Genomic DNA, 57,671 nt, shown 5'->3' with positions numbered 1-57,671 from the left:
GCTCGGCGGACGCCAGCGTCTCGTTGGCCGCGATGGTGACCCGCTCGGCCTCCGCGGTGGCCTCACCGATGATCCGGCCGCCCTCGGTGCGCGCCTCGTCGAGGGCCGCGGCCGCCTCGGTGCGCAGCCGCTCCGCCTCCTCGGCGGCCTCGCCGACGGTACGGTCGTTGGCCGCGCGGGTCTCGACGGTCATCCGCTCGGTCTCGGCGGTGGCCTCGCCGATCAGCCGCGCGCCCTCGGCCCGGGCGTCCTCCAGGGTCCGGGTGGCGTCCCGCTCCGCGTCCTCGAGGGTGCGCAGGGCGGCGGTGGTGAGCCGTTCGGCCTCCGCGGCGGCCTCGCCGACGGTGGTCTCGTTGGCCGCCAGGGTCTCCTCGGTGAGCCGGTCGGCCTCCGAAGCGGCCTCGGTGACCAGCCGGTCGGCCTGCTCGGCGGCCTCGGTGCGCAGCCGGTTGGCCTCGGCGCGCGCCTCGTCGAGGGTGCCGGCGGCCTCCTCGCGCAGCGCCTCGGCGGCCAGCTCGGCCTCGGTGGCCGTCTCGGCGGCCTTCTCGGCGGCCTCCGAACGGATCCGGTTGGCGTCCTCCCGGGCGTCGGCCTTGGTGCGGGCCGCGTCGCGCTCGGCCGCGGCCAGCGCGTCGGTCGCCTCGGTGCGGACCCGCTGCGCGTACTCGGCGGTGTCGCCGCGCAGCTGCTCGGCCTCGGCGATCGCGTCCCCGACGGTCCGCTCGGCCAGCGCCTTGGCGGCGTCGGTCTCGGTGCGGGCCTCGGTCCGGATGCGCTGGGCGTCCTCGGTGGCCCGCTCGCGCTCGGCGTGCGCGTCGGAGCGGACCCGGTCCGCCTCCTCCTGTGCCTCGGCGCGGGTGCGCTCGGCCGCGTGCTCGGCGGCGCTGCGCAGCCCGGCGACCTCCTCCTCGGCGGCCTCGTGCAGGCCCGCCACCGACTCGCGCACCTCGCGCGCGGTCTGCTCGGCGGTCCCGACCAGCTCGGCGGCCCGCCGGTCCGCCTCCTCAACCAGGCGGGCGGCCTCGGCCTGCGCCTCCTCCACCCGCTTGCGGGCGGCGGCCAGCAGCTCCTCGCTCTGCTCGCGGGCCTGGGCGCGCTCGCGGCCGGCCTCCTCGCGGGCCGAGCCCAGCAGCTCCTCGGCCTCGCGGCGACGCCGGCCGGCCTCCTCCTGGGCCGCGGCCAGCGCCTCGTCGGCCTCGGCGGCGATCCGCTCGGCGGCGGCCCGGGCCTCGGCGCGCAGCCGGTCGGCGGTCTCCTGGGCCTCGGTGCGCAGCCGTTCGGCCTCGGCCTCGGCCTCGCCGGTCAGCCGGGCGGCGGCCGTCTCGGCCTCGGTGCGGAGCCGGGCCGCGTCCTCGGCGGCCTCGGTGCGCTGCTGGCCGGTCTCGGCCTCGGTCTGCGCCTGGAGGGCGCGGCTGCGCTCGGCGGCCTCGGCGCGCAGCCGCTCGGCCTCCTCGCCCGCCTCGCGGCGGATGGCCTCGGCGGCGCCCCGGGCGTCGCGCAGGGTCTCCTCGGCGGTGCCGAGCCGGCCCTCCGCCTCGGTCTGCAGCCGGGTCAGCTCGGCGTCGGCCTCGGTGCGCTTGGCGGCCAGGGCCCGCTCGGTCTCCTCGCGGCGCTCCCGGGCGGCGGCGTCGGCCTCGGCACGGACCGCCTCGGCCTGCTCGGCGGCCTCGGCGTGCAGCCGCTCGGCCTCGGCGCGGGTGCGCTCCAGGGTCTCCTCGGCCTGCTTGCGCAGGGTGGTGGCCCGCTCGATGGCCTCGGCGCGGACGCGCTCGCTCTCGGCGCTCGCCCCGCCGCGCAGTTCGTCGGCGTCGGCCTTGGCCTTGCCCAGCAGCTCCTCGGCGGTCCGGGCCGCCTCCTCGATCTGCTGCACGGCCTCGCGGCGGGCCTCGCCGCGGATCCGCTCGCCCTCGGCGACCGCCTCGGCGCGCAGCTGCTCGGCCTCGCCGCGCAGCCGGCGGGCCTCCTCCTGGAGCTCGACCGTCTTGGCCCGGTACTCCTCGGTGTCGTCCTTGGCGGCGCCCTTGAGCTGCTCGGCGGTGTCCGCGGCCTGGGCGCGCAGCCGGTCCGCCTCGGACTCGGCCTCGCGGCGGATCCGCTCGGCCTCCTCGCTCGCCGCGCGGGTGGTGGCCCGGGCGTCCTCGGAGGCCTTGTTCAGTACGTCCTCGGCGGTGCGGGCGGCCTTCGCCAGCTGCGCCGCGGTGTCCTCGGCGGCGGCGGTGCGGCCCTGCTCGGCGGCCTCCGCGGTCAGCCGCTCGGCCTGCGCCCGGGCGTCGGCCAGCGCCTGCTCGGCCTCGGCCTTCAGCGCCTCGGCCTCCTTGGTGGCCTCGCCGACCAGCCGGGCCACCTGCTCCTTGGCGGTGCGGGTGCGCTGTTCGTTGACGGACTCGGCCGAGGCCAGCGAGCGGCTGGCGTTCTCCTCGGCCTCGGTGCGCAGCTTGTCCGCCTCGGCCCGCGCCTCGCGCAGGGCCGTGTCGGCCTCCTGGACCCGGGACTCGGCCACCCGGCCGAGGTCCAGGGTCTGCTGCCGGGTCTGCTCGGCCTCGGCGCCGGCCGTGGTGCGCAGCCGCTCGGCGTGCTCGGTGGCCTCCTGGGCCTGCGCGGAGGCGGCGGTCAGCAGCCGCTCGGCCTCCTTGCGGGCGCGCAGCAGCGAGGACTCGGCCTCGGTGCGGGCGGCCTCCGCCTCGGCGGCGATCCGGCGCCGGGTCTCCTCGGCGACCCGGGCGGCCTCGGCGCGGGCGGCGTTCAGGGACTGCTCGGCCTCGGCGCGGGACTCCTCCATGAGCCGGCGGGCCTGGGACTCGGTCCGGGCGCGCAGCTGCTCGGCCCAGGCGACGTTCTCGTTGACGTGCGCCTCGACGGTCTGGCGGCGTTCGTTGAGCTCCTGGTCCAGACGCTGGCGGCGGTTGACGGCCTCGGCGTGCAGCTCGGCCTGGAGCCGGGCCTGGTGCTCGGCGTGCTCCTGGAGGATGCGCTGGGTCTGGGCCCGGGCCTCGCGCAGCTCGCGCTCGGCGTCGGTGCGCATCTGGTCGGCCTGGACCTGGGCGTTGCGCAGCAGCTGCTCGGCCTGGTAGCCGAGGTCGGCGGAGTCGTACGCGGGCCGGGAGGCCAGGCTGCGGCGCGCCTCGTGGAGCTTCGCGCGCAGCACCTCGACCTGGTAGCCCAGGTCGTCGGCATGCTGGACGGCCTTCTCGCGTTCCTTCTTCAGCCGCTCCATCTCGGCCTCGAAGCGCGAGAGATGGTCGGCCTCAGCCTGAATACTCTCCTGGCGTTCGTAGCCCCGCACAGCGCGGTCCCATCCGTCCCCTGGTCGCAAGCTCTCCGAAAGAGCACCGTCCGCCCGCTGAACGGCGCCCCCGGGGAATGGTGTCAGACTTCGCCGCCGCGCATCGGAGGCCCCGCCCCCTCGGCAAACACAGCAAACACACCAAACCCCGGCCGAGCCACCGCCACTCTACCGGCCGGGGAATCCGGCGGTCAGTGCTCCGCGTTGGGAGAGGGGTCGGAGGTGACCAGTTCGGTGAGGACGCCGTGGCAGTCCTTGGGGTGCAAGAAGGTGATCCGGGAGCCCATGGAGCCGATCCGGGGCTCGTCGTAGAGGACCCGGACGCCCTTGCCGCGGATGGCCTCGGCGTCCCCGTCGACGTCCGCGGTGCCGAAGGCGATGTGGTGGACGCCCTCGCCGTTCTTGGCCAGCCACTTCCCGACCGCCGAGTCCTCGCGGGTGGGCTCGAGGAGCTGGAGGTAGGAGGCCCCGCCGTCGGAGGTCTCGTTGATCTTGAGCATGGCCTCGCGCACTCCCTGCTCCTCGTTGACCTCGGTGTGGAACACCTCGAAGCCGTACGTGGCACGGTAGAACTCGACAGTCTTGTCGAGGTCGAAGCAGGCGATCCCGATGTGGTCGATTCTCGTCAGCATGCCTCCAGTGGAGCGGTCGACAGGGTGGTTACGCAACGTGCGCGCGATCACACCGGATGCCGGGTGACGGCACCGAGTGCCATCAGTACATTCATGTAAACCCTCGTTCACTCCTCATCCAAGGGGCCGTGCCTCATGTCCGGAACGAACAGCACTACTTCGGTGATCGTCGCTGGGGCCCGCACGCCCATGGGGCGGCTGCTGGGCTCGCTGAAGTCCTTCTCGGGTGCCGACCTCGGCGGCTTCGCGATCAAGTCCGCCCTGGAGCGGGCCGGCATCTCCGGTGACCAGGTCCAGTACGTGATCATGGGCCAGGTGCTCCAGGCCGGCGCCGGCCAGATCCCGGCCCGCCAGGCCGCCGTCAAGGCCGGCATCCCGATGAACGTCCCCGCGCTCACCATCAACAAGGTGTGCCTCTCGGGCCTGGACGCCATCGCGCTGGCCGACCAGCTGATCCGCGCCGGCGAGTTCGACATCGTCGTGGCCGGCGGCCAGGAGTCCATGACGAACGCCCCGCACCTGCTGCCGAAGTCCCGCGAGGGCTTCAAGTACGGCGCGATCGAGATGCTGGACGCGATGGCGTACGACGGCCTGACCGACGCCTTCGAGAACATCGCGATGGGTGAGTCCACCGAGAAGCACAACACCCGCCTGGGCATCGAGCGCGCCCCGCAGGACGAGTTCGCCGCGGTCTCGCACCAGCGCGCCGCCGCCGCGCAGAAGAACGGGATCTTCGAGGCCGAGATCACCCCGATCGAGATCCCGCAGCGCAAGGGCGAGCCGGTGGTCTTCGCCGTGGACGAGGGCGTCCGCCCCGACACCACCGCGGAGTCCCTGGGCAAGCTGCGCCCGGCCTTCGCCAAGGACGGCACCATCACCGCCGGCACCTCCTCGCAGATCTCCGACGGCGCGGCCGCGGTGGTCGTGATGAGCAAGGCCAAGGCGGAGGAGCTGGGCCTGGAGTGGCTGGCCGAGATCGGCGCCCACGGCAACGTCGCCGGCCCGGACAACTCCCTCCAGTCCCAGCCGTCGAACGCGATCAAGCACGCCCTCGCCAAGGAGGGCAAGGAGGTCGCCGACCTCGACCTGATCGAGATCAACGAGGCCTTCGCCGCGGTCGCCGTCCAGTCAATGAAGGACCTGGCCGTGACCCCGGAAAAGGTGAACGTCAACGGCGGTGCGATCGCCCTGGGCCACCCCATCGGCATGTCCGGCGCCCGCGTGGTGCTGCACCTGGCGCTGGAGCTCAAGCGGCGCGGCGGCGGCCTCGGCGCCGCGGCCCTCTGCGGCGGCGGCGGCCAGGGCGACGCCCTGATCATCCGCGTGCCGCAGGCCTGATCTCCGTACGAGCACCCCACCCCGAGCGCAAAGGAGCGCAGCACGTATGACGGTGGACGTCCCCCAGCTGGTGGCGCAGGCCCGGGAGGGCCGGCCGCGGGCGGTGGCCCGGCTGATCTCCCTGGTCGAGGGGGCGTCCCCGCAGCTGCGCGAGGTGATGGCCGCGCTGGCGCCGCTGACCGGGAACGCGTACGTGGTGGGCCTGACCGGCTCTCCGGGCGTGGGCAAGTCCACCTCGACCTCGGCGCTGGTGACCGCGTACCGCAAGGCCGGCAAGCGGGTCGGGGTGCTCGCCGTGGACCCGTCCTCGCCCTTCTCGGGCGGGGCGCTGCTCGGGGACCGGGTGCGGATGTCCGACCACGCCTCGGACCCGGGCGTCTACATCCGGTCCATGGCCACCCGGGGGCACCTGGGCGGCCTGGCCTGGGCCGCGCCGCAGGCTATCCGCGTCCTGGACGCGGCCGGCTGCGACGTGGTGCTGGTCGAGACGGTGGGCGTGGGGCAGTCGGAGGTGGAGATCGCCTCCCAGGCCGACACCTCGGTGGTGCTGCTGGCCCCCGGCATGGGGGACGGCATCCAGGCCGCCAAGGCCGGCATCCTCGAGATCGGCGACGTGTACGTGGTGAACAAGGCGGACCGGGACGGCGCGGACGCCACCGCCCGGGAGCTCAACCACATGCTGGGCCTGGGGGAGTCCCGGGGGCCCGGTGACTGGCGCCCGCCGATCGTCAAGACCGTGGCCGCCCGCGCGGAGGGGATCGACGAGCTGGTCGAGGCCCTGGAGAAGCACCGGGCCTGGTCGGAGGAGCACGGTCAGCTCACCGCCCGCCGGGTCGCCCGGGCCGCGCGGGAGGTGGAGACCATCGCGGTCACCGCGCTCCGCTCGCGGATCGGGGACCTGCACGGCGACCGGCGCCTGGACGCGCTGGCCGAGCGGGTGGTGGCCGGCTCCCTGGACCCGTACGCGGCCTCCGACGAGCTGCTGGCGAGCCTGACGGCCGAGGGCTGAGCCGACACGCGGAAAGGGCCGCTCCCCGAGGGGGGGAGCGGCCCTTTCCCATGCGTGGTCTACCCGCGTCGACCGACGGCGCGGGGCCGCGGTCAGGCCTTGCCGCGGACGTCCCGCAGGTGGGCGGCGACCGGTCCCAGCGACTCCCGGAGGCCGGCCAGGCCCTCCTCGGAGAGCATGTCGATGAAGTGCTCGCGCACCGAGGCGACGTGGTGCGGGGCGACCTTGCGCATGGTCTCCATGCCCTGGTCGGTGAGGACGGCGTACAGGCCCCGGCGGTCGGACTCGCAGTTGGCCCGGACGACCAGGCCGGCCGCCTCCATGCGGGTGATCTGGTGGGAGAGGCGGCTCTTGGACTGGAGGGTCGCGGTGGCGAGGTCGCTCATCCGCATCCGGTGGTCCTCCGACTCCGAGAGGTTGACCAGGATCTCGTAGTCGTTGTTGGTCAGTCCGAACGGCTGGAGATCCTTCTCCAAACGGTGCGTCAGAAGCCTGTTGACGTCCAGATAGGTACGCCAGGCGCACTGCTCGGCATCGCTCAGCCAGCGGGTGGCGGTCTCAGTCTCCATATAAGGACTCTACCTAAAAAGTTGAATTATGTACAAAAGATTCGGACCGGCGGGCGTCCCCCACGCCCGCCGTGACTGTTCGAATCCTATCGGTCACAGACCGAAGCGGCGCTGCAGGTCCCCCAGCTGACCCGGCATCCGCGGAATTCCCATCTGCCCGGCCCCGTGGCCGCCCATCGCCCCGAACGGCCCCTGCTGGTGCGGCGGGACGCCCGGCTCGGCGCCGACGGTGCCCACCGGCTGCTCCGCCATCAGCAGCTCGGTGGACTGCAGCAGGACCGTGCCGGCCCCGACGAACTCGAACTGGTGCTCCTCGCCGGAGGCCCCGCCGATGCCCGCCAGCTGCCGCAGGCCGCCCATCACGCCCGTCATGTAGCCGTGGTCGTAGTGGTGGCAGGGGGAGGGGCAGTCCGCCCAGCCCACCAGCGCCTGCGGGTCGACCTTCAGCGGCGGCTCCATGAAGACCACCGGGCCGTTCGAGGCGGCCACGAACTTGCCCGTGCCGATCAGGGTCAGGAAGCCCGGCACGATCGACTGCTTGAGCGCCAGCGAGGGCTGGTACGCGAGCAGGTTGCCCGACCGGATGGTCAGGTTGCCGTTCTCCAGGTCGTAGGAGTTCACGTCGAAGGCCCGGTCGGCCAGCAGCATCTTCCCCGAGCCCTCGGCCACGACCCAGTCGGTGGCGTGCAGGGGGGAGTGGAAGCTGGTGCGCAGCAGCCGGTCGAAGCGGCCGTTGCCGATGCCGCTGAACTCGATCTGCCCGTAGTAGGCGATCATCTTGCCCTTCTGCAGGAACCACTGGCTCCCCTTGAGCTCCACGCAGAAGGTGTAGGAGTTGACGTTGTCGTCGGACGGCAGCGTGTACGGGTCGAGGACCACGGGTCCGGTCATTAGAGCTTCTCCTCCGAGGCCTGCACGTACACCACACCGTGGCCCGAGAGCTCCAGCTGGAAGGCCTCGCCCGAGCCGCGCCCCACCATGTCGCGCCAGCCCAGCGCGGTGGAGAGCTTGTTCCGTACGTCGCCCCGGTGGGCGACGTACGCCTGCGGGTCGACGTGGACCGCCCGCTGCGGGGTGATCGGGAGCTCGATCACGCCGCCGTGCGCCATCACCGCCACCGAGCCGTGACCGGCCAGCGTGGTGGTGAAGAGGCCCTGTCCGGTGACCTGGCCCCGGACCATGCCCATGACGCCGCCCTGCTGGCCCATGAACATGGTGCCCTGCTGGAGGGTGCCGTCGAAGGCCAGCAGCCGGTCGGCCTCGACGTAGAGGGTGTCGCCGGTGAGCTGGACGACGTGGACGTGGTGGCCGCCGTGGCCGAACATCACCGTGCCCTGGCCCTCGACCGTCATCAGCGGGGTCTGCTCGTTCGCCACCCGGCGGCCGATCATGCCCATGACGCCGCCCTGGCCGCCGGTGAGGTTCGGGGTGAAGGAGACCTCGCCCCGGTAGGCGAGCATCGCCCCGCGCTGGCTGAAGAGCCGCTGCCCGGGGATCACCTGCGCCTCGATCATCTTGGAGTTGAGCTGCGTGAACGGCATCAGACGTCACCCCCGACCGTGTTGCGCTCGCTGGGCTGGACGTACACGAGCCCCTCGCCCTCGAAGCGGATCTGGAAGGCCTCGCCGCCGCCCTCGCCCATGAAGGTGCGGAAGGTCACCCCGGACTGGAAGTGCTGCTGGAGGTTGCCGGTGTGCGCGATGTACGCACCCGGGTCGACGGAGAGCGGGTACTGCGCGGTCACCCGCAGGACCACGGCCGGGCCGTCGGACATGATCGCCGCCTGGCCGGTGCCCTCGACGGTGGTGGTGAACAGGCCGTTGCCCGTCGCCCCGCCGCGCAGGCCGGTGAAGGTCGTGCCGGTCCGCAGCCCGCCGTCGGTGCACAGCAGGTTGCTGGACTCGACGTAGAGCTTCTCGCCGTGCAGGTTGACCAGGTTGATCTCGCTCGCGCGGTCGGCGAAGTAGCAGGTGCCGTGGCCCTGCACTTCCATCACGGTCATCTGTTCGCCGGTCAGCCGGCGGGTCACCATCCCGCGGAGCCCCTCACCGCCGCCGGACATCTTTTTGAACGCCATCTGGCCGTCGTAGGCGACCATCGAGCCGTTCTTCGCTTTGACGGTATCGCCGGAGAGGTCGACGGCGAGCACCTTGCTGCCTTGGAGTCGGAACTGAGCCACGGGATGAAGGTAACGGCAGCGGCGGGCCGCGAACAGAGCCCACCGGCCGATGGCGGCCAGGACGGGACGGGTCTGGGACGCATCCGTCACACGCCCGCGACACGGCGGCGCGGCGCACCGGGGTCCGGCGGCCACCCCGGGTCAAGATCGGGTAAACGGCCTTGGGAGAATGGGGCCGGACATTTCGCACCCCGTCCGTGCCCCAGCCCCCGGCCCGAAGGTTCTTCCGTGGACATCAAGACCGCCTCCGCCCTGCACCGGCTGCGCCTCGTCTCCATCCCCGAGGCGCTGTCGTTCCCGGCCCTGCTGATCTTCGGCTCGCTGCTGAGCCGGATCTCCGACATCAACCTCGTGATGCCGCTGGGTGCGCTGCACGGCGTGCTGTTCGTGCTGTACGCGGTCTTCCTGCTGGACGTGTGGCAGAAGGCGAAGTGGCCGCTGAAGAAGGTCGGCCTGTTCTTCCTGCTGGCCGTGATCCCCTTCGGCGGCCTGTACGGCGACAAGGTCCTCAAGCGCGACGAGGCGGACAGCGTGATCGCCGCCCGCGCCCGCAAGGAAGGTGCCGCCGCATGATCGTCGCGTTCTCCGTCACTCCGCTGGGCGTGGGCGAGGAGGTCGGCGAGTACGTGGCCGACGCCGTGCGGGTGGTGCGCGAGTCGGGCCTGCCGCACCGCACCGACGCCATGTTCACCTCCGTCGAGGGCGAGGACTGGGACCAGGTCATGGACGTGGTCAAGCGCGCGGTCGCGGCCGTGGAGGAGCGCGCGCCGCGGGTCTCCGTGGTCATGAAGATGGACATCCGCCCCGGTGTCACCGACGGCCTGACCTCGAAGGTCGCCACGGTGGAGCGCCACCTGGCGGGCTGAGCACGGCCCGGCCCCACCCCTCCCGGAAGCCCCTGTCCGTCGCCCGGACGGGGGCTTCCGCATGCCCCGGCTCCCTCGTACGGCGGTGTGGGCGGGCAGCTTCCCGAAGACCGCTCGCTCGGCCGATTCCCGTTCGACACGCCCGGACTTGTCCAGTTTTGTGGGGTTAACCAACCTCGGGTTCGAGCTCTGGAGGGACCGTGCTGCCCGAAGGCATTGACTACGAGACCCACAGCCGTCTCGCCGGTCCGCTGACACAGGCGGACCCCACCGCCTACCGGGTGCAGTACCGCTCGCTGCTGTCGCAGGAACCGCACCGAATACGAGCCGTCGCCCTGATGACCCTGGCACCGCTGCTCTCCGCGGCGCTGCTGCTCTACCTGGTGTGGCCCAGTCACTGGACCGTCCGGGAGGGCGGGGACCGCTGGCTGGTCCGGTTCGACACGGTGATGCTGGTGTCGATCGCGCTGATCATGTTCTTCATGCTGGTCAACGTGGTGTCGATCGCCCACGCCACCATGGTCGCCCGGGACCCCGTGCCGGTCGAGGCCGAGCCCGGCACCCGGGTCGCGTTCCTCACCACGTACGTGCCGGGCAAGGAGCCCCTGGAGATGGTCCGGGGCACCCTCGAAGGCGCCGTGAAGGTCCGCCACGACGGCCCGCTGGACGTCTGGCTCCTGGACGAGGGCGACTCGCCCGAGGCCCGGGCCCTCTGCGCCGAGCTGGGCGTACGGCACTTCACCCGCAAGGGCGTGCCCGAGTGGAACCGCCCCAAGGGCGTGCACCGCGCGAAGACCAAGCACGGCAACTACAACGCCTGGCTGGCCATGCACGGGGACGCCTACGACTACTTCGCCTCGGTCGACACCGACCACGTGCCGCTGCCCGAGTTCCTGGAGCGGATGCTCGGCTTCTTCCGCGACCCGGACATCGCCTTCGTCGTCGGCCCCCAGGTCTACGGCAACTACACCGAGCGGGTCACCAAGGCCGCCGAGTCCCAGCAGTACCTCTTCCACGCCCTGATCCAGCGGGCCGGCAACCGGTACGGCGCCCCGATGTTCGTGGGCACCAACAACGCGGTGCGGGTCAGCGCCCTCAAGAGCGTGGGCGGGCTGTACGACTCCATCACGGAGGACATGGCCACCGGCTTCGAGCTGCACCGCCGCAAGAACCCGGCGACCGGCCGGTTCTGGCGGTCCGTGTACACCCCCGACGTGCTCGCCGTGGGCGAGGGGCCGGCCTCCTGGACCGACTTCTTCACCCAGCAGCTGCGCTGGTCCCGGGGCACCTACGAGACGCTGATCAAGCAGTACTGGAAGACGCCGTTCAGGGTCCCGCCCGGCCGGTTCCTCAACTACTCGCTGATGCTCGTCTACTACCCGATGACCGCGGTGAACTGGCTGCTGGGCGTGCTCAGCTGCGTGCTCTTCCTGTGGCTGGGCGCCTCCGGCACCCAGGTCTCCTCGTCGGTGTGGCTGATGCTCTACAGCGACGCGGCGGCCCTGCAGATCGGCCTCTACCTCTGGAACCGGCGGCACAACGTCTCGCCGCACGAGCCGGAGGGCTCCGGCGGCCTGGCCGGCATGGCGATGTCCGCCATCTGCGCCCCCGTCTACCTGAGGTCCCTGGGCTCCGCGGTGCTGCGGACCAAGGGCCGGTTCGTGGTCACCCCCAAGGGCGGCACCGCCAGCCCCGACCGCATCACCACCTTCCGGATCCACCTCTTCTGGGCGGCGGTGCTCGTCGCCTCGCTGATCGCCTCGGTCCGGTACGACCACACGCACGTGGCCATGCGCATCTGGGCGGTGCTCGCGCTGCTCATCGCGCTCGCCCCGGTGGCCGTCTGGAGCGCCGGCCTGATCGCCGACCGGCGGGCCGGCCGGACCGCCCCCGCTCCCGCCCCCGCCCCGGGCCACGGGCCGGGCGAGGAGCCCGAGCCCGCCTTCGCCACGACCACAGGAGGGAACTGAGCCATGGCCTACCGGCCTTCGAAGAAGTTCAAGAAGACCGTCCTCGGCACCGGCGCGGTGGTCCTCCTGGTCGGGCTCAACGCCCCGGCCGCGATGTCCTTCGCCGAGGACAAGTACCACGCGTACAAGATCGCGCAGCCGGAGTACAAGGCCCAGTACGGCGCCTGGAGCCTGATCGGGATCCCGGACGAGTACAAGATCAACGCCATGCACGCGGCGCTGCTGCACACCGGCAAGGTCCTGATGATCGCCGGCTCCGGCAACAACCAGAAGAACTTCGACAAGGGGACCTTCGACACCATCCTGTGGGACCCCGCCACCGACACCTTCAAGAAGATCCCCACCCCCGAGGACTTCTTCTGCTCCGGCCACACCCAGCTCCCCGACGGCCGGCTCCTGGTGGCCGGCGGCACCGCCCGCTACGAGGTCTTGGACGGCAAGGTCACCCGGGCCGGCGGCGGGATGCGGGTGAAGAACGAGAGCCCCGACAAGGCCGTCAAGCTGAAGAAGGGCACCCGCTTCCGCTCGCCCTCGGGCGTGGAGTACGTCTCCCGCTTCGACGTCACCGTCCCCAAGGCCAAGCGCGAGTTCGAGATCTCGTACGCGCGCAGCGGCCGGATGCTGCCGTGGAAGACGAAGGTGACCGCGGCCGAGTCCCGGGTCTTCGTCGAGGCGGTCCAGGCCGGCGCCCAGGGCCTGACCACCGAGGCCGCCCAGTACGAGGTCATCGGCCTCAAGGGCAAGGACGCCGACAACGTCTACGGCCTGGCGGAGCGGCTCAGCGTCGCCAAGCAGGACTTCCAGGGCATCAAGGCGGCGTACGAGTTCGACCCCAAGGCCGAGAAGTACATCCCGGTCAACCCCATGAAGGACGCCCGCTGGTACCCGACCCTGGTCACCCTCGCGGACGGCCGGGCGCTGGCGGTCTCCGGGCTCAACGACGTCGGGGACGTGGTCCCCGGCGACAACGAGATCTACGACCCGCGCACCAAGAAGTGGAGCAAGGGCCCCTTCCGGTACTTCCCCACCTACCCGGCGCTCTTCCTCACCAAGGGCGGCAAGCTCCTCTACACCGGCTCCAACGCCGGCTACGGGCCGGCCACCAAGGGCCGGGTGCCCGGCCTGTGGGACGTGGCCACCAACAAGTTCGAGCCCGTCAAGGGCCTGACCGACCCCGACCAGCTGGAGACCTCCTCCTCCCTGCTGCTGCCGCCCGCGCAGGACCAGAAGGTGATGGTGCTGGGCGGCGGCGGGGTCGGCGAGTCCGCCAAGGCCACCGGCCGCACCGCGATCGTGGACCTCAAGGCGGGCACCCCGGCCTTCCGCGACGGGCCCCGGCTGCCCCAGGGCACCCGCTACCTGAGCAGCGTGATCCTGCCCGACGACTCGGTCTTCACCAGCGGCGGCGCCGCCGACTACCGGGGCCGCGGGGCCAGCGACATCCACAAGGCGCAGTTCTACTGGCCCAAGGGTGACAAGTTCACCGTCGCGGCCGACCCGACCGTGGGCCGCAACTACCACTCGGAGTCCCTGCTGCTGCCCGACGGGCGGGTGGCGACCTTCGGCTCCGACCCGCTCTTCGCCGACAAGGACAACACCAAGCTCGGCAAGTTCGAGCACCGGCTGGAGGTCTACTCGCCGCCGTACCTGCACCGCGACCCGGCGCTGCGGCCCGCGCTGGGCACCGGGCCCCAGGAGTTCGACCAGAAGGGCCGGGCCACCTTCAAGACCGCGGCCCCCGACCGGATCGTCCGGGCCCGGCTGATGCGGCCGAGCGCGGTCACCCACACCACGGACGTGGAGCAGCGCTCGATCGAGCTGGGCCTGACCAAGTCCCGTGACGCGGTGACCGTCACCGTCCCGCAGGACCCGTCCCTGGTCCCGCCCGGCTGGTACATGCTCTTCGTCACCGCCGCCGACGGGACGCCCTCCACGGCGAAGTGGGTGCAGGTCAAGACCCCGAAGCCGGCGAAGGAGGCCGCCGAGGAGGACTGACCGGCCGGCCCGGCCCGCCGGCGGAGGTCAGCCCTTCGCCCGGCGGGCCAGGCCCAGGGCGTACTCCGGCCACCAGCGGCCGGCCTGCGGGCCGCCCCGGCAGGTGCCGTCGGACTCGCCCGGCCGCTTGATCCACAGGTACGCGTCGAGCAGCGCGTCGCCCGTCCGGTCGGTGGGCGGCGCGCCCAGCGCGCGGCCGGGCGGATTGCACCAGGCCTGGTCCCGGTTGCCCGGGAGCGGGCCGTCGCCGTTGCGGCTGGTGTCGATGACGAAGTGCTTGCCGCCCAGGGCCGTGGCGAGCCGGTTGCCGTAGGCCCGGCCGGCCGCGTCCGGCTGGAAGTTGGACACGTTCAGCGAGAAGCCGTCGGCGTTCCCGATGCCGGCCCGCTGGAGCGGTTCGACCAGCTTCTCCGCGTCCGGGATCCAGGCCGGGTTGCCGGCGTCCAGGTAGACGCGGGTGTGCGGCTGGGCCTTGAGGCGGCTGACCGCCTCGGACAGCAGCTGGTAGCGCTCCTCGTGGTGCTCGCCCTGGGTGCAGCCGTCCACGATGTGCGGGACCGCGTCCGGCTCCAGCACCACGATCGCCTTCGCGTCGCCGACGGCCTGCGCGAAGGCCCCGATCCAGCGCCGGTAGGCGTCGGCGTCCCAGGCCCCGCCCGCGGAGTGCTGCCCGCAGTCGCGGTACGGGATGTTGTACGCCACCAGCACCAGGGTCCGGCCCTCGGCGGCGGCGCCGGCCCGGGCCCGCCGGATCTCCGGCCCCGGATCGTCGCCCGGACCCCACAGTGCCATCGGACGCTCCGAGATGCGCCGCAGCACCTGCGCGTCGCCGGACCTGCCCTGGGCCTCCCACTGCGCGACCTGCCGGGCCGCGTCGCTCTGCGGGTCCACCCAGAACGGCGAGCCGCCGCCCGCCGCCCCGGACACCTCGGGCGCGGCCGTACCCGGCCCCTCGGGCCCACCCGACGACCCCGTGCAGCCGGCGGCGAGCGACAACAGCAGCGCCAGTGCGCACACCAGGCGTGGTCTGTGACCGGACATCCAGACCCCTCGGGCCGCTGGAAGACAGACGGACCGCCCCATCCTGACATAACGGACATCACCGGGGGCCGTGCGACATGGTCACCCTCCGGACTGTTCCCCGTTCGCCAGGGCGATGCCCAAAGGGGTCCGTTCGTACAGCACGCGCCGGCTGTGCCGGCGCGAGAGCAGGAGGCCGGCCCCGCGCAGGGCCGACAGGTGGGCGGAGACGGTGGAGGGTGCCAACCCCAGCCGGCGGGCGAGCGTGTGGGTGTCGGCCGGTTCCTCCAGGGAGCAGAGGACCTCGGCCCGGCCCCGGCCGAACAGGCGGGCCAGTGCTTCGGGGGCGCCTGGTCCGGTCCCGTTCCACAGGGCGCCGATGCCGCGCGCCGGATAGACGACGGTGGGCTGCCAGGGCGGGTCGAAACCACTGACCACCTCCGGCCAGGTGAAGGCACTGGGCATCAGGACCAGCCCTTGGCCGTCGAGTTCGCGTTCGTGTTCGCCCGGGCGGGCCAGGGTGAGGGTGGAGCCCTCCCAGGTGAGGGCCGGGTGCAGGTCGTTGAAGAGGGCTTCGAGGCCGCCCGTCGCCAGCCGGCGGGAGTGGAAGACGAGGTCCGCCTCGAGCAGGGCGCGCAGGCGGGGCCAGTGCGGGGCGATCAGTGCCCGCCAGGCGGCCTCGGTGAGGTCGGCCAGCTCCCGGACGGCCGCGGTCGGGTCGGCGAGCATCGCCTGCCCGAGAGGGCTGTCGTACGCCCCCGGCGTACAAGTGAGGGACCTCGCCAGGTCCGCCCGCACGGCCGCCGGGTCGGCCGCCGCGGCCGCCCGGACCGCGGCGATCTCCTCCTCGAAGGAGGCGGCCGGGCCGATGGGGGGCGGGCTGAGGAAGTCGGGGTTGTGCCCGCGCTCCGGCATGAGCAGCCAGAGGGGGCGCAGGTCGAGGCCCGCGGTGCCGGTGGCCCGGCGGTCGAGGCCGCGGAGCCAGGGGAGGTGGTAGCCGTGGCGGGCCGGTCGGCGCAGGGTGCGGACGGCCTCGTGGGTCTCCCATCGGGGGGAGACGGCGAACCGGCACCGGAGCAGGTCCGCCGCCCCGAACCGAAGCAAAAACGTCACCCCCCATTCTCTGCCGCAGCCGGCCGTGGCCGGACCGGATGCGCCCCGGCCCGGCGGGAGATTCGGGGTACGGCGAATGTCTGGCCGGAGCCGCGGGCGGCGGGGAGGGTGGCGGCGGACGGTGCGGGACCGGCGACGAGAGGGGCGGGCATGGACGGCGGACGACGGGGCGGTGCGGAGCGCGGGTACCGGGAGGTGTTCGGGGTGGGGGAGTTCCGGGCGGTGTTCGGGGCGCACTCGATGTCCGTGCTCGGGCTGGTGGTGGCCGAGCTCGCGCTCACCGTCCTCGTGTACCGGCTCACCGGCTCGCCGCTGCTGAGCGCGCTCACCTTCGCCCTCGGCTTCCTGCCGTACGTGCTCGGCGGGACCGTGCTGGCCGGCATCGCCGACCGGTACCCGGCCCGGCGGGTGCTGGTCGTCTGCGACCTCGTCTGCGCCGGCTGCGCCGCGGCCATGGTGGCGCCCGGCACTCCCGTCGCCGCGCTGCTGGCGCTGCGCTGCGCCATGGCCTTCGTCGCCCCCCTCTTCCAGGGCACCCGCAACGCCTCGCTCGCCGACGTGCTCGGTTCCGGTCCGACGCTGGTCCTGGGCCGTTCGCTGCTGCGGATGGTGGCGCAGAGCGCGCAGCTAGCCGGCTTCGGCCTCGGCGGACTGCTGCTCACCGTGCTGGCCCCCCGCTCCGCGCTCGCGCTCACCGCCGCCGCCTTCCTGGGCTCCGCCGCCCTGTTGAGGTTCGGCACCCTCGAGCGGCCCGCCCGGGCCGTCGGCGACCGGCGCACCCCGCTGGCCGGGGCCCGGGCCGTCTTCGGGGACCGGCGGCTGCGCACGCTTACGCTGGCGATGTGGCTGCCGCCGGTGTTCGCGATCGCCCCGGAGGCCCTGATGGCCCCGTACGCCGGTGAGATCGGCTCGGGCACGGTCGCCCTCGGACTCCTGATGTGTGCGCTGCCGGTCGGCACGATCGCGGGCGAGCTGTGGGCCGGCACCGCTCTCGGGCCGGCCGCCCGCGAGCGCATCGTCCGGCCGCTGGCGGCCGTCAGCCTGCTGCCCCTGCTGCTCTACGCCGTCCGGCCGGGTGTGCCGGTGCTGCTGGCCGCGCTGCTGCTCGTCGGGCTGGCCCACGCGTACACCCTCGGGCTCGACCAGTGGTACGTGGCGGCCGTGCCGGAGGAGCTGCGCGGCCGGGCCATGACCCTCATGAGCACCGGGCTGATGACCCTCCAGGGGGCGGGCATGGCCCTCGCCGGGCTGGCCGCGGAGTTCGTCCCGGTGCCCGTGGTGGTGACCGCCGCCGGGGTGCTCGGGACGGGCTGCGTCCTGGTGCTGCTGGCCGGGCTGGCCCGCACCGCCGACGAGCGGGTACCGAGGGGCGAGACGGGGCTGACCAGCATATGACCTGCCGGTAAGGTCTGATACGTGCCGAAGCCGCTCAGCCTGCCTTTCGATCCCATCGCCCGTGCCGACGAACTGTGGCAGCGGCGCTGGGGACCGGTGCCGTCCATGGCGGCGATCACCTCGATCATGCGGGCGCACCAGATCCTGCTGGGGGAGGTCGACGCGGTGGTCAAGCCGTACGGGCTGACCTTCGCGCGGTACGAGGCGCTGGTGCTGCTGACCTTCTCCAAGGCGGGCGAGCTGCCGATGTCGAAGATCGGCGAGCGGCTGATGGTGCACCCGACCTCCGTGACCAACACCGTCGACCGGCTGGTGAAGTCCGGGCTGGTGGACAAGCGGCCCAACCCGAACGACGGCCGCGGCACCCTCGCCTCCATCACCGACAAGGGCCGCGAGGTGGTCGAGTCGGCCACCCGCGACCTGATGGCCGTCGACTTCGGGCTGGGCGCCTACGACGCGGAGGAGTGCGCGGAGATCTTCGCGATGCTGCGCCCCCTGCGGGTGTCCGCCGCCGACTTCGACGAGAAGTAGCCCCGGCCCCGCGCCGGCGGGGCGACCCCCGTCAAGATCCCTTTTTGGGGCGGTTACGCTCGTGTGCATGAAACGAAGCGTGCTGACCCGCTACCGGGTGATGGCCTACCTGACCGCCGTCATGCTCCTCATCCTCTGCGGCTGCATGGTCGCCAAGTACGGCTTCGACAAGGGCGCCGACGCGACGTTCCTGGTGTCGCAGATCCACGGCGTGCTGTTCATGATCTACCTGGTCTTCGCCTTCGACCTGGGCTCCAAGGCGAAGTGGCCGTTCGGCAAGCTCCTGTGGGTGCTGGTCTCCGGCACCATCCCGACGGCCGCCTTCTTCGTGGAGCGCAAGGTCCGCGCGGAGATCGAGCCGCTGCTCGTCGAGGACCGCCAGCCCGTCCAGGCCTAGGCCGGACGGACTCGAAGAACCCGGCCCCCGGGGACTCCCCGGGGGTTCGCCATCGACATTTACTAGGACGTCCTAGTAAATTCGAGTGCATGGACGCTGACGCCATCGAGCAGGGCCGCCTCCGCTGGCAGGCCCGTTACGACAAGGCCCGCAAGCGGGACGCCGACTTCACCACCCTTTCCGGCGATTCCGTCGAGCCCGTGTACGGGCCGCGGCCCGGCGACTCGTACGAGGGCTTCGAACGGATCGGCTGGCCGGGGGAGTACCCCTTCACCCGCGGTCTGCACCCCACCGGCTACCGGGGCCGCACCTGGACCATCCGGCAGTTCGCCGGCTTCGGCAACGCCGAGCAGACCAACGAGCGCTACAAGATGATCCTGGCCGCGGGCGGCGGCGGCCTCTCCGTCGCCTTCGACATGCCGACCCTCATGGGCCGCGACTCGGACGACCCCCGCTCCCTGGGCGAGGTCGGCCACTGCGGCGTCGCCATCGACTCCGCCGCCGACATGGAGGTCCTGTTCAAGGACATCCCGCTCGGCGAGGTCACCACCTCGATGACCATCTCCGGGCCCGCCGTACCCGCCTTCTGCATGTACCTGGTCGCCGCCGAGCGGCAGGGCGTCGATCCGGCCGTGCTCAACGGCACGCTCCAGACCGACATCTTCAAGGAGTACATCGCCCAGAAGGAGTGGATCTTCGGCCCCGAGCCGCACCTGCGCCTGATCGGCGACCTCATGGAGTACTGCGCCGAGGGCATCCCGGCGTACAAGCCCCTGTCGGTCTCCGGCTACCACATCCGCGAGGCCGGGGCGACGGCCGCGCAGGAGCTGGCGTACACCCTCGCGGACGGCTTCGGCTACGTCGAGCTGGGCCTCTCCCGCGGCCTGGACGTCAACGTCTTCGCCCCCGGCCTGTCCTTCTTCTTCGACGCCCACCTGGACTTCTTCGAGGAGATCGCCAAGTTCCGCGCCGCCCGCCGCATCTGGGCCCGCTGGATGAAGGAGGTCTACGGCGCCACCTCCGACAAGGCCCAGTGGCTGCGCTTCCACACCCAGACCGCCGGTGTCTCCCTCACCGCCCAGCAGCCGTACAACAACGTCGTCCGCACGGCCGTGGAGGCCCTGGCGGCGGTGCTCGGCGGCACCAACTCGCTGCACACCAACGCCCTCGACGAGACCCTGGCGCTCCCCAGCGAGCAGGCCGCCGAGATCGCCCTGCGCACGCAGCAGGTGCTGATGGAGGAGACCGGCGTGGCCAACGTCGCCGACCCGCTGGGCGGCTCCTGGTTCGTCGAGCAGCTCACCGACCGCATCGAGGCGGACGCCGAGAAGATCTTCGACCAGATCCGGGAGCGCGGCATGCGCGCCCACCCGGACGGCAAGCACCCGATCGGCCCGATCACCTCCGGCATCCTGCGGGGCATCGAGGACGGCTGGTTCACCGGCGAGATCGCCGAGTCCGCCTTCCAGTACCAGCGCTCCCTGGAGAAGGGCGACAAGCGGGTCGTCGGCGTCAACTGCCACGACGGCTCGGTCGGCGCCGACCTGGAGATCCTGCGGGTCAGCCACGAGGTCGAGTGGGAGCAGGTCCGGCTGCTCGGCGACCGCAAGGAGCGCCGCGACGACGCGAAGGTCGCCTCCTGCCTGGACGCGATGCTGGCCGCCGCCCGGGACGGCTCGAACATGATCCCGGCGATGCTGGACGCGGTCCGGGCCGAGGCCACGCTCGGCGAGATCTGCGGGGTGCTGCGCGAGGAGTGGGGCGTCTACACCGAGCCGCCCGGCTTCTAGCCGCACCGGCGCGGGGCCGCCCGGACGGCCGCCGCCACCCGCACCGCTCCCGAAGGGCGCGGCCCGCTACTGGGCCGCGCCCTTCAGGCCGTACATCAGCAGCTGCGTGAAGGTCGCCACCCACAGCTCGTCCACCGGCTCGGCGCTGACCAGCGCGCGGTGCACCACCGTGCCCGCGATCACGTCGAAGATCAGGTCGGTGGTGTGCGCGGTGACCGCCGCGTCCTCCTCCGGCGGCAGCTCGCCCCGGGCCTGGGCGCGCCGCCGGCCCAGCACCACCAGGTGCTTCTGCCGCTCCACGATCGCGGACCGGATGCGGTCGCGCAGCGCCTGGTCGCGGGTGGACTCGGCGACCACCGCCATCAGGGCCGTCTTGGCCTCGGGCCGGTGCAGCAGGGCGGCGAACTGGAGCACCACGTCCTCGATGTCCGCCTCGAGGGAGCCCCGGTCGGGCAGTTCGAGCGCGTCGAAGAGCTCCGCCACCGCGTCCACCACCAGCTCGTTCTTGCCCGCCCAGCGGCGGTAGAGGGTGGTCTTGGCGACGCCGGCCCGGGCGGAGACGTCGCCCATCGTCAGCTTCGACCAGCCGAGCTCGACCAGCGCGTCCCGGGTGGCGGCCAGGATCGCCGCGTCGGCGGCGGCGCTGCGGGGACGGCCGGTGCGCCCGGACGGCTTGTCCGGCGTCGGCTTGCCCGAGGGGGAACAGCTGATGCGCATCCCGCGACGATACCCGCCGGTAGGAAAACTGCCGTGACCCACATCACGGGGCGCCGGGCCGCCGTTCCAGTTACGCTACGACTCGTAGCGTAAGAGCGACAGCCACTGGCGCCAGGTGGGGACCCGGCGCCGCCAGCTTTTCCACACGCACGTTTTCATCATGCGCGCCGTTCGAAGGCGCGTTTTCGGCCGGACTTTTCACGGTCGCGCGCACAGGGGGGAGGATGTACGCATGCAGCCCAGAAACATGTCCATGAGCGGCGTCGTCGACCTCGCCGCTGTGAAGGCCGCCGGTGAGGCCAAGGCCAAGGCGGAGCAGGCCCGGGCGGAAGCCGCCCGGCAGGGCGGCGGCGCGGCCGTGGCCCCGTCCGCGCTGGTCATCGACGTCGACGAGGCCGGCTTCGAGCGCGATGTGCTCCAGCGGTCCACCGAGGTTCCGGTCGTCATCGACTTCTGGGCCGAGTGGTGCGAGCCCTGCAAGCAGCTCGGCCCCCTGCTCGAGCGCCTGGCCGTCGAGGCGGCCGGCCGCTTCGTGCTCGCCAAGGTCGACGTCGACGCGAACCAGATGCTGATGCAGCAGTTCGGCATCCAGGGCATTCCGGCGGTCTTCGCCGTGGTGGCGGGCCAGGCCCTGCCGCTGTTCCAGGGCGCGGCGCCGGAGCAGCAGATCCGCGAGACGCTGGCCCAGCTGATCCAGGTCGCCGAGGAGCGCTTCGGGCTCACCGGCATCGCCGTGGACGCCGACGCGGCCGCGGCCGGCCCCGAGGACGCGGCGGTCCCGGCCGGCCCGTACGACGCGCTGCTGGAGGCGGCCGTCCTCGCGCTGGACGCCGGCGACCTCGGCGGTGCCGTCCAGGCGTACCGGAACGTCCTGGCCGAGGACCCGGCCCACCCGGAGGCCAAGCTGGGCCTGGCCCAGGCGGAACTGCTGCGCCGGGTGCAGGACATGGACCCGCAGGCGGTGCGCCGGGCGGCGGCGGACGCCCCCAAGGACCCGGCGGCCCAGATCGCGGCGGCCGACCTGGACCTGGTGGGCGGTCATGTCGAGGATGCTTTCGGCCGACTTGTGGACACCGTGCGGGTCACCTTCGGTGACGAGCGCGAGGCCGTCCGGCTGCGGCTGCTCGAGCTGTTCGAGGTCATCGGGGCGGACGACCCGCGGGTGACGCGGGCCCGCACGGCGCTGGCCCGGGTGCTCTTCTGAGCCGTTCCCGGGCCCTGCCGGAGTCCCGCTCGACCCGTCGCGGAGCGCCGGGGATTTGTTGACACAGAGATAAACAGCGGCCGCACTTTACCAAAACTTGGTAATTGCGGCCGCTGTTACTCGTAGTAAATCGAACCCCTGGATCTGTCCGTTTTGTCGTTCGATCTACCCTTCTGTGGGCCCCCTGTGCGACACCCTGTGTTGCTGCGCGACATCGCCCTGTCGCACCGTGGTTATCGGGTCGTTACTAGCCGGTAACGACCCCCCTTGTGCCCCGGCTCCGAATGCACCACGATCGGCCACGCTCGGTCCATCCCCGAAGCCCTCCCACCGGGGGGTCTCGGAGACGGGTCCCCACCGGGTGGACCGGTGCTCACGCTCCGGTCCGTGGACAGGGGGGTTCCTGCTACCGGCAGGGCCTGTCCTCTGGGCCGCGTCGATACGCGGCTCGTGGTTGTCGCTCGGGGGTGATCGCCGGTGTTTCGGACACGTTTTCGCGTTCCGGTCACCTGCACTCCTCCGAGGACGTAGCACTTCTCCCATCCCAGGACGGGCTCGACCCGGACCGGAGATGTACGTCCGAGAAGGAGGAACTAGATGATTTCCCAGGTTCGTGGCGGGACCAGATGGAAGCGCTTCGCGCTCGTCATGGTGCCCAGCGTTGCGGCCACCGCCGCGGTCGGCGTGGGTCTGGCGCAGGGCGCGCTCGCCGCGTCGTTCAGCGTCTCCGGCCAGGACTTCAAGGTCTCCGCCGACCAGCTGGTCGGCGACGACATGATCCAGTACGGCGGCGTGGCCAGCGGCCATGACCTCAAGGGCAACGAGACCCACAACCCGGTCGTGATCTCCGGCTTCAGCAAGGCCGAGATCACGAACATGTGCCAGTCGCTGGTCACCCCGGTGCCCGGTCTCGGCAACATCACCCTGCAGCTGCGGACGGGCCACAAGGGCACCCCCGCGGTCGCGAAGAACATCTACCTCGATGTCGCCGACCTCGACGCCGACGCGTACATGGAGGACCTGGACATCGGCGTCGCCGTGGGCGACCCGAGCCACGCGACGAAGCCGCAGGCGGGCACGGTCTCGAGCCCGTACGCCTTCTCGCAGCGCGCGAAGAAGGTCGTGCTGAAGAACGTCCAGCAGCGCGCGTGGGCGACCACCGCGGGCACGTTCAGCCTGCCCAACCTGAACCTGCGTCTGCTCGCGGGTGACAAGCCCTGCTACTAGGCCCCGCCTAGCAGTGTGAGCTTTTGAAGGGACGGGCGGCCGGCGCCCCTGCACCGCCCGCCCGTCCCGGCACTTCACGTAGTTCTCCGTACCACCGTTTCCAGGGAGCTGTTGTCCATGAACGCCGAGGCCCCGGTTTTCCACGAGGACATGCACTGGCTCAAGCGTGGCCGGCTCGGGTTCCGCCAGTGGCGCGGCACCAGGCCTTTCTGGGCGGGTCTGTTCACGACCCTCGGCGGCGTCCCGATCGCGTACTTCCCGTACGCCGACGTCCGGCTGGGCAACGTCACCATCGCCATGGCCACCACGGCCGGCGCCGGTTCACTGATCATCGGTGTCCTGCTGATCACCCTGGGCCTGTGCCTGTGGTTCCAGCAGGCCATGCGCGTCTTCGCCGGCATCGCCTCGATCCTGCTCGCCCTCATCTCGCTGCCGGTGTCCAACCTCGGCGGCTTCTTCATGGGCTTCCTCTGCTCCCTGCTGGGCGGCGCGCTCGCGCTGTCCTGGGCGCCGGGCGTCCCGAAGGAAGACGACGGGGCCGCGGGGCAGGACGTGGACGACAGGGTGGAGTACGTCCCCGGACCCCGCGCGGAAACGGATGTGTTGAGGCCGTCGCACGAGCACGTCTCGTTCGACAAGCCCGACGCGACCGAGACGACTGCCCACGCCAATGGCGGGAGGAACAGTGCGGGGTGACGAGACGCAGCGGGCCCAGGCCCCTGGCGCAGAGTCCCGTGAGAGGAAGGGCCCGCGGCACGCGGCGCCCCGGAAGTCGCTGCTGACCAAGCTCCAGATACCCGTCGGCAAGACGATGGCCCTGGCCGCCATGCCCACGGCCGTGTTCGTGGGCATGGGCATCGCGCCCAAGCTCGCGCTGGCCGAGGACAAGGACATACCCTTCGCGCCCGGCCCGTGCGTCACGCGCTCGGACGAGCCGCCGCTGACGGACGCGCCGGAGGACGGCTCCAAGGACACGTCGAAGGACAAGGACAAGTCCAAGGACACGTCCGAGGACAAGTCCAAGGACACGTCCGGGGACAAGGGCAAGTCCGGGAAGAAGCCCGGGTCGAAGGACGAGGCCGAGGACAAGGCCGGCACCGGGGACAAGGACAAGTCCGGGGGCGTGCCCACCAGCACCGGCCCGGCCCCGGCGAAGAAGACCACCGCCCCCCGGCGGGACACCGAGGACGCCATCACGGCCCTCCCCGGCGCGAGCGGCGTCGGCGGCACCGTGCAGGGCCTCCTCGGGGGCCTGACGAAGACCGCGGGCGCCACCGAGCGGGCGATCCGCGAGGCGGCCCTGAAGAGCGGCGCCACCGTCACGGAGCTGTCCGACGCGGTCAAGAAGACCGTCACGCAGCCGAAGAACGAGACCGGCGAGCAGCGCGGCACCGACGCGGACGGCACCGGCAAGGCCACGTCCACGACGAAGTCCGACAAGGCCGACAAGGCCGACAAGACCGAGAAGTCCGGGAAGTCCGCGGACGGCAAGAAGTCCGGCGAGGGCGAGAAGTCCGACGAGGACAAGGCCTCGAAGGACGAGAAGGACGCGAAGGACGCCAAGACCCCGGACGGCAAGCAGCCGTTCCCGTGCCCGACCCACGACGCGAAGGCGCTGGCCGACGCGGAGCTGGAGACCGGCATCCCGCTGCTGCCCGACGAGCCCTGGTACCTGGACAGCTCGCTGCTGACCCTCTCGGGCCTGGACTACCACGGCATCGTCGAGGTGAAGACGGCCGGCGGCAAGATCAAGAAGGTCCTCAAGTTCACCGCGTCCTCGGTGGACATCAAGGACCTCTACCAGACCATCGGGACCTCCGGCCAGGTCACGCACCTGCACTCGCGCAAGGGCTCCACCTCCACCATCCGCGGCGGCACGGTGACCATGTACACCGAGGAGCTGAAGGGCAACCTCTTCGGGCTGATCCCGATCACCTTCAGCCCGGACACCCCGCCTCCGCTGAACGTCCCGTTCGCCTTCTTCACCAACGCCAAGGTGCGGCAGGCGGGCCAGTTCGGCGGCAACCTGACGGTCCCGGGGCTGCACAACTACATCGGTCCCGCCGAATAGCCCGTACGGGCCCGTACGCGCCCCCAGGGGCCGGGTACGGGCCCGACGTGCGTCCGGACCGGACACGCGCCGAGGGCGGCACCCCCGCGAAGGGGGTGCCGCCCTCGGTCGTCCGTGCGGCGGAGGTCCCCCGGGCCGGGCCCGGGGGAGCGGGGTCAGTCGCGCTCGCCGCCACCGAGGTGGTGGACGCGGACCATGTTGGTGGTGCCGGGGACGCCGGGGGGCGAGCCGGCCGTGATGATCATGGTGTCGCCCTTGCCGTAGCGCTGGAGCTTGAGCAGCTCGGCGTCGACCAGGTCGACCATCGCGTCGGTGGTCTCCACGTGCGGGACGACGTACGACTCGACGCCCCAGCTCAGCGCGAGCTGGTTGCGGGTGCCCTCGTCGGTGGTGAAGGCGAGGATCGGCTGGCTCGTGCGGTAGCGCGAGAGCCGGCGGGCGGTGTCACCGGACTGGGTGAAGGCGATGAGCGCCCGGCCGTCCAGGAAGTCGGCGATCTCGCAGGCGGCGCGGGCGACGGAACCGCCCTGGGTGCGCGGCTTCTTGCCCGGGACCAGCGGCTGCAGGCCCTTGGACAGCAGCTCCTCCTCCGCGGCGGTCACGATCTTCGACATCGTCTTGACGGTCTCGATCGGGTAGGCGCCCACCGAGGACTCGGCGGAGAGCATGACCGCGTCGGCGCCGTCGAGGATGGCGTTGGCGACGTCGGAGGCCTCGGCGCGGGTCGGCCGGGAGTTGGTGATCATCGACTCCATCATCTGGGTCGCCACGATCACCGGCTTGGCGTTGCGGCGGCACAGCTCGATGAGCCGCTTCTGGACCATCGGGACCTTCTCGAGCGGGTACTCGACGGCCAGGTCGCCACGGGCCACCATGACCGCGTCGAAGGCGTCCACCACGGCCGCCATGTTCTCGACCGCCTGCGGCTTCTCGACCTTGGCGATGACGGGGACCCGGCGGCCCTCCTCGTCCATGACCTTGTGGACGTCCTTGACGTCGTCGGCGTCGCGGACGAAGGAGAGCGCGACCATGTCGCAGCCCATCCGCAGCGCGAAGCGCAGGTCGTCGACGTCCTTCTCGGACAGCGCGGGGACGTTCACGGCCGCGCCGGGCAGGTTGATGCCCTTGTGGTCCGAGATGACGCCGCCCTCGATGACGATGGTCTTGACGCGCGGGCCGTCGACCTCGGTCACCCGCAGCTCGACGTTGCCGTCGTTGATCAGGACCGGGTCGCCCTTGGAGACGTCGCCCGGGAGGCCCTTGTAGGTGGTGCCGCAGACGGACTTGTCGCCCGGGACGTCCTCGGTGGTGATGGTGAACTCGTCACCGCGCACCAGCTCGACGGGGCCCTCGGCGAAGGTCTCCAGGCGGATCTTCGGCCCCTGGAGGTCGGCGAGGACGCCGACGGCCTTGCCGGTCTCCAAGGCCGCCTGCCGGACGCGGTCGTACCGCTCCTGGTGCTCGGCCTGGGAACCGTGGCTGAAATTGAATCGGGCCACGTTCATACCGGCCTCGATGAGAGCTTTCAGCTGCTCGAGCGAGTCGACGGCGGGGCCCAGCGTGCAGACGATTTTGGAACGGCGCATGGAGCGGATCCTATCCGGTTTGTTTCGAAGCGGAATATTCCGTCTGGTGGAAAGTCCAAGTGACCGCCGGGTAACGACCGCCCGGCCGGAAAACGACTGCCTAGCGGGTGACGAGGGCGTAGCTCTGCCGGGCGATCTCCAGCTCCTCGTCGGTCGGCACCACGGCCACGGCCACCCGCGCGTAGTCCGGGGAGACCAGGCGCGGCTCGTCGGAGCGGACGGAGTTCAGCCCGGCGTCGATCGCCAGACCCAGCTCCGCCAGGCCCTGCACCGCAGCTTCCCGCACCGGGGCGGCGTTCTCGCCCACCCCCGCCGTGAAGGCGACGGCGTCCACCCGGCCGAGTACGGCCGTGTACGCGCCGATGTACTTCTTGAGCCGGTGCACGTACGTCTCGAAGGCGGTGACCGCGGCCGCGTCGCCCTCGCCCGCCCGGCGCAGGATCTCCCGCATGTCGTTGTCCCCGCACATGCCCAGCAGACCGCTGCGCTTGTTGAGCAGGTCGTCGATCTGGTCCACCGACATGCCGCCCACCCGGGCCAGGTGGAAGATGACCGCCGGGTCCAGGTCGCCCGAGCGGGTGCCCATGACCAGGCCCTCCAGCGGGGTCAGGCCCATCGAGGTGTCCACACAGACCCCGCCGCGCACCGCCGAGGCCGAGGCGCCGTTGCCCAGGTGCAGGACGATCACGTTGACCTCCGCCGGCGCCTTGCCCAGCAGCGCGGCGGTGGCCCGCGAGACGTAGGCGTGCGAGGTGCCGTGGAAGCCGTACCGGCGGATCGCGTACCGGTCGGCGGTCTCGGCGTCGATCGCGTACCGGGCGGCGTACTCCGGCATGGTCGCGTGGAAGGCCGTGTCGAAGACCGCGACCTGCGGGATGTCCGGGCGCATGGACCGGGCCACCTCGATGCCGGTGACGTTCGCCGGGTTGTGCAGCGGCGCCAGCGGCACCAGCGCCCGGATCTCCGCCAGCACCTCGTCGTCGATCACCGTCGGCTGGGTGAAGCGGGTGCCGCCGTGCACCACCCGGTGGCCCACCGCCGCCAGCTCGGGGGAGTCCAGCCCCAGCCCGTCCGCGGCCAGCTCGGCCGCCACCGCCTTCAGCGCGGCCGCGTGGTCGGCGATCGGGGCGGTCTGCTCGCGCCGGGCCGCACCGGCGCCGGCCAGGGGCGTGTGCACCAGCCGGGAGCTCTGCTCCCCGATCCGCTCGACCAGCCCCATGGCCAGCCGGGCGCCGTCCGCCATGTCGAGCAGCTGGTACTTGAGCGACGAGGAGCCGGAGTTGAGGACGAGTACGCGCGATGCGGTCACGGGAGAAGAGCCTTTTCGTGTGGGGGTGGTCATGCCTGGGGGGCGCCGGCGCCCTGCGCCTGGATCGCGGTGATCGCCACGGTGGTGACGATGTCCTGCACCAGCGCGCCGCGCGAGAGGTCGTTGACCGGCTTGCGCAGGCCCTGGAGCACCGGTCCGACCGCCACGGCGCCCGCCGAACGCTGCACGGCCTTGTAGGTGTTGTTGCCGGTGTTCAGGTCGGGGAAGATCAGCACCGTGGCCCGGCCGGCCACCTCCGAGTCCGGCAGCTTGGTCGCCGCCACGCTCGGCTCCACGGCCGCGTCGTACTGGATCGGGCCCTCGATCATCAGGTCCGGCCGCTGCGCCCGGACCAGCTCGGTGGCCTTGCGGACCTTGTCCACGTCCGCGCCCGAGCCGGAGGTGCCGGTGGAGTACGAGAGCATCGCGATCCGCGGCTCGACCCCGAAGGCGGCGGCGGTGGCCGCCGACTGCACGGCGATGTCCGCCAGTTGCTCGGCGTCCGGGTCCGGGTTGACCGCGCAGTCGCCGTACACCAGGACCTTGTCGGCCAGGCACATGAAGAAGACCGAGGAGACGATCGAGGCGTCCGGCTTGGTCTTGATGATCTCGAAGGCCGGCCGGATGGTGGCGGCGGTGGAGTGCACCGAACCGGAGACCATGCCGTCGGCCAGCCCCTCCTGGACCATCAGCGTGCCGAAGTAGTTGACGTCGGTGACCACGTCGTTGGCCAGCTCGACCGTCATGCCCTTGTGGGCCCGGGCCTTGGCGTAGTACTCGGCGAAGCGCTCGCGCAGCGGGGAGGTCAGCGGGTCGATCAGCTGGGCGGCCGAGACGTCGATGCCCAGGTCGCCGGCCTTCTTCTTGATCGCGTCCACGTCGCCCAGCAACGTCAGGTCGCAGACGCCCCGGCGCAGCACCACGTCGGCGGCGCGCAGCACCCGGTCCTCGGTGCCCTCCGGCAGCACCACCCGGCGGCGCTCGGAGCGGGCCTGTTCGAGCAGTTCGTGCTCGAACATCATCGGGGTGACCCGGGTCGAGCGGGCCACCGAGATCCGGTCGCGCAGCTCGGCGGTGTTCACGTGCCGTTCGAAGAGGCCGAGCGCGGTCTCCAGCTTGCGGGGCGTGGCGGAGTTCAACCGGCTCTGCAGCGCGAAGAGTTCGGCCGCGGTCGGGAAGCTCAGGCCGGCCACCGAGACCACCGGCGTGCCCGGCGCCAGCCGGCTCGCCATGGTCAGGATGTGCGGGGCCGGGCGCTCGTTGAGGGTGAGCAGCACGCCGGCGATCGGCGGGGTGCCCGAGGTGTGCGCGGCCAGCGCACCGATCACCAGGTCGGAGCGGTCGCCGGGGGTGACGACCAGGCAGCCCGGGGTCAGGGCGTTGAGGAAGTTCGGCAGGTGCGCGCCGCCGAAGACGAAGTCCAGGGCGTCGCGGGCCAGCCCGGCCTCGTCGCCGAGCAGCACCTCGCCCCCCAGGGCGTGGGTGATCTGCGCGACCGTGGGCGCGGAGAGCGACTTGTCGTCGGGCAGCACGTAACACGGCACCGGCAGGCGGGCGGCGAGCCGCTCGGCTATCAGGTCCCGGTCCTTGGCGGCCACCCGGTTCACCACCAGCGCCACCACCTGGCAGCCCAGCGCCTCGTACGCGCGGTGGGCGTTGCGGGCCTCGGCGCGCACCGACTCGGCGGTCTGCGTGGTGCCGCCGACCACCGGCACCACCACGGCGCCCAGCTCGTTGGCCAGCCGGGCGTTCAGGGCCAGCTCGTCGGGGAGGTTGGTGTCGGCGAAGTCGGTGCCCAGGACCAGCATCACCTCGTAGTCCCGGGCGGCCCGGTGGAAGCGGTCGACCAGCCGGGAGACCAGCTCGTCGGTGCCGGCCTCGGCCAGCAGCGCGGTGGCCTCGTGGTACTCCATGCCGTACGCGGTGGCGGAGTCCTGGTCCAGCCGGTAGCGGGCCTTCAGGAGCTCGAAGAGCCGGTCCGGGCCGTCGTGCAGCAGTGGCCGGAAGACGCCCACCCGGCCGGTCTGGCGGGCCAGCAGTTCCATGATTCCCAGCTCTATGACCTGTCGGCCGTCCCCCCGGTCGATCCCGGTCACGTACACGCTGCGAGTCACGCGTGCTCACCATCCCTGTTGCGCCGGCCCTGCCGGACTGCGGTCATACGAGTCGAAATTTCCCGTTAGTGTGGGCTTGCCCCCTTGACAATACCCCCGCCGCTGGATAGAGCGCCCGCCGGAACAAGGCCCTATGGGCGGGGGCCCAAAGGCCCTTCAAGTGGAGCAGTACGGAGCGCGTCGCCGGGACCTCGCGTGGAACAATCGAACAGTCTGATCCGTACACCGCACTTTGTACGACGAGAAGCAGGAGACACAGCACGATGCGCATCGGAGTTCTCACCGCAGGCGGCGACTGCCCTGGCCTGAACGCAGTCATCCGGTCCGTCGTGCACCGCGCCCTGGTCGGCCACGGCGACGAAGTCATCGGCTTCGAGGACGGCTTCAAGGGCCTCCTCGACGGCCACTACCGGCCCCTGGACCTCAACGAGGTCAGCGGCATCCTGGCCCGCGGCGGCACGATCCTGGGCTCGGCCCGCATGGAGCGCGCCCGGCTCAGCGAAGCCGCCGAGAACTGCGCCGAGTTGCAGAAGCGCTACGGCCTGGACGTGCTGATCCCGATCGGCGGCGAGGGCACCCTGACCGCCTCCCGGATCCTGTCCGAGGCCGGGATGCCGGTGGTGGGCGTGCCCAAGACCATCGACAACGACATCTCCGCCACCGACCGCACCTTCGGCTTCGACACCGCCGTCACCGTCGCCACCGAGGCCATCGACCGCCTCAAGACCACCGCCGAGTCCCACCAGCGCGTGATGGTCGTGGAGGTCATGGGCCGGCACGCCGGCTGGATCGCCCTGGAGTCGGGCATGGCCGGCGGCGCCCACGGCATCTGCCTGCCCGAGCGCCCCTTCCAGGTCGACGACCTGGTCAAGATGGTCGAGGAGCGGTTCTCCCGCGGCAAGAAGTTCGCGGTCATCTGCGTCGCCGAGGGCGCGCACCCGGCCGAGGGCGCGATGCCGTACGAGAAGGGCGAGATCGACCAGTACGGTCACGAGCGCTTCGCCGGCATCGGCAACCGGCTGGCCGTGGAGCTGGAGCGGCGGCTGGGCAAGGAGGCCCGCCCGGTCATCCTCGGCCACGTCCAGCGCGGCGGCGTGCCCACCGCCTACGACCGGGTGCTGGCCACCCGCTTCGGCTGGCACGCGGTGGAGGCCGCGCACCGCGGCGAGTTCGGCAGGATGACCGCCCTGCGCGGCACCGACATCGTGATGGCCCCGCTGGCCCACGCGGTCACCGAGCTCAAGACCGTCCCCGAGGACCGGATGTACGAGGCCGAGTCGGTCTTCTGACCCCCGCCACCGGGACCTGCGTCCCCTCTTGTACGCCGAACGGCCCTGCCCGCTCCCCCTCGGGAGCGGGCAGGGCCGTTCCGGTACGGGCCCCCGAGGGCCCGGGACGGGCGAAAGTGGGGTCCTTAGACCCGGCCCGGGCCGGCCGCCAGCTCCCAGAAGCGCTCCACGATCGAGGCCAGGAACTCCCGGCCGGCGTCCCCGCTGGCCGCCTGGCCCCCGCCGCCGCCCCAGCTCAGGGTGGCGACCATCTTGGACTGGTAGTCGTCGTAGAGCAGGCCCAGCACCTCCTCCAGGCGGTGCCGGGGGACCGGTATCAGCTTGGCGAGCGGCTTCACGTACGCCTGCCAGCGGGTGCTCACCGCGTTGCGCAGGGCCTCGGCCAGCTCCTCGTCCTTGCCGACGGCGGTGACGAACTCCGGCAGCGACAGCGAGAGGGCCTGGGCCAGGGCGGCGGACTGGCGTTCGTTGCCCTTCCAGCGGCCGGAGTCCTCCATCTTCTGGTAGGCGCCGGCCTCCAGGCCGATCCGCCGGGCCAGCTCCTCGGGTGCGATGCCCCGGGCCACCCGGTGCTCGCGCAGCGTCCGGGGCCGGGCCAGCAGCTCGCCCGGGGAGCACCACAGGACCCCGGCGAGGGCGGTGAGCTCGGCGCTGGACGGCGAGAGCTCGCCGCGCTCCCAGGCCATCACCGTCTCCGGGTCGACGAGGAGTCCGTACTGGGCGCGCAGGCCGTACGCGACATGGCCGGGCGCCATGCCCAGGGCCGCGCGGAGGCGGCGGGCGGCGAGGGCGTCGAAAGGGGGGCTCTGGTGCACGAGGCACACCGTAGGGGTGGCCGATACACGCCGACTACGGTCTGTTCACCCAAGCTCACAACTCGTAGGATCATACGAGGATGAGTCGGTCTTTCGCCCGTTTCCCCCGCGACTGTCCGGTAGCGGCCCTGGTCGAAGATCCACCATCGCGCCGGGCCGGAGGCGGCGCCAGTGGTACGGAAGGGTAACTTCCGGCCGCCGCCCCGGCGGCGGCGGGGTGTCCGCTGCCGCCGGGGCGCCGCCCGGGTGCCGTCCGCTCAGCGGACGTCGACGTAGTCCTCGCGGCCGGAGACCGCGTAGTGCCCGGTGTCGGTGTCGGTGTACCGGATCTGCCAGGTGCCGTCCCGGCGCGCGGTGACCTTCGTCGCGAAGGTGCCGTCGGCCTTGGTGGTGGCGGAGGCGATCTGCTGCCAGGCCGCGCCCCGGGCGGTGGACTTGAAGTACACCCGGACCTTCTGGCCGCCGAAGGCCTTCCAGGAGGTGCCGGACCGCTGGAGCAGCCCGCCCTTGGCCGTGATCTTCGTACCGGCCCTGACGCCCTCGGGGGTGAGGTCGTCGTTGAAGAACTGGGTGCTCTTGCGGGCCAGCTTGACGGCCGGGCTCTTCAGGTTCGGCCAGTGGAAGTCCAGCCGCCAGTAGCCGCGGTCCGAGGCCTTGCGGGCGGGGGAGTGGCTGAAGGACTCGCCGTACTTCACCTGGAAGGCGTCGACCGTGGACCAGCTGCGGCCGTCGGCGGAGTACTGCGTGAGCAGCTCGGCCGTGGTCCCCTTGGGGTACGAGCCCGAGGAGACGCCGACCTTGCCGGTGAAGGTGACCTTGCGGTACTTGTCCACGGCCCCCTTGACCCCGCTCCAGGTGGAGGTCTTGGCGGCGGAGAGCTTCACGTAGACCGTCGGCGCCACGTTGAACCACCGGTTCAGCTCCGGCTGGAGCCGCAGGGTGTGGTTCGAGAGCGAGACCGCACCCTTGTAGGTGCCGTCCGTGCCGGTCTGCGCGACCGCCGTGCGGTGGTCGTCCATGACGGCCAGCCCCGGCGCCGGCTGCTCGGTGCCGTCGTCCGCGGTCCGCACCACGCGGCCGGTCAGCGGCGCCCGGCCGCCGAGCGGCCCGCTCATCGCGGTGGTGTCCGCGGTGATCTTCAGGTCCTGCTTGCGGAAGGGCAGCTGCACCTCGCCGGAGGCCAGGTCCGAGGAGTAGCGGGTGCTCACGCCGGCCTCGTCGTACTCCCCGAACTCGGCCGTACGGGTGAAGCGGCCCGCGGCGTCCGTGCGCAGCCGGCCCTCGCCCCGGCCGCCGTCGGCCCGGTAGTAGAACTCCACGCCCGGGAACGGCTTGACCTCGTGCGTGTCCGGGTCCTCGGCCGTCATGACGCCGGTGGTCTTGATCCGGCGGTTGTCGTAGCTGATCCAGGAGCGGTCCGAGGACAGCGCCAGCTTCGCGTTGACGCCGTACTCGAGCTCGCCGTTGTCCCGGTCCACCCGCTCCTCGGGCGTGCCCTCCTTGAGGAACACGTCCATGGTGTACACGCCCAGCCCGGGCAGCTTGAGGGCGTCCGTCAGCCAGGTGCCGTCCCAGCAGGTGCCCTCGTCGTCGTCGCACCCTTCGGTGCCCTGGAGCCCGAGGGAGGCCAGGACCTGGGCCTCGCCCGGCCGGCGGACGTGGATCGTCACGTCCGCCGGGTTCACGCCCGAGTCGTCGAGCAGGTTGAAGACCGCGTGGACCTTGCCGTCCGCCACGGTCGTCCAGGTGTGCGACTTCAGCTGGACGTCCGCGGCGTGGGCCGCGGGCGCGGTCAGCACGCTGCTGCCGCAGAGGGCGATCGTCGCGATCGCCGCTGCCGAGAGCTTTCTCAAGGGTCCCCCATCGGACAGGAAAGTGATGCCGGATCTCTGACCCGTCAGGGGGCCCGATGGTTGCCCCCGAGATCACGCGGGATTGGCTGAACCGCACACGCCACGCATCCGTGATCCTTTGGGGGGCCTCCGCGTACGGGGGTCGTGGAGGCCCCTCTCCAGACGGGGTCAGGCCGGGCGGAACCAGAGGGTGGACAACGGCGGGAGGGTGAGCCGGAGGCTGGTGGGGCGACCGTGGGCCGGCTCCGCGTCCGGCTTCACCGGGGCCGGGTTGCGGACACCGCTGCCGCCGTAGCGGGCGTCATCGGTGTTCAGGACCTCCGACCAGGCCGGCACCTCGTCCGCGTCCGGCACCCCCAGCCGGAACCCGTGCCGCACCACCGGCGAGAAGTTGCTGACCGACAGCAGCGGCCGCCCCGCCCCGTCGTACCGCAGGAACGCGAAGACGTTCTCCTCAGCCGCGTCCCCCACGACCCACGCGAAGCCCTCCGGCTCGCAGTCCCGCTCCCACAGCGCCGGCGCCGCCGCATAGGCGCGGTTCAGATCGCCCACCAGCTCCCGCACCCCGCGGTGGTCGGCCGCCGCCGCATAGCTGGTGTCCAGCAGCCACCAGTCCGGCCCGTACGTCTCCGACCACTCCGCCCCCTGGGCGAACTCCTGCCCCATGAAGAGCAGTTGCTTGCCCGGGTGGGACCACATGAAGCCCAGGTACGCCCGGTGCGTGGCGCGCTGCTGCCACCAGTCCCCGGGCATCTTCGAGACCAGCGCCTTCTTGCCGTGCACCACCTCGTCGTGCGAGATCGGCAGGACGTAGTTCTCGCTGTACGCGTAGACCATCCCGAAGGTCATGTCGTGGTGGTGGTACTTGCGGTGCACCGGCTCCTTCGACAGGTAGCGCAGCGTGTCGTGCATCCAGCCCATGTTCCACTTCAGCCCGAAGCCCAGGCCGCCGGTGTCGGTGGGGCTGGTCACGCCCTCCCAGGCCGTGGACTCCTCGGCGATGGTCACCACCCCCGGGCAGCGCCGGTAGACGGTGGCGTTCATCTCCTGGAGGAAGGCCACCGCGTCCAGGTTCTCCCGCCCGCCGTGCGCGTTCGGCGTCCACTGCCCCTCGCCCCGCGAGTAGTCGAGGTAGAGCATCGAGGCCACCGCGTCCACCCGGATGCCGTCGACGTGGAACTCCTCGCACCAGTACACGGCGTTGGCCACCAGGAAGTTGCGCACCTCCTTGCGGCCGTAGTCGAACTCCAGCGTCCCCCAGTCCGGGTGGGCCGCCCGCTGCGGGTCCTGCGGCTCGTACAGCGGCCGGCCGTCGAACTCCGCCAGCGCCCACTCGTCCCGCGGGAAGTGCGCCGGCACCCAGTCGACGATCACCCCGATGCCGGCCCGGTGCAGCGCGTCCACCAGGAAGCGGAAGTCGTCCGGGGTGCCCATCCGCGAGGTGGGCGCGTAGAAACCGGTCACCTGGTAGCCCCAGGAACCGCCGAAGGGGTGCTCCGCCACCGGCATCAGCTCCACGTGCGTGAAGCCCAGCTCCTTGACGTACACCGGCAGTTGCTCGGCCAGCTGCCGGTAGCTCAGCCCCGGCCGCCAGGACGCGAGGTGCAGCTCGTACACCGAGAACGGCGCGGTGTGCGGCGGCCGGTCCCCCCGCGCGGCCATCCACGCGTCGTCCGTCCACACGTGGTGCGCACCGGCCACGATCGAGGCGTTCGCCGGCGGCACCTCCGCCCGCCGGGCCATCGGGTCCGCGCGCAGCGTGTGGCTCCCGTCGGGCCGGGTGACGTCGAACTTGTACAGCGCCCCCTCGGCCACGCCCGGCAGGAACACCTCCCACACCCCGCAGCCGCCCAGCGAGCGCATCGGGGCGGCCCTCGGGTCCCAGTACGAGAAGTCGCCGGTGACCCGGACGCCCAGCGCGTTGGGCGCCCAGAGGGTGAACCGGGTGCCGGCCACGCCCTGGTGGACCATCGGCTGCGCGCCCAGGGCCTTCCACAGCTGCTCGTGCCGGCCCTCGCCGATCAGGTGCAGGTCCAGCTCGCCCAGGGCCGGCAGGAAGCGGTACGGGTCCTCGACCTCGACCTCGTCGCTCTCGTACGTCACCAGCAGCCGGTAGGACGGGACCTCGGCCAGCGGCAGCAGGCCCGAGAAGATCCCGTCGCCCTCGTCGTGCAGCGGGGCCCGCAGGCCCTTGCCGACCAGCGTGACCGCGCGGGCGTACGGGCGCAGCGCCCGGAAGACCACCCCGCCCCGGTAGGCGTGCGCGCCCAGCAGTGCGTGCGGGTCGTGGTGCGCGCCGGCCAGCAGCCGGGCCCGCTCGCCCGGATCCAGCGCGGGGGCCGGCCGGGGCCCCCGGGCCGCGGAGGGCCGGCGGGCCCGGGGCGCTCTGGCGGGGGCGCCCCCGGGGTCCGCGGCGGGCCGGGTGGCCCGCGCGGCGGACCTGCCGGAACGCCCGGAGCGGGCGGCGGGCGGGGCGTCGGGCTCAGCCGTCGCGGGGGTGACGGGCTCGGGTGCCGGCTCCGGGACCTGTTCGCCCTGGGGCGGGGCGATCGGCTCGGCGACGGACCGGGACGGCTGACGGGCGGCGCTCACGTGTGCGGCCTCCTCGGGGGCTGCGGGCGGTGCGGGGTGGGGGTGGGGAGCGAGCCGGGCGCCGGGCCCGGCGAGGGGTGGGCCGGCCCGGACGCACGGGTGCGCCGGGGCGGCCGGTCGCTGGGGGCGCGCGAGGTGGCCGGGTTGACCGCCGCCTCGCCGCCCGCGGCCAGCCGGCGGACGGCGGCCATCGGGACGTGCAGCCAGTCGGGCCGGTGCTGCGACTCGTACCGGGCCTCGTAGACGGCCTTGTCCGTCTCGAAGGCCCGCAGCAGCACCGGGTCCTCGCGCGGGTCCCGGCCGGTGGTCGCCGCGTACCCGGTGCAGAAGGCCGCCCGGCAGGCCTCCGCCCAGGCCGGGGACCACGGCTCGTGGGAGCGGGCCGCGTAGTCGAAGGAGCGCAGCATCCCGGCCACGTCCCGCACCGCGGGCTCGGGCCGGCGCCGGTCGGCGAGCGGCCGGGACGGCTCGCCCTCGAAGTCGATCAGCCGCCAGGAGCCGTCCGCGGCCCGCAGGGTCTGCCCCAGGTGCAGGTCGCCGTGGATCCGCTGGGCCCAGCCACCGAGGCCGCCCCGGCCGCCGGGGGCCTTGGCCAGCGCGTCGAACGCGGCCCGCAGGCCCGCCTCGTACGGCCGCAGCGCCGGCACCTCGCGGACCGTGGCGGCCAGCCGCGCGGTCATCGCCGCGGCCAGCCGGGCCGTCTCGGCGGGCCCCAGCCGGACCGTCGGCAGCGCCTGGGCCAGCGCGCTGTGCACCTCGGCGGTGGCCCGGCCCAGGGCGTGCGCCTCGTCGGTGAAGGCCCGGCCGGCGCCCAGCCGGCGCAGCGCCAGCTGCCAGCCGTCGTCGGAACCGCGCAGGTAGGGCTGGAGCACCCCGAGGGTCAGCGGCTCGCCGCCGGGCGGGTTCCCGGGCCGCTCGGCCTCGTACCAGGCCACCGGCGCCGGGACCCGGGCGCAGCCGGCCCCGGCCAGGGCTCTGGGCAGCTCCAGGTCCGGGTTGGTGCCGGGGCCCACCCGGCGGAACACCTTCAGGATGAACGCGTCGCCGTAGATGAGCGAGGAGTTGGACTGCTCGGCGGAGAGCGGCCGGGGCGCCAGGCCGGCCGGGATGTCCGCCGCCCCGTCCCGGCCGAAGCGCAGCGGGCCCAGGGCGCCCGGGGTGCGCAACCGTTCCAGCAGCAGCCCGGCCAGCCGGGGATCGCCCAGCCCCTCGTACACCGTCAGCCCGGCGTACGGCCCCGGCTCCGGCCCGACCCGGCCGATCAGGGCCGGGGCCAGGGCGGGCGGCAGGGTGCGGCGCAGCCCGAGCAGCAGCTGGTAGCAGTCGCCGTCCACGTCCACCAGCAGGTGCAGCAGACGGGGCGAGACCCCCGGTGGTAGCAGTCCGGCCGCCGAGACCACCGAGATGTGGCCGATGGGCCGGCCCTTTCCGGCGAACCACCGCTGGCGCGGCAACCAGCCGCGCAGCAGGGGTTCCAGAGCCCGGGCGGATGCAGCCTCCGACATGGCGTCGCGTCCTTTCCCCGGGCCAGCCACAGAATGCGCAGAGTGTCCCGGATCACGGCAGTTGCTGTCCGGTCGTGTGCGAGTGTCGGGTCAGGATGGTCCGTACAGGGACGGCGATTGACCCATTCGCCGCGTGCCACCGCGCACTTGATGAGGTCGGCCGCGAGGCGGCCGACCCCGTGGGCTCAGTCGGACTGGGCCCGCACCTCCGCCGCGCGCAGCCGGAACCAGTAGAAGCCGTGCCCCGCCAGGGTCAGCAGGTACGGCCACTCGCCGATGGGCGGGAACCGGACCTCACCGGTGAGCTCCACCGGGACCCGACCGTTGAACGATCGAAGGTCCAGTTCCGTCGGCTGGGCATGCCGCGAGAAGTTGTGCACGCACAGGACCAGGTCGTCCCCGTACTCCCGGAGGAACGCGATCACCGCCGGGTTGGACGACGGCAGTTCGGTGTACGAGCCGAGACCGAAGGCGGGGTTCTGCTTCCGGATCTCGATCAGCCGGCGCGTCCAGTGCAGGAGTGACGACGGGGAGGACATCGCGGCCTCGACGTTGGTCACCGTGTACCCGTGGACCGGGTCCATGATGACCGGCAGGTTCAACCTGCCCGGATCGCAGGAGGAGAAACCCGCATTGCGGTCCGGGGTCCACTGCATCGGGGTGCGCACCCCGTCCCGGTCGCCCAGCCAGATGTTGTCGCCCATCCCGATCTCGTCGCCGTAGTACAGCACCGGCGAGCCGGGCAGCGACAGCAGCAGGGCGGTGAACAGCTCCATCTGGTTGCGGTCGTTGTCCAGCAGCGGGGCCAGCCGCCGCCGGATGCCGATGTTGGCCCGCATCCGCGGGTCCTTGGCGTACTCGGAGTACATGTAGTCGCGCTCTTCGTCCGTGACCATCTCGAGCGTCAGCTCGTCGTGGTTGCGCAGGAAGATGCCCCACTGGCAGCCGGACGGGATCTGCGGGGTCTTGGCCAGGATCTCGGAGACCGGGTACCGCGACTCCCGCCGGACCGCCATGAAGATCCGCGGCATCACCGGGAAGTGGAAGGCCATGTGGCACTCGTCGCCGCCCTTGGCGAAGTCGCCGAAGTAGTCGACCACGTCCTCCGGCCACTGGTTGGCCTCGGCCAGCAGCACCGTGTCCGGGTAGTGCGCGTCGATCTCCGCCCGCACCCGCTTGAGCAGGGCGTGGGTGCGCGGCAGGTTCTCGCAGTTGGTGCCCTCCTCGGCGTACAGGTAGGGGACCGCGTCCAGCCGGAAGCCGTCGATGCCGAGGTCCAGCCAGAAGCGCAGGGCGGAGACGATCTCCTCCTGGACGGCCGGGTTCTCGAAGTTGAGGTCGGGCTGGTGCGAGAAGAAGCGGTGCCAGTAGTACTGCTTGCGGACCGGGTCGTACGTCCAGTTCGAGGTCTCGGTGTCGACGAAGATGATGCGGGCGTCCTGGTACTGCTTGTCGTTGTCGGCCCACATGTAGTAGTCGCCGTAGGGCCCGTCGGGGTCCGAGCGGGACTGCTGGAACCACTCGTGCTGGTCGCTGGTGTGGTTCATGACGAAGTCGATGATCACCCGCATGCCCCGCTGGTGGGCCGCGTCCACGAACTCCACGAAGTCCGCGAGGTCGCCGAACTCCGGCAGTACGGCCGTGTAGTCCGAGACGTCGTAACCGCCGTCCCGCAGCGGCGACTTGAAGAAGGGCGGCAGCCAGAGGCAGTCCACCCCCAGCCACTGGAGGTAGTCCAGCTTGGAGGTCAGCCCCTTGAGGTCGCCCACCCCGTCGCCGTTGCTGTCGTGGAAGGAGCGGACCAGGACCTCGTAGAACACCGCCCGCTTGAACCAGTCGGGGTCGCGGTCCTTGGCGGGGGTGTCCTCGAAGGTGTCGTGGACGGGATCGTTGATCATCATGAGGTGGGGGACCCTCCGGTCTGCGGGGACGGTCGCAGGGCCGCCAGTACGTGCGCGGGCGTCCGGCCCGGCTCGAGGCGTACGTAGTTCGCCCTGCCCCAGTAATAGGTGTCGCCGGTGAGCTCGTCGCGCACCGCGAGGGACCCGTGCCAGTCGAGGCCGAGTACCGGCATGTCCAACGAGACCGTCGCCTCCTGGGTGTGGTGCGGGTCCAGGTTGACGACCACCAGTACGGTATTGCGGCCCGACTCGGTCTCCGCGGTCTTCGAGTACGCGATCACCTGGTCGTTGTCCGTGCTGTGGAAATGCAGGTCGCGCAGCTGCTGCAGGGCCGGATTGCGCCGCCGCAGCCGGTTCAGCGTGGTGACCAGCGGGGCGATGGTACGCCCCTCCCGCTCGGCCGCGGCCCAGTCCCGCGGCCGCAGCTGGTATTTCTCGGAGTCCTGGTACTCCTCGCTGCCCTCGGCCGCCGGGGCGTTCTCGCACAGCTCGTAGCCCGCGTACATGCCCCAGGTGGGGGAGAGGGTCGCGGCCAGCACCGCGCGCACCTCGAAGGCCGGCCGGCCGCCCTCCTGGAGGTAGGCGTGCAGGATGTCCGGGGTGTTCACGAAGAGGTTGGGCCGCATCGCCGCCGCCGACTCGCCCGCCAGTTCGGTCAGGTACTCGGTCAGCTCCGCCTTCGTGTTCCGCCAGGTGAAGTAGGTGTACGACTGCTGGAAGCCGACCGCGGCCAGGGTGCGCATCATCGCGGGGCGGGTGAAGGCCTCCGCCAGGAAGATGACGTCCGGATCGGTCCGGTTCACCTCGGCGATCACCTGTTCCCAGAAGACCACCGGCTTGGTGTGCGGGTTGTCCACCCGGAAGATGCGCACCCCGTGTTCCATCCAGTACCGCAGGATGCGTACCGTCTCCGCCACCAGACCGGCCATGTCCTGGTCGAAGTCGATCGGATAGATGTCCTGGTACTTCTTCGGCGGGTTCTCGGCGTAGGCGATCGTGCCGTCCGCCCGGTGCCGGAACCACTCCGGGTGCTTGCCCACCCAGGGGTGGTCCGGGGAGCACTGGAGCGCGAAGTCCAGCGCGATCTCCATCCGCAGCTCGCGGGCCCGCGCCACGAAGGCGTCGAAGTCCTCGATGGTGCCCAGATCGGGGTGCAGCGCGTCGTGCCCGCCCTCCGGGGAGCCGATCGCCCACGGCACCCCGACGTCGTAACGCCCGGCCTTGAGCGTGTTGTTGGGGCCCTTGCGGTAGGTGCTGCCGATCGGGTGCACCGGGGGCAGGTAGACCACGTCGAAGCCCATGGCCGCCACCGCCGGCAGCCGCTCGGCGGCCGTCCGGAAGGTCCCGCTCTTCGGCTTGCGCCGGTTGCCGGTGGGCAGCACCGCGCCCTCCGAGCGCGGGAACAGCTCGTACCAGGAGCCGAACAGCGCCCGCTTGCGCTCCACCAGCAGCGGCATCGCCCGCGCGGCGGTCACCAGCTCCCGCAGCGGGTACCGGGCCAGCACCCCGAGCACCGGCGGGGCCAGCGCCGCCGCCAGCCGGGCCGCGGCCGGCCGGTCCTCGGCGCGCAGCGCGTCGGCCGCCGCCAGCACCAGCTCCCGGCCGTCCCGCTTGGGCACCCGGGCCGCCGCCCGCTCGTACAGCTCCAGCCCCTCCAACAGCACCAGCGCGGTGTCGATGCCGGCCGGGACCTTGATCCCGGCGGTCCGCCGCCAGGTGGCCAGCGGATCGCTCCAGGCCTCGACCGTGTAGGTCCAGGTGCCCTCGGCGCCCGCCGAGACCCGGGCCCCCCACCGGTCGGTACCCGGGGCCAGCTCGCGCAGCGGCACCGGGGGGAGCTCCCGGCCGGCCGGATCGCGGAGCACGACATGGGCCGCCACCGCGTCGTGCCCCTCGCGGAAGACGGTGGCCGACACTTCGAAGACCTCGTCCACCACCGCCTTCGCGGGCCTGGTGCCGCAGTCGACGGCGGGGCGGACGTCCAGCACGGGAATGCGACCGATCATGAGATCACCTGGGGGAGGTTCCGGGGGCGTGGTACGAGAGGTGGGACGCGCGGCGCCGAGGGCGCACGCGCTGTTCGCTCTGTTTCTAGCCGCTCGGCCGACGGCTGAAGTGCGGGCATGGCCGCTCCTGTCCGCGTTCACTCGGGTGGCGGGAGGTGGGGGGCGGGTGCGCCGTGCTGTGTTACGCGGGGAGCCCTTCCCCGCCCTCGGGTGGTGCAATCCGGTCTTCAGGTCAACTACTCATACGTAATGGGAATGGCGGGAGTTCGGCGTGGCACCCTTCGTGGGGTGAAGCCCGGGCGCACAGCGCGGTGCGCCCGCTCGATCCGTACTTCCCCTGCGAAGGTGGACACGTGAAGGCAATCCGTCGATTCACCGTGCGCCCCGTCCTGCCGGAAACCCTCCAGCCGCTCCACGGCCTCGCGCGCAACCTGCGCTGGTCGTGGCACGCGGAGACCCGCGAACTCTTCCAATCCGTCGACCCCGAGGGCTGGCGTGCCGCGGGCGGGGACCCCGTCCGCCTGCTGGGCTCGGTCTCCGCGGGCCGGCTCGCCGAGCTGGCCCAGGACCGGCGCTTCCTGCGCCGGCTGACCGCCGCAGCCGCCGACCTCGACGACTACCTGCGCGGCGACCGCTGGTACCAGAGCCATGAACGCGCTCCGGAACTCCCGGCCGCCATCGCCTACTTCTCTCCCGAATTCGGCATCACCGCCGCCCTTCCCCAGTACTCCGGCGGTCTCGGCATCCTCGCCGGGGACCACCTCAAGGCTGCCAGTGACCTCGGCGCTCCGCTCGTCGGCGTCGGGCTGCTCTACCGGCACGGCTACTTCCGCCAGTCCCTGTCCCGCGACGGCTGGCAGCTCGAGCACTACCCCGTGCTCGATCCCGACGAGTTGCCCGTCTCCCTGCTGCGCGGTGCCGACGGGGAGCCCTGCCGGGTCACCCTCCAGCTGCCGGCCGGCCGCAGCCTGCACGCCAAGATCTGGCAGGCCCGGGTCGGCCGGGTGCCGCTGCTGCTGCTCGACTCCGACGTCGAGGACAACGACACCGCCGCCCGCGAGGTGACCGACCGGCTCTACGGCGGCGGCAGCGACCACCGCCTGCTCCAGGAGATGCTGCTGGGCATCGGCGGGGTGCGCGCGGTGCGCACGTACTGCGAGCTCACCGGCCACCCCGAGCCGGAGGTCTTCCACACCAACGAGGGCCACGCCGGCTTCCTCGGGCTCGAGCGCATAAGGGAACTCGCCGGGCAGGGGCTGGACTTCGGCCCCGCGCTGGAGGCGGTCCGGGCCGGCACCGTCTTCACCACCCACACGCCCGTGCCGGCCGGCATCGACCGCTTCGACCGGGCCCTGGTCGCCCGGCACTTCGGTGAGGGCGGCGAGCTGCCGGGCGTCCCGGTCGAGCGGATCCTCGAACTGGGCCAGGAGACCTACGAGGGCGGCGACCCCGGGATCTTCAACATGGCGGTGATGGGGCTGCGGCTGGCCCAGCGCGCCAACGGCGTCTCCACCCTCCACGGGGCGGTCAGCCGGGAGATGTTCGCCGGGCTGTGGCCCGGTTTCGACCCGGCCGACGTGCCGATCACCTCGGTGACCAACGGTGTGCACGCCCCGACCTGGGTGGCGCCCGAGGTGGTCCGGCTGGGCGCCCGGCAGATCGGGCCCGGCCGCACCGAGGACGCCCTGTCGGTGGGCGGCTCCGAGCGCTGGGACGCGGTGGCCGACATCCCCGACACGCAGATCTGGGACCTGCGGCGGGTGCTGCGCGAGCAGCTGGTGCAGGAGGTGCGGGAGCGGCTGCGGGCCTCCTGGCGGCAGCGCGGCGCGGCCTCGGCCGAACTGGGCTGGATCGACTCGGTGCTCGACCCGGACGTGCTCACCATCGGCTTCGCCCGCCGGGTGCCCTCGTACAAGCGGCTGACGCTGATGCTGCGCGATCCGGACCGGCTGCGCAGGCTGCTGCTGGACCCGGAGCGGCCGGTGCAGATCGTGGTCGCCGGCAAGGCGCACCCGGCCGACGACGGGGGCAAGCGGCTGGTGCAGGAGCTGGTGCGGTTCGCCGACGACCCGCGGGTGCGGCACCGGATCGTCTTCCTGCCGGACTACGGCATGGCGATGGCGCAGAAGCTCTACCCGGGCTGCGACGTCTGGCTCAACAACCCGCTGCGCCCGCTGGAGGCCTGCGGCACCAGCGGGATGAAGGCCGCGCTCAACGGCTGCCTCAACCTGTCGGTGCTGGACGGCTGGTGGGACGAGTGGTTCGAGCCGGACTTCGGCTGGGCCATCCCGACCGCGGACGGCTCCGGCACGGACGAGGACCGCCGGGACGACCTGGAGGCCGCGGCGCTCTACGAACTGGTCGAGCAGCGGGTCGCGCCCCGCTTCTACGACCGCAGCGGGGGCGCCGGGCTGCCGGTCCGGTGGATCGAGATGGTCCGCCGCACCCTGGTCTCGCTGGGGCCCAAGGTCCTGGCGGGGCGGATGGTGCGCGAGTACGTGGAGCGGCTGTACGAGCCGGCGGCCCGGGCGCACCGGGCGCTCGGCGCGGACGCGGCCCGGGAGCTGGCCGGCTGGAAGCAGCGGGTCCGGGCGGCCTGGCCCGGGGTGGCCGTGGACCACGTGGAGGCGCAGGCCGCCACGCCGGTGAACGGCACGGCCGAGCTGGGGTCCACGCTGACCCTGCGGGTCCGGGTGCGGCTGGGGGAGCTGGGTCCGGAGGACGTCGAGGCGCAGGCGGTGGCCGGCCGGGTGGACGCCTCGGACGTGATCGCGGACGCCCGGGTCTTCCCGCTGAAGCCGGCGGCCGGGGCGGACCTGGAGGGGCGGTGGGTGTACGAGGGCCCGCTGCCGCTGGACCGCACCGGTCCCTTCGGCTACACGGTCCGGATCCTGCCGGCCCATCCGCTGATGGCGGGTCCGGCCGAACTGGGCCTGGTGGCGGCCCCGGCCCAGGCCGCGGCCGCGGACGCGCCGCCGCCGCCGATGCGGTAGCGGCTGCGGCCGGGTGCGCCGTCCGGGCTCCGGCCCGGGCGGTGCGCCGCCCGGGTCAGGGCCCGGCCGGCGGGAGGTCGGACAGCCGGTCGTGCTCGACCAGCAGTCCGGCCCGCTTGAGGTTGCGCAGCACGGGGATCGTCTCGACCTGCTGGATCCCCTCCACCGCGCCGATCCGCTCGGTGAGGTACGTGTACAGGGCGTCGGTGTCCCGGCAGACGGCCACCGCCAGGACGTTCGACGCCCCGGTCATCGCGGCGGCGAAGGGCAGCTCCGGATGGCTGCCCAGGGCCGCCCCGACGGCCGCCAGCCGGGCCGGCGGGACCGTCAGCAGCAGGGTGGCGACGGTGTGGAAGCCCAGGATCCGCGGGACCACCTCCACGTCGAAGTAGAGGATGCCGCTCTCCCGCAGCCAGCGCAGCCGGCGCCGGGCGGTGGTCTCCGACAGTCCGGAGGCGGCGGCCAGTTCGGGGTAGCCGGCCCGGCCGTCGCGGCGCAGCAGCGCGAGCATGGCCCGCTCGGCCTCGTCGAGGACGTGCGGGGTGCGCGGGCCCGGGGGCTCGGGGGTGACCCGGGGCATCCCCTCCTGGAGGAGGGCGACCTGCACCGGCGCGAGGACGTCCAGCCCCAGCCAGCGGGCCGGGCCGCCGGAGAACTTCCGCAGGATGGTGTGGGCGCTGATGCCGGTGACCCGGCGGGTCCGGGGCAGCTTGTCGAGCAGCAGGGTGTCCCGCTCCTCCCGGGTCCGGGCCGCGGTGATGCAGTGGATCTCGGTGCCGCCCGAACCGAGCGTGACCCAGGCGGTGTCGGGCCGCCGGGCCAGCGCCTCGGCCACCGGGAGCGCGGCGTCCGGGGCGCACTGCACCCGCACCCAGGACTCGAAGAGGCCGACCCGCTGCCCGAGCGGCAGCCCGATCACCCGGACCAGGCCCTCGGCCCGCAGCCGCCGGTAGCGCCGCACGACGGTCTGGTCGGTGACCCCGAGCACCTCGGCGAGTCGGCTGAAGGGGGCCCGGCCGTCGACCATCAGGGCCTGGACCAGTGACTGGTCGAGGGCGTCCAGCAGGGGTGGGTTCATGGTTTCCAGCATCCCAGATCGCAGGGTGAGGGAAATCCGCCACAGTGGCCGGGCTGGATTCACGGCGGCGACCACGGCTGCGACCTTGGAGGTCTTCACACGAATCCGAGGAGAACCCATGCGCAAGTGGCTCCCGCTCACCGCGGTGTGCCTCGGGGCGTTCATGCTCTTGGTGGACGTCACCATCGTCACCGTCGCCCTGCCCGACATGGCGGTCGACATGCACACCGGCTTCGCGGGGCTCCAGTGGGTGATGGACATATACGCCCTCACCCTCGCCGCGCTCCTGCTGGCGGCCGGCGCCCTGGCCGACCGGGCCGGCCGGCGCCGCGTCTACCTGGCCGGGCTGGGGCTCTTCGCCCTGGCCTCGCTGGCCTGCGGGCTGGCCGACGGGCCCGGCGCCCTGATCGCCTTCCGGGCCGTGCAGGGGCTGGGGGCGGCCGCGATGTTCGCGACCACCATGGCGCTGCTCAACGGCGCGTATCAGGGCCGGGACCGGGGCGTCGCCTTCGGCGTCTGGGGCGCGGTCAACGGCGCCGCAGCCGCGGCCGGCCCGATCGTGGGCGGGCTGCTGACCGAGCACTTCGGCTGGCGGTGGATCTTCTTCGTCAACCTGCCGGTGTGCGCGCTGGCGGTGCTGGTCACGCTGAAGTCGGTCGGGGAGTCCCGGGACCCGCACGCCAAGGGGCTGGACCTGCCGGGCACCGTGACCTTCACGGCGGCCGCGGGCTGCGTCACGTACGCCCTGATCCGCGGCGGGGAGAACGGCTGGACCTCCGGGGCCACCCTCGGCTTCTTCGTGCTGGGCGCGGTGGCGCTGGTCTCCTTCCTGGTGGTGGAGCGGCGCAGTGCGCGGCCGATGCTGGACCTCGGGCTGTTCCGCAGCCGGGCCTTCGTCGGGATCATGACGGCGGCGCTGCTGATGTCGGCGGCGGCCTTCGCCTACTTCCTGTACGTCTCGATGTGGCTGCAGTCGGTGCTGGGCATGGGCCCGGTGGCGGCCGGGCTGGCGCTGGTCCCGATGAGCCTGGCGGCGTTCGTGGTCTCGGCGGTGGCCGGGCGCCATCTGCACCGGCTGCCGGCGCGGTACTCGGTGGGCGGCGGGATGCTGCTGATCGGGGCCGGGGCGCTGCTGCTGGCGCTGGTGTCGGCCGACTCCTCCTGGCCGGTGCTGGTACCGGGGCTGCTGGTGGCCGGCGCCGGGGTCGGCGCGGTCGGGCCCTCGCTCGCCGCGGCGGCGATGGACGCGGTGGCGCCGGCCCGGGCGGGCATGGCGGGCGGTGCGCTGAACACGGCGCGGCAGCTGGGGATGGCGCTGGGGATCGCGGTGCTGGGGGGTCTGTTCCATGCGGGCGTCCGCTCCGGACTGCCGTCGGCCGCCCGGGATCTGGCGGATCCCCTCACCTCTGGTCAGGCGGCCGCGGTGATCGGCCGGGCGCCGCGGCTTGAGGGGGTGGTGGAGGCGGCCTTCGCGTCCGGGCTGCGGGAGACGTTCGTGGTGGCCGGGGTGCTCGGGCTGGCCGGCGGCCTGCTGGCCCTCTGGCTGATGCGGCCGGCCGCCGCCGTGGCCCCGGCCCCGGCCGAGGCCCCCGCCGCGCTCTAGCCGCTGCGCGGAGCCAGTCCCCTCCCCGCCCCTTCCCGAAACCGGTGGGCGCTGCCCCCGGATCCCCCGCACCACCGCTGCGCGGCGGTCGCCTCAAACGCCGGCGAGGCTGGAAATCCAGCCCCGCCGGCGTTTGAGGCGCGGGGTCCGGGGCGGAGCCCCGGTTTCGGCCCGGCTACCGCTTCGGCGGCGCTGGCAGGGGGAAGTCCGCGGGGCGGACCGGCCCCGGGAGGCCGACGGCCGGGACGGGGCGGGCCGAAGGGGCGGACGGGAGGCCGGGCTGGGGGCCCGGCGGCGGGACGTGCTTGAAGGACATGCCCGGCGGGACCGGGACCGGGCGGGGGCCCGACCCCACCGCATCGAGGGCCGAGGCCCCGCCACAGCCCCCCGCCGGACGCCCCGTCCCCGAGACGTTCCCGCTGAAGCAGTTGTCGCCCGACCCGGCCAGGACCAGGTCGACGCCGTTGCCCGAGACCCGGTTGCCCCGCACCGTGTTGCCCCGCACGGGATAGCCCTGCACGTCCGTCAGCAGGAAGCCCGCCGCGCGGTTGCCGGTGACCAGGTTCCGCTCGAAGACGTTCCCGGTGCCGCCGCCCACCCCGACGCCGATCCCGAAGCCGCCCTCCGCCTGCTCCGGGCTCTGCGCGGTGTTGTTGTCGGTGATCGCGTTGCCCGCGAAGACCGCGTCGTGCTGCGGGGCCAGCGCCTCGATGTCGTTGGAGTTCACGGTGACCCCGACCCGGTTCTGCCGGATGGTGTTGCCCAGGAAGGACAGCCGCTCCGACGCGTTCGTCACCTCCAGCCCCACCGCGTTGTGCTCGAGCGTGTTGTGCCGCACCACCGTGGCGCAGGGCCGGCACTGGCCCACGTAGATACCCGAGTCGGCGTGCCCGGAGGCGTAGGAGTGCTCGATCACGCCGTCCCGGGCGTCGAAGGCGTAGACGCCGTAGAGGGCGTTGTCGTACGCGGTGACGTACGAGGCCCGGAACCCCCGCAGCGCGGGGAACTTGACCGTGTCCAGCGGCTCGTACTCCTGCCCGCCCGCGCCCCGGGACTGCAGCCGCTCGTCCGTCACGCCGGTGAACAGCACCCCGTTGGCCAGGTGGTTGCGGACCGTCAGGTTCTCCACGACGGACTCGGCGCCGGTGACGGTGACGCCGTTGGCCCGCCGGAACTCCCCGTCGATGACCGTGCGGTTCCGGTCCGCCCCGCGCAGGACGACCCGGGCGGTCCGTACCGTCACGCTCTCCCGGTAAACACCCGGTTGGACCAGCACCAGGTCACCCGGGCGGGTGAGGTCGACGGCCCGCTGGATGGACGGGGCGTCCTGCGGGACGCGGATCACGGCGTGGCCCTCGGGCCCGGGCAGCGGCCGGGTGGGTCCGTCGGTCCCGCAGGCCGTGGCCGCTGCGAGCAGGGCGGCCGTCAGGAGGAGGAGGGCCCGGCGGGCCCGGCCCGGGCGGTGGCCGGAGCGGGCCGCGCCGCGCTCTCGTGGGTCTCGTGAGGTGTGCACGGGAAGAAGCTGTACCGCCTCCCGCGCCGGTCACCGCACCCACGGCCGCGGCTGCGCTCAGGAGCCCAGCGCGCCCACCGGCCGGACCCGGCCGGCCGCGGTGAAGCCCCAGTCGAGCAGGGTCCGGGTCTCCTCGTAGACCGCGTTCGGGACCCCGGAGCGCGGGTCGAGCAGGCTGACCACCAGCGTCCGGCCGTCCCGGCGGGCCGCGGCGACCAGGGTGTTCCCGGCCCGGCTGGTGTAGCCGTTCTTCACCCCGATCAGCCCGGGGTAGCGGCGCACCCCGTCCCGGCCGGTGAGCAGCCGGTTGGTGTTGTGGATCAGCGGGCCGCCCGCCGGGAAGCGGGCCGCGGCGGTGCCGGCGTACCCGGCGAACTCGGGGTTGTGCAGCCCGTGCACGGCGAAGAGCGCCAGGTCGTGGGCGGAGGAGGCCTGCCCGGCGGCGTCGTAGCCGTCGGGGGAGACCACGGTCGTGTCCCGGCCGCCGAGCGCGCCGGCCAGCGCCGTCATGTCCTCGGCGGTCCGCTCCCAGCCGCCGTTCAGCTCGGCCAGGACGTGCGCGGCGTCGTTCCCCGAGCGCAGGAACAGGCCGTTCCACAGGTCGGAGAGCCGGTACTCGCCGCCTTCTTCGAGGCCCACCACGCTGCTGCCCTCGCCGACCCCTGCCAGCTCGGACTCGGTCACCACGTGGGTGCGGTCCCCGTCGAACTTCGGCAGCAGGGTGAGGGCCAGCAGGATCTTGAGCGTGCTGGCGGGCGGCAGCCGGCGGTGGGCGTCGTGGGCGGCCAGCACCTCACCGGTGTCGGCGTCGGCGACCAGCCAGGCCCGGGCCGAGACCGGTGGCGGGGCGGGGGCCCCGGACCTCGGTTCGGCCTGTACGGCCGCGGGACCGGGGAGGAGGGCGAGCACGGCGAGGACCAGGGCCAGGGAGAACCGCCTGACCGGGAGCGCTACGGGCATGCGGTCAGGCTAGGGAGCGGCTGCCGCGGCCCGGCGCGCCCGCGCCGCCCGGCCCCCCGACCGGGGTGGCACCGCCCGCATCCGGAGCAACCGCGACGCCGGCCGGCGGCACCCGGCCGGCGGGCACGCCTGCGGGGCGGGAGCCGGCCGGCTCCCGCCCCGCAGGCGGTCGTGCCACTCGTCCTACGGGGTGGTCTTGCCCACCTCCAGGTCCGCCGTCGGGTCCTTCACCTTCCCTCCGGGCGGGCCGGCCGCGGCGCTGGTGTTGTTGGCCGGCTTGGGGTCACCCGTCAGGGCGGAGACGGTGGCCGTGTTGCGGATGTCGGAGCCGTCGCCGCGGTAGTCCGGGTCCAGCTTGACGCGGATCACCCAGGTCACCGAGGCGTTGGGGGCGAGCTTGGGCAGCGGGCCGCAGGTCACGGTGCGGCCGGCGGTGCACCCCGGGTCGCCCGAGACGAACTGCAGCGCGGTGGGGAGGGTGTCGCTGACGGACACCTGCTCGGCCTGGGAGGGGCCGTTGTTGGTGACGGTCAGGGCGTAGTCGAAGGACTCGCCCGGGGCCACCGGTGCCGTCTGGACCGGCCGCTTGGTGATGGCGAGGTCGGCGGCGGGCTCGGCGACGTGACCGCCGGGGACGTCGGCGGTGTTGGAGTCGTTCTCGCTCGCCGGGTCGATGTTGTCCGCCGTCACGCGGGCGGTGTTCTTGAGGTCGCTGCCGTCGCCGGCGTAGCCGGGGTCGACCCGCACGGTCAGCCGGTATTCCACCGTCTCGCCGACCTTGAGCGGGGTGGCCCGCCGGCAGGAGACGATCCGGCCGGACACCTCGCAGCCGGCCGGCGAGGAGCTGACGTAGGTCAGGCCCTCCGGCAGGGAGTCGGTGAGCTTGACGTTGTAGGCGTCCGCGGAGGGGCCGTTGTTGGTGACCCGGATGCGGTAGTCGAAGGTCTCGCCGGGCACCGGCGCCTTGCCGCCCAGCGCCTCCTTGGTCACCGCCAGGTCGGCGGTGGGCTTGTTGACCTTGCTGCCGGGCAGGCCGGCGGGGCTGCTGGTGTTGTTGGCCGGCTTGGGGTCCTTGGTCGTGGAGGTGGCGGTCGCGGTGTTGCGGATGTCCGAGCCGTCACCGGTGTAGTTGCTGTCCAGCCGGACCGTGAAGCGCCAGCTCTTGGAGCCGTTGGGGTCCAGGACGGCCACCGGGCCGCAGGTGACGGTGCCGTCGGTGTCCGTGCAGCCGTCGGCGGAGGAGACGAAGGTCAGCTGCGCGGGCAGCTTGTCGGTCACCGAGGTGCCCAGGGCCCGGGACGGGCCGTCGTTGGTGGCGGTGACCACGTAGTCGAAGGTCTGTCCGGGCGCGATCGGCGTGTCCGTGGCGGGCCGCTTGGCCGTCCACACGTCCGCCTGCGGCTCGGTGACCCCGCCCGGCGGCAGGACCGGCTTCGAGGTGTTGTCGGCGGGCTCCGGGTCCTTCGAGGCGGAGCTGGAGGTCGCCGTGTTGTGCAGGTCGCCGTCGCCGGTGCGGTAGGCCGGGTCGAGCTTCACCTTGAACGTCCAGACCACCTCGCCGCCCGGCACCAGCCGGGCCAGCGGGCCGCAGGTGACCTTCTGCCCCGAGACGGTGCAGGGGTCGGCCGAGGAGACGAAGGTCAGCCCGGCGGGCAGGGTGTCGGTCACCGTGACGTTGCGGGCGTCCGAGGGACCCTTGTTGGAGGTGCGGATCTCGTACTCGAACTCCTGCCCGGGCACGGTCGGTCCGGGGCCCAGCGGTGTCTTCACCGTGGCCAGGTCCGACACCGGGTCGAAGGGCCCCGGCGGGATGACCGGGCCGGGCGAGTTGTTGTCGGGCGTGGGGTCGGTGGCGTCCGAGGTCCCGGTCGCGCTGTTGCCCAGGTCGGAGCCGTCGCCCTGGTACGAGGCGCTGAGCCGGGCCTGGAAGGTCCAGCTCTTGCTCTGCCCGACGCTCAGCTCGGGCTCGGGGCCGCAGGTGACGGTCTGCGCCGTGGCGGTGCAGCCGTCGGCGGAGCCCACGAAGGTGATGCCGGCGGGCAGGTGGTCCTTGGCCGTCACGTTCCGCGCCACGGACGGGCCGTGGTTGGTGGCGGTGAGGGTGTACGTGATGATCTCGCCGGGCGCCCGGACGGTGCGGGCGGTGACCTCGATCTGCTCACCGGTCCGGGCCGGGGCGGCGGGGGCCCGCCCGGTCACGGCCGCGGTCCGGCCGGCCGCCGCCGTGGCGGCCACGGCGGCCGGGGCGGTGCACAGGGGTGCCGCGCAGAGCAGCGCGGCCAGGGCCCACGCTGCGGGCCGCCGGCCTGGGGTGGTCGTCATCGCATCGTTTCCGTTCGTGCGCAGTCGCCGTACAGGGGGAGTACGGAAGTCTTTGAGGAGGGGGCCGCGGGGTCAGCCCTTGACGGCCTTCTTGGTGAGTTCCAGATCGGCGGTGGGCGCCCGGACGGCGCCGCCGGGCGGGCCGGCCGTGGCGCTGTTGTTGCCGGCCACCGGGTCGGGCGTGGTCGCCCGGACCGTCGCGGTGTTGAGGAGGGTGGTGCCGTCGCCGACGTAGCCGGGGTCGATCCGGACGGTGAAGAACCACGTCACGCTCTTGCCCGGGTCCAGGGTCGCCGCCGGGCCGCAGGTCAGGTTCCGGCCGTCGGCCGTGCATCCGGTGACCGGCGGGACGAGCGTGAGGGCGGTGGGCAGCGGGTCGGTGACCGTCACCCCGCGGGCCACCGAGGGTCCGGCGTTGCTCACCGACAGCCGGTACAGGAACGTCTCGCCGGGGGCGATCCGGGGTCGCGTGGTGGGTTGCTTGATGAGGGCGAGGTCGGCCCGGGGGACCGGCGCGCCGCCCGGCGGACCGGCCGCCGTACCCGAGTCGTTCGAGGCCACCGGGTCGGGCACGCCGTGCCTGACGGTGGCGGTGTTGGCCAGGTCCGTGCCGTCGCCGGTGTACGCCGGGTCCAGGACCACCTTGACCGTCCAGGAGGTCTTCGCCCCGGCGGCCAGGGTGGCGCGTACCGGGCAGCTGAGGCGGCGGCCGTCCGCGGTGCAGCCGTCCGGCGAGGAGACGAAGGACAGCGGGGCGGGCAGGGTGTCGGAGACGGTGACGTCCGTGGTGTCCGAAGGCCCGAGGTCGGAGGCGGTGATCCGGTAGTCGAAGCTCTCCCCGGGCGCGATCGGCCCGGCGCCCAGGGCCTCCTTGAGGACGCTCACGTCGGCCCGGGCGGTGACCGTCGTGGCCGGCGAGGTGGCGGTGTTGTCCGCGGGGTTGGTGTCGGAGCGGTCGGCCGGGGCGGTCACGGTCGCGGTGTTCCTCAGCGTTGCCGGCTGGGCGGGAGCGGTGCCCTTGACGGTGTAGGTGACCGTGCCGCCGCGTTTCAGGTCCGCCGTGGTGTTGAGGACGCTTCCGCTGCCGGAGGCCTTGCCGCAGGCGCTGCCGGTGTCGGCCTTGCAGGTCCAGCTCACGTCCGTGAGGTCCGGGACGGTGTCCTTGACCAGTGCTCCGGACACGTCGTTGGCCGCGCTGTTGGAGACGGTCACCGTGTAGGTGACGGGGCCGCCACCGGCCGCGACCGTGGTGACGTCCACCGACTTCCGCACCGTCAGGTCCACCGGCACGTTGATCTTCAGCTCGTCGATCTCGTGGGTGTTGGTGGCCGCCCCGGTCCCCGCCGAGAAACCGATCTTGAGGGTGGCGGGGAGGGCGGGCTGGTTGGCGATGGTGGTCACGTCGAAGTCGGTGATCAGCTGGGTCATGTCGGTTCCGGGCCCGCTGTTGGACCACACCGACAGCAGCATCTTCTTGCCGCTGGGCAGCAGGGAGACACGGATGGTGCGCTTCTTGTCCCGGGTGCCGGTCTCCACCGTCTTGCCGGGCGGCGTCGCGGCGGTGCCGAACCGGTAGCCGGTGGAGAGGTTTCCGCCGCCGCGCACGACGATCTTGTTGGGGTCGGTGCCCGGCCCGCCGTTGCCCACGCCGGACGAGGAGAAGTTCCCGAACTCGTCCAGCCCGATGCCGAGGTACCCGCCGGGGACGCCCGCCTTCCCCGTGCAGACGGAGCCGGACATGGAACAGGCGTAGCCGAGCGCGCCGCCGAACCCGCCGGCGCCATCCGCCGCCGCTCCGTCGGTGAGGTAGAAGGCCAGCCCGTCCCCGCGCTTGCCGTCGTACGCGGTGCCGCCGTAGGTGGCGTACGTGAACTCGGCGACGAAGCCGAGGTCGGAGGAGAACGAGTCCTTCATCTTCCAGGTGCCCGCCTGGCTGGCGCTGGCCGAGGTGAGCCGGAGCCAGCCGGCGTCCGGGTACGCGGCGGTGCCCGAGGCGGTGCCCGAGTTGGTGGCGCTGTCGAAGGGCTCGGACACCGGGAAGGCCACGGCCGCCCGGGGCCGCGCGGGCTCCGCACCGGCCGCCGCGGGCAGCGCGGGCAGGGCCAGCCCGGCCGCGCACAGCAGGGCGACGGCCGCCCGGCGCAGCCGTCCGCGGCCCGCGCCCCTCACGCGCTCCCCCCGGTCCGCCGGGTCCGGCGGGCGGCGGCCGTCCGCAGCCCGGCGCCCGCCGCGACCAGCGCGCCGGCCGCCCACATCAGCCAGCCCGGCAGCCGGGCGCCGGAGTCCGCCAGGTCACCGCGGTCGTGGTGGTCGCCCTCGTGGTGGCCGTGCTGCCCGCCGTCCCCGTTCCCGCCGCTGCCGTGGTCGCCCTCGTGGCCGCCGTGGCCCTCGGAACCCTCGCGCAGGCAGAGCGGCTTGCCGCCGGGGGCGGTGGTACCGGGCCGGTTGGCGTTGTCCGACGGGTCCGGGTCGCGGCTGTCCGAGGTGACCCGCGCGATGTTGTCCACCGGGGTGCAGCGGTGCTGGGGCGTGGCGGACCGCTCCCGGCCCGCCGCCCGGACGGTGATCCGGTACTCGGCCCGGGCGCCCGCGGCCAGCCGGTCCCGCTGCGGGCACACCACCCGCCGCCGGTCCGCGCCCTCGGCCGTGCAGCCGTCGGGGGAGGAGAGGAACACCAGCTGCTCCGGCAGCCGGTCGGTGACCTCGACGCCGCGGGCGGCGGCCGGGCCGTGGTTGACCACGGTGACGCGGTAGGTGAACCGCTCGCCGCGCTCGACCGTGCTCCGGCCGTGGTCCAGCAGCGCGGTCTTGGCGAGCGCGAGGTCCGCCGTGCCGGTGTCCGGCGGGACCTTCAGCCCGGTCAGCGAGGTCTTGTTGTTGTCCGGCACCGGGTCGGCCGTACCGGAGCCGACCTCGGCCTCGTTGACGACGTCCGAGCCGTCGCCCGCGTACCCGTCCGCCAGCCGCACGGTGATGACCCAGGTGCGGGTGGCGCCCACGGCCAGCACGGGCAGCGGGCCGCAGCGCACGGTCCGGCCGGCGGCGGTGCAGCCGTCCGCGGAGGAGACGAACTCCAGCTGGGCCGGCAGCCGGTCGGTGACCACGACCTCCCGGGCCGTGGAGGGGCCGTGGTTGGTGGCCGTCAGGAGGTAGTCGAAGGTCTCCGCCACGGCCTGGACCGCCTGCTCCGCGGGCTCGGCGGGCTCCTCGGCGGCGGCCGGCCGCCGCACGGCGGCCGTGACCGTCAGGTCCGCCGACCGGCCCGCCCGCTGCGGGTCGTCGGCGTCCGGGCTGCCGGAGCCCGCCGGCGACGCCGGGCCGCCGCCGGTGCTCCCGGACGGTACGGGCGTCCCGGACGCGGACTCCGGGGCGGCCGGGGAGACCCCGGTGGTGGCCGGTCCCGACACGGACGGGCCGGTGTCGGGGCCGGGGGCCGCCGCGGCCGGCGGCGGACCGGCCAGCAGCAGGCAGGCCGCCGCCCCCGCACACACCGTCAGGACACCCCGCCGGGGCCCCCGGGCCGCCGGACCGTAGGAGACGCTTCGCATCGCTCACCCTTCACATGGCGCACGGGCAGGGCCCTCGCCAGGCGGAACCCACGCGGGCATCTCTTCACACTTATTGGCCTCGGTGATCATCGCGCCGCGCCGCCTTGCCGCCTGCGGGTGACCACATTCCTTCCGTCGGCCCTGTGACGGACCGGTTCCGGCCCGCGCCCTGCGAAGACCGGGTGGCGGTACCAGACGGGATGTCAGACTGGCGGCGACGGACGGCCGGACGCGGATCCGGCGGACCGGGAGCCGAGCCCAGGAGGCAGCCACCGTGACCATCGGAGCGGACGGGCCGGTCCCGGCCATGCGGCCCGCGGTGCAGGAGACCTACGGTCCCGCCGACCTCAGCGCGGAACCGGGCTTCGCGGGCGGGTTCATCAACTTCGGCTACTGGCGGGGCATCGAACTGGGCCTGCCGCTGGGCGAGCCGGAGCGGGTGCGCAGCCAGCAGGAGATGTACCGGAGGGTCCTGGCGGCCGCGGGGCCGCTCGGGGAACGGCGGGTGGTGGAGGTCGGGTGCGGGCTCGGGATGGGCTGCGCGCTGGCCCTGGACGAGTACCGGCCCGCCGCGGTCACCGGCATGGACATCCACCCGGACCAGCTCGCCCGGGCCCGCGCCGCCCACGGCGACCGGCTGGCGGCCGCGCCGGACCGGCTGCGGTTCGTGCGGGGGGCGGCGGAGCGGATGCCCTTCGGTGACGGCGAGTTCGACGCGGTGGTGAGCGTGGAGGCGGCCCAGCACTTCCCCGACCTGGCGGCCTTCGCGGCCGAGGCGGCCCGGGTGCTGGCCCCCGGCGGGCGGCTGGCGCTGGCCAGCTTCTTCGCCGACCCGGCCGAAGGGCGGGCGGCGGAGCTGGCGGCGCTGCTGCCGAGTTTCGCCGACGGCCTGGACATCGCCCGGCCGGTGGCCGCGCTGACTGCTCCGCTGGCCGTGGCGGGCCTGACGGACATCCGGGTGGAGCCGATCGGCGCGGACGTCTGGCCGGGCCTGGACGCGTGGCTCTCCCGCCTGCTGCCCCCCGGCGCGTGGCCGCGCAACTTCCTCCCCGCCTACCGCCGAGGCCTCCTCGACTACCACGTCATCACAGCCCGCCACCCTTAGCCTCCGGCGCCCCCTCGCCCTGTACTTGGCCCTGGCCTGCCGCCTGGCGGTGGCTGGCCGTCTGCCGTGCGGCGGGGCATACCCAGCCTCGCCGGCGTTTGAGGCGACCGTCGCGGAGCGGCGGTGCGGGGTTCGGGGCGGAGCCCCGCTGTCCCCCTTACCCAGCCTCGCCGGCGTTTGAGGCGCGGGGGCTCCGGGGGCGGCGCCCGCCGGTTTCGGGAAGGGGCGGGGTGGGGTCTGGCTCCGCGCAGCGGCCGGGCGCGGGCCCGGATG

General features: G+C 73.0%; 42 protein-coding genes (1 of these 42 running past the window's edge). 18 read left to right on the top strand and 24 right to left on the bottom strand.

Annotation, left to right across the window (positions count from 1 at the left end):
* Window positions 1-3,283, bottom strand: the 5' portion of a protein-coding gene (scy, locus tag AB0O40_RS17105; protein WP_365041524.1) for a polarized growth protein Scy. It extends 1,163 nt beyond the left edge of the window; 3,283 of the gene's 4,446 nt are visible here — the first part of the coding sequence; it begins with the start codon at window positions 3,281-3,283; its stop codon lies off the left edge, out of view.
* 191 nt (window positions 3,284-3,474) lie between these two features.
* The gene (gene mce / locus AB0O40_RS17100; RefSeq protein WP_365041521.1) at window positions 3,475-3,915 is read right to left on the bottom strand and encodes a methylmalonyl-CoA epimerase; all 441 of its coding nucleotides are present in this window, start codon (window positions 3,913-3,915) and stop codon (window positions 3,475-3,477) included.
* 135 nt (window positions 3,916-4,050) lie between these two features.
* On the opposite strand from mce, the gene AB0O40_RS17095 reads away from it, so the two are divergent.
* Both AB0O40_RS17095 and meaB read left to right on the top strand, forming a co-directional pair.
* Window positions 4,051-5,253 (top strand): acetyl-CoA C-acetyltransferase, encoded by a 1,203-nt coding sequence (locus AB0O40_RS17095; protein ID WP_365041518.1) that lies wholly within the window; start codon window positions 4,051-4,053, stop codon window positions 5,251-5,253.
* 46 nt (window positions 5,254-5,299) lie between these two features.
* Window positions 5,300-6,262: a methylmalonyl Co-A mutase-associated GTPase MeaB gene (gene meaB / locus AB0O40_RS17090; protein ID WP_365041515.1), complete on the top strand. Its 963-nt coding sequence runs from the start codon at window positions 5,300-5,302 to the stop codon at window positions 6,260-6,262.
* Window positions 6,263-6,354: 92 nt separating this feature from the next.
* Here the strand turns inward: meaB and AB0O40_RS17085 are convergent, their stop codons facing one another.
* The 4 genes from AB0O40_RS17085 to AB0O40_RS17070 all read right to left on the bottom strand — a co-directional run bounded on the left by AB0O40_RS17085 (window position 6,355) and on the right by AB0O40_RS17070 (window position 9,010).
* Window positions 6,355-6,831 carry a MarR family transcriptional regulator gene (locus AB0O40_RS17085; protein WP_365041512.1) on the bottom strand — a complete coding sequence of 159 codons (477 nt, stop codon included), beginning with the start codon at window positions 6,829-6,831 and terminating at the stop codon, window positions 6,355-6,357.
* A 93-nt stretch (window positions 6,832-6,924) separates the two neighbouring features.
* A complete protein-coding gene (locus tag AB0O40_RS17080) occupies window positions 6,925-7,722 on the bottom strand; it encodes an AIM24 family protein (protein ID WP_365041509.1) in 798 nt (265 codons plus the stop codon).
* Window positions 7,722-8,372, bottom strand: coding sequence for an AIM24 family protein (locus tag AB0O40_RS17075; protein WP_365041506.1), 651 nt, complete (start codon window positions 8,370-8,372; stop codon window positions 7,722-7,724). Before AB0O40_RS17075 ends, AB0O40_RS17080 begins: the two co-directional genes overlap by 1 nt.
* Entirely contained in the window at window positions 8,372-9,010 is a 639-nt protein-coding gene (locus AB0O40_RS17070; RefSeq protein ID WP_365041503.1) for an AIM24 family protein, read from the bottom strand. The genes AB0O40_RS17075 and AB0O40_RS17070 overlap by 1 nt, the downstream gene beginning before the upstream one ends.
* 228 nt (window positions 9,011-9,238) lie before the next feature.
* On the opposite strand from AB0O40_RS17070, the gene AB0O40_RS17065 reads away from it, so the two are divergent.
* From AB0O40_RS17065 to AB0O40_RS17050, 4 genes are all read left to right on the top strand, one after another.
* The gene (locus tag AB0O40_RS17065) at window positions 9,239-9,583 is read left to right on the top strand and encodes a DUF3817 domain-containing protein (RefSeq protein WP_365041500.1); all 345 of its coding nucleotides are present in this window, start codon (window positions 9,239-9,241) and stop codon (window positions 9,581-9,583) included.
* The gene (locus AB0O40_RS17060) at window positions 9,580-9,876 is read left to right on the top strand and encodes an MTH1187 family thiamine-binding protein (protein ID WP_365041497.1); all 297 of its coding nucleotides are present in this window, start codon (window positions 9,580-9,582) and stop codon (window positions 9,874-9,876) included. The genes AB0O40_RS17065 and AB0O40_RS17060 overlap by 4 nt, the downstream gene beginning before the upstream one ends.
* A 200-nt stretch (window positions 9,877-10,076) precedes the next feature.
* A complete protein-coding gene (locus AB0O40_RS17055; RefSeq protein WP_365041494.1) occupies window positions 10,077-11,846 on the top strand; it encodes a cellulose synthase catalytic subunit in 1,770 nt (589 codons plus the stop codon).
* 3 nt (window positions 11,847-11,849) lie between these two features.
* The gene (locus AB0O40_RS17050; RefSeq protein ID WP_365041491.1) at window positions 11,850-13,841 is read left to right on the top strand and encodes a galactose oxidase-like domain-containing protein; all 1,992 of its coding nucleotides are present in this window, start codon (window positions 11,850-11,852) and stop codon (window positions 13,839-13,841) included.
* Between the two features lie 27 nt (window positions 13,842-13,868).
* Here the strand turns inward: AB0O40_RS17050 and AB0O40_RS17045 are convergent, their stop codons facing one another.
* Together AB0O40_RS17045 and AB0O40_RS17040 are read right to left on the bottom strand one after the other, a co-directional pair.
* Window positions 13,869-14,882 (bottom strand): glycoside hydrolase family 6 protein, encoded by a 1,014-nt coding sequence (locus AB0O40_RS17045; RefSeq protein ID WP_365041488.1) that lies wholly within the window; start codon window positions 14,880-14,882, stop codon window positions 13,869-13,871.
* 81 nt (window positions 14,883-14,963) lie between these two features.
* Window positions 14,964-15,974 carry a DUF5937 family protein gene (locus tag AB0O40_RS17040; protein ID WP_365041485.1) on the bottom strand — a complete coding sequence of 337 codons (1,011 nt, stop codon included), beginning with the start codon at window positions 15,972-15,974 and terminating at the stop codon, window positions 14,964-14,966.
* A gap of 150 nt (window positions 15,975-16,124) precedes the next feature.
* On the opposite strand from AB0O40_RS17040, the gene AB0O40_RS17035 reads away from it, so the two are divergent.
* The 4 genes from AB0O40_RS17035 (at window position 16,125) to AB0O40_RS17020 (ending at window position 20,087) form a co-directional block, all read left to right on the top strand.
* Complete coding sequence (locus AB0O40_RS17035) at window positions 16,125-17,369, top strand: MFS transporter (protein WP_365041482.1); 1,245 nt, start codon at window positions 16,125-16,127, stop codon at window positions 17,367-17,369.
* Window positions 17,370-17,390: 21 nt separating this feature from the next.
* Window positions 17,391-17,900 carry a MarR family transcriptional regulator gene (locus tag AB0O40_RS17030; protein WP_365041479.1) on the top strand — a complete coding sequence of 170 codons (510 nt, stop codon included), beginning with the start codon at window positions 17,391-17,393 and terminating at the stop codon, window positions 17,898-17,900.
* A 67-nt stretch (window positions 17,901-17,967) separates the two neighbouring features.
* Window positions 17,968-18,297 (top strand): DUF3817 domain-containing protein, encoded by a 330-nt coding sequence (locus tag AB0O40_RS17025; RefSeq protein WP_365041476.1) that lies wholly within the window; start codon window positions 17,968-17,970, stop codon window positions 18,295-18,297.
* A gap of 89 nt (window positions 18,298-18,386) precedes the next feature.
* Window positions 18,387-20,087 carry a methylmalonyl-CoA mutase family protein gene (locus AB0O40_RS17020; RefSeq protein ID WP_365041473.1) on the top strand — a complete coding sequence of 567 codons (1,701 nt, stop codon included), beginning with the start codon at window positions 18,387-18,389 and terminating at the stop codon, window positions 20,085-20,087.
* A gap of 66 nt (window positions 20,088-20,153) precedes the next feature.
* On the opposite strand, the gene AB0O40_RS17015 is transcribed toward AB0O40_RS17020, so the two are convergent.
* Window positions 20,154-20,804 carry a TetR/AcrR family transcriptional regulator gene (locus AB0O40_RS17015; RefSeq protein ID WP_365041470.1) on the bottom strand — a complete coding sequence of 217 codons (651 nt, stop codon included), beginning with the start codon at window positions 20,802-20,804 and terminating at the stop codon, window positions 20,154-20,156.
* A 232-nt stretch (window positions 20,805-21,036) separates the two neighbouring features.
* On the opposite strand from AB0O40_RS17015, the gene AB0O40_RS17010 reads away from it, so the two are divergent.
* The 4 genes from AB0O40_RS17010 to AB0O40_RS16995 all read left to right on the top strand — a co-directional run bounded on the left by AB0O40_RS17010 (window position 21,037) and on the right by AB0O40_RS16995 (window position 25,306).
* Complete coding sequence (locus AB0O40_RS17010; protein WP_365041467.1) at window positions 21,037-22,008, top strand: tetratricopeptide repeat protein; 972 nt, start codon at window positions 21,037-21,039, stop codon at window positions 22,006-22,008.
* A gap of 597 nt (window positions 22,009-22,605) precedes the next feature.
* Window positions 22,606-23,235, top strand: a complete 630-nt coding sequence (locus tag AB0O40_RS17005) for a DUF6230 family protein (RefSeq protein WP_365041464.1) — start codon at window positions 22,606-22,608, stop codon at window positions 23,233-23,235.
* A gap of 117 nt (window positions 23,236-23,352) precedes the next feature.
* On the top strand, window positions 23,353-23,931 hold the full coding sequence (locus AB0O40_RS17000; protein ID WP_365041461.1) for a DUF6114 domain-containing protein: 579 nt from the start codon (window positions 23,353-23,355) through the stop codon (window positions 23,929-23,931).
* Complete coding sequence (locus tag AB0O40_RS16995) at window positions 23,921-25,306, top strand: hypothetical protein (RefSeq protein ID WP_365041458.1); 1,386 nt, start codon at window positions 23,921-23,923, stop codon at window positions 25,304-25,306. Before AB0O40_RS17000 ends, AB0O40_RS16995 begins: the two co-directional genes overlap by 11 nt.
* Window positions 25,307-25,461: 155 nt before the next feature.
* Here AB0O40_RS16995 and pyk read toward each other — a convergent pair whose 3' ends face one another.
* The 3 genes from pyk to pta form a co-directional block, all read right to left on the bottom strand.
* Window positions 25,462-26,892, bottom strand: coding sequence for a pyruvate kinase (gene pyk / locus AB0O40_RS16990; protein ID WP_365041455.1), 1,431 nt, complete (start codon window positions 26,890-26,892; stop codon window positions 25,462-25,464).
* 100 nt (window positions 26,893-26,992) lie between these two features.
* Window positions 26,993-28,201: an acetate kinase gene (locus AB0O40_RS16985; RefSeq protein ID WP_365041452.1), complete on the bottom strand. Its 1,209-nt coding sequence runs from the start codon at window positions 28,199-28,201 to the stop codon at window positions 26,993-26,995.
* Window positions 28,202-28,230: 29 nt separating this feature from the next.
* Entirely contained in the window at window positions 28,231-30,315 is a 2,085-nt protein-coding gene (pta, locus tag AB0O40_RS16980; protein WP_365041449.1) for a phosphate acetyltransferase, read from the bottom strand.
* A 263-nt stretch (window positions 30,316-30,578) separates the two neighbouring features.
* On the opposite strand from pta, the gene AB0O40_RS16975 reads away from it, so the two are divergent.
* Window positions 30,579-31,604 (top strand): ATP-dependent 6-phosphofructokinase, encoded by a 1,026-nt coding sequence (locus AB0O40_RS16975; RefSeq protein WP_365041446.1) that lies wholly within the window; start codon window positions 30,579-30,581, stop codon window positions 31,602-31,604.
* 125 nt (window positions 31,605-31,729) lie between these two features.
* Here the strand turns inward: AB0O40_RS16975 and AB0O40_RS16970 are convergent, their stop codons facing one another.
* The 6 genes from AB0O40_RS16970 to AB0O40_RS16945 form a co-directional block, all read right to left on the bottom strand.
* Window positions 31,730-32,428 carry a helix-turn-helix transcriptional regulator gene (locus tag AB0O40_RS16970; RefSeq protein ID WP_365041444.1) on the bottom strand — a complete coding sequence of 233 codons (699 nt, stop codon included), beginning with the start codon at window positions 32,426-32,428 and terminating at the stop codon, window positions 31,730-31,732.
* Between the two features lie 248 nt (window positions 32,429-32,676).
* A complete protein-coding gene (locus AB0O40_RS16965; RefSeq protein WP_365041441.1) occupies window positions 32,677-34,272 on the bottom strand; it encodes a hypothetical protein in 1,596 nt (531 codons plus the stop codon).
* 168 nt (window positions 34,273-34,440) lie between these two features.
* Window positions 34,441-36,822: a 1,4-alpha-glucan branching enzyme gene (gene glgB / locus AB0O40_RS16960; RefSeq protein ID WP_365041547.1), complete on the bottom strand. Its 2,382-nt coding sequence runs from the start codon at window positions 36,820-36,822 to the stop codon at window positions 34,441-34,443.
* A 38-nt stretch (window positions 36,823-36,860) separates the two neighbouring features.
* Complete coding sequence (locus tag AB0O40_RS16955; protein ID WP_365041438.1) at window positions 36,861-38,369, bottom strand: maltokinase; 1,509 nt, start codon at window positions 38,367-38,369, stop codon at window positions 36,861-36,863.
* 185 nt (window positions 38,370-38,554) lie between these two features.
* Window positions 38,555-40,270 (bottom strand): maltose alpha-D-glucosyltransferase, encoded by a 1,716-nt coding sequence (gene treS, locus AB0O40_RS16950; protein WP_365041435.1) that lies wholly within the window; start codon window positions 40,268-40,270, stop codon window positions 38,555-38,557.
* Window positions 40,267-42,276: an alpha-1,4-glucan--maltose-1-phosphate maltosyltransferase gene (locus AB0O40_RS16945; RefSeq protein ID WP_365041432.1), complete on the bottom strand. Its 2,010-nt coding sequence runs from the start codon at window positions 42,274-42,276 to the stop codon at window positions 40,267-40,269. The genes treS and AB0O40_RS16945 overlap by 4 nt, the downstream gene beginning before the upstream one ends.
* Window positions 42,277-42,629: 353 nt before the next feature.
* Here AB0O40_RS16945 and glgP point away from each other — a divergent pair, with 353 nt between their 5' ends.
* Window positions 42,630-45,269: an alpha-glucan family phosphorylase gene (gene glgP / locus AB0O40_RS16940; protein WP_365041429.1), complete on the top strand. Its 2,640-nt coding sequence runs from the start codon at window positions 42,630-42,632 to the stop codon at window positions 45,267-45,269.
* 55 nt (window positions 45,270-45,324) lie between these two features.
* Here glgP and AB0O40_RS16935 read toward each other — a convergent pair whose 3' ends face one another.
* Window positions 45,325-46,347, bottom strand: coding sequence for an Lrp/AsnC family transcriptional regulator (locus AB0O40_RS16935; protein ID WP_365041426.1), 1,023 nt, complete (start codon window positions 46,345-46,347; stop codon window positions 45,325-45,327).
* Between the two features lie 118 nt (window positions 46,348-46,465).
* On the opposite strand from AB0O40_RS16935, the gene AB0O40_RS16930 reads away from it, so the two are divergent.
* On the top strand, window positions 46,466-47,950 hold the full coding sequence (locus AB0O40_RS16930) for a DHA2 family efflux MFS transporter permease subunit (protein ID WP_365041423.1): 1,485 nt from the start codon (window positions 46,466-46,468) through the stop codon (window positions 47,948-47,950).
* Between the two features lie 175 nt (window positions 47,951-48,125).
* Here AB0O40_RS16930 and AB0O40_RS16925 read toward each other — a convergent pair whose 3' ends face one another.
* The 5 genes from AB0O40_RS16925 to AB0O40_RS16905 form a co-directional block, all read right to left on the bottom strand.
* Complete coding sequence (locus AB0O40_RS16925) at window positions 48,126-49,463, bottom strand: right-handed parallel beta-helix repeat-containing protein (RefSeq protein ID WP_365041421.1); 1,338 nt, start codon at window positions 49,461-49,463, stop codon at window positions 48,126-48,128.
* A gap of 57 nt (window positions 49,464-49,520) precedes the next feature.
* Complete coding sequence (locus tag AB0O40_RS16920) at window positions 49,521-50,423, bottom strand: serine hydrolase (protein ID WP_365041418.1); 903 nt, start codon at window positions 50,421-50,423, stop codon at window positions 49,521-49,523.
* A gap of 183 nt (window positions 50,424-50,606) precedes the next feature.
* Window positions 50,607-52,745, bottom strand: coding sequence for a DUF11 domain-containing protein (locus AB0O40_RS16915; protein ID WP_365041415.1), 2,139 nt, complete (start codon window positions 52,743-52,745; stop codon window positions 50,607-50,609).
* Window positions 52,746-52,817: 72 nt separating this feature from the next.
* Entirely contained in the window at window positions 52,818-54,914 is a 2,097-nt protein-coding gene (locus AB0O40_RS16910) for a hypothetical protein (RefSeq protein WP_365041413.1), read from the bottom strand.
* Window positions 54,911-56,293: a DUF11 domain-containing protein gene (locus AB0O40_RS16905; protein WP_365041410.1), complete on the bottom strand. Its 1,383-nt coding sequence runs from the start codon at window positions 56,291-56,293 to the stop codon at window positions 54,911-54,913. The genes AB0O40_RS16910 and AB0O40_RS16905 overlap by 4 nt, the downstream gene beginning before the upstream one ends.
* A 274-nt stretch (window positions 56,294-56,567) precedes the next feature.
* Here AB0O40_RS16905 and AB0O40_RS16900 point away from each other — a divergent pair, with 274 nt between their 5' ends.
* The gene (locus AB0O40_RS16900; RefSeq protein ID WP_365041406.1) at window positions 56,568-57,398 is read left to right on the top strand and encodes a methyltransferase domain-containing protein; all 831 of its coding nucleotides are present in this window, start codon (window positions 56,568-56,570) and stop codon (window positions 57,396-57,398) included.
* Window positions 57,399-57,671: the final 273 nt, after the last annotated feature.

The sequence above is a fragment of the Streptomyces sp. NPDC089919 genome (assembly GCF_040684615.1).
Taxonomy (GTDB): domain Bacteria; phylum Actinomycetota; class Actinomycetes; order Streptomycetales; family Streptomycetaceae; genus Streptomyces.
Note: the sequence above shows the minus strand (reverse complement) of the source record. Positions and strands in the feature narration are given on the sequence as shown.

Bases quoted from the DNA above. Each gene is read 5' to 3' on its own strand.
- mce (WP_365041521.1), bottom strand. From the start codon at position 3,915: ATGCTGACGAGAATCGACCACATCGGGATCGCCTGCTTCGACCTCGAC.
- AB0O40_RS16935 (WP_365041426.1), bottom strand. From the start codon at position 46,347: ATGAACCCACCCCTGCTGGACGCCCTCGACCAGTCACTGGTCCAGGCC.
- AB0O40_RS17075 (WP_365041506.1), bottom strand. From the start codon at position 8,372: ATGCCGTTCACGCAGCTCAACTCCAAGATGATCGAGGCGCAGGTGATC.
- AB0O40_RS16975 (WP_365041446.1), top strand. From the start codon at position 30,579: ATGCGCATCGGAGTTCTCACCGCAGGCGGCGACTGCCCTGGCCTGAAC.
- AB0O40_RS16915 (WP_365041415.1), bottom strand. From the start codon at position 52,745: ATGACGACCACCCCAGGCCGGCGGCCCGCAGCGTGGGCCCTGGCCGCG.
- AB0O40_RS17025 (WP_365041476.1), top strand. From the start codon at position 17,968: ATGAAACGAAGCGTGCTGACCCGCTACCGGGTGATGGCCTACCTGACC.
- AB0O40_RS17085 (WP_365041512.1), bottom strand. From the start codon at position 6,831: ATGGAGACTGAGACCGCCACCCGCTGGCTGAGCGATGCCGAGCAGTGC.
- AB0O40_RS17020 (WP_365041473.1), top strand. From the start codon at position 18,387: ATGGACGCTGACGCCATCGAGCAGGGCCGCCTCCGCTGGCAGGCCCGT.
- AB0O40_RS16920 (WP_365041418.1), bottom strand. From the start codon at position 50,423: ATGCCCGTAGCGCTCCCGGTCAGGCGGTTCTCCCTGGCCCTGGTCCTC.
- AB0O40_RS17045 (WP_365041488.1), bottom strand. From the start codon at position 14,882: ATGTCCGGTCACAGACCACGCCTGGTGTGCGCACTGGCGCTGCTGTTG.
- pyk (WP_365041455.1), bottom strand. From the start codon at position 26,892: ATGCGCCGTTCCAAAATCGTCTGCACGCTGGGCCCCGCCGTCGACTCG.
- AB0O40_RS16905 (WP_365041410.1), bottom strand. From the start codon at position 56,293: ATGCGAAGCGTCTCCTACGGTCCGGCGGCCCGGGGGCCCCGGCGGGGT.
- AB0O40_RS17005 (WP_365041464.1), top strand. From the start codon at position 22,606: ATGATTTCCCAGGTTCGTGGCGGGACCAGATGGAAGCGCTTCGCGCTC.
- AB0O40_RS17050 (WP_365041491.1), top strand. From the start codon at position 11,850: ATGGCCTACCGGCCTTCGAAGAAGTTCAAGAAGACCGTCCTCGGCACC.
- AB0O40_RS17000 (WP_365041461.1), top strand. From the start codon at position 23,353: ATGAACGCCGAGGCCCCGGTTTTCCACGAGGACATGCACTGGCTCAAG.
- meaB (WP_365041515.1), top strand. From the start codon at position 5,300: ATGACGGTGGACGTCCCCCAGCTGGTGGCGCAGGCCCGGGAGGGCCGG.
- AB0O40_RS17060 (WP_365041497.1), top strand. From the start codon at position 9,580: ATGATCGTCGCGTTCTCCGTCACTCCGCTGGGCGTGGGCGAGGAGGTC.
- treS (WP_365041435.1), bottom strand. From the start codon at position 40,270: ATGATGATCAACGATCCCGTCCACGACACCTTCGAGGACACCCCCGCC.
- AB0O40_RS17010 (WP_365041467.1), top strand. From the start codon at position 21,037: ATGCAGCCCAGAAACATGTCCATGAGCGGCGTCGTCGACCTCGCCGCT.
- AB0O40_RS17035 (WP_365041482.1), top strand. From the start codon at position 16,125: ATGGACGGCGGACGACGGGGCGGTGCGGAGCGCGGGTACCGGGAGGTG.
- AB0O40_RS17080 (WP_365041509.1), bottom strand. From the start codon at position 7,722: ATGACCGGACCCGTGGTCCTCGACCCGTACACGCTGCCGTCCGACGAC.
- AB0O40_RS16945 (WP_365041432.1), bottom strand. From the start codon at position 42,276: ATGATCGGTCGCATTCCCGTGCTGGACGTCCGCCCCGCCGTCGACTGC.
- AB0O40_RS16955 (WP_365041438.1), bottom strand. From the start codon at position 38,369: ATGTCGGAGGCTGCATCCGCCCGGGCTCTGGAACCCCTGCTGCGCGGC.
- AB0O40_RS16930 (WP_365041423.1), top strand. From the start codon at position 46,466: ATGCGCAAGTGGCTCCCGCTCACCGCGGTGTGCCTCGGGGCGTTCATG.
- AB0O40_RS17015 (WP_365041470.1), bottom strand. From the start codon at position 20,804: ATGCGCATCAGCTGTTCCCCCTCGGGCAAGCCGACGCCGGACAAGCCG.
- AB0O40_RS17095 (WP_365041518.1), top strand. From the start codon at position 4,051: ATGTCCGGAACGAACAGCACTACTTCGGTGATCGTCGCTGGGGCCCGC.